The sequence below is a fragment of the Collinsella vaginalis genome (assembly GCF_900176655.1).
Classification (GTDB): domain Bacteria; phylum Actinomycetota; class Coriobacteriia; order Coriobacteriales; family Coriobacteriaceae; genus Collinsella; species Collinsella vaginalis.
Genome location: NZ_LT838844.1, coordinates 244,698 through 296,542 on the forward strand (window position 1 = coordinate 244,698; position 51,845 = coordinate 296,542).

At 65.3% G+C, this 51,845-nt stretch carries 44 protein-coding genes, 2 tRNA genes and 1 pseudogene; 34 read left to right on the forward strand and 13 right to left on the reverse strand.

The genetic code is table 11. The features are described from left to right. Positions 1-910 precede the first annotated feature (910 nt). From CAP13_RS07215 to CAP13_RS07250, 8 genes are all read right to left on the reverse strand, one after another. Positions 911-2,032 carry an FAD:protein FMN transferase gene (locus CAP13_RS07215; RefSeq protein ID WP_085830938.1) on the reverse strand — a complete coding sequence of 374 codons (1,122 nt, stop codon included), beginning with the start codon at positions 2,030-2,032 and terminating at the stop codon, positions 911-913. Further along, entirely contained in the window at positions 2,025-2,450 is a 426-nt protein-coding gene (locus tag CAP13_RS07220) for a Gx transporter family protein (protein ID WP_245798951.1), read from the reverse strand. Before CAP13_RS07220 ends, CAP13_RS07215 begins: the two co-directional genes overlap by 8 nt. Before the next feature lie 673 nt (positions 2,451-3,123). Next, on the reverse strand, positions 3,124-4,293 hold the full coding sequence (gene nagA, locus CAP13_RS07225) for an N-acetylglucosamine-6-phosphate deacetylase (protein WP_245798952.1): 1,170 nt from the start codon (positions 4,291-4,293) through the stop codon (positions 3,124-3,126). 38 nt (positions 4,294-4,331) lie between these two features. Then, positions 4,332-5,552 carry an N-acetylglucosamine-6-phosphate deacetylase gene (gene nagA, locus CAP13_RS07230; protein WP_245798953.1) on the reverse strand — a complete coding sequence of 407 codons (1,221 nt, stop codon included), beginning with the start codon at positions 5,550-5,552 and terminating at the stop codon, positions 4,332-4,334. A 9-nt stretch (positions 5,553-5,561) separates the two neighbouring features. Next, positions 5,562-6,377: a sugar phosphate isomerase family gene (locus CAP13_RS07235; RefSeq protein WP_085830939.1), complete on the reverse strand. Its 816-nt coding sequence runs from the start codon at positions 6,375-6,377 to the stop codon at positions 5,562-5,564. A 161-nt stretch (positions 6,378-6,538) separates the two neighbouring features. Beyond that, positions 6,539-7,615, reverse strand: a complete 1,077-nt coding sequence (locus tag CAP13_RS07240) for an ABC transporter substrate-binding protein (RefSeq protein WP_085830940.1) — start codon at positions 7,613-7,615, stop codon at positions 6,539-6,541. Positions 7,616-7,676: 61 nt separating this feature from the next. Next, entirely contained in the window at positions 7,677-8,468 is a 792-nt protein-coding gene (locus tag CAP13_RS07245) for an ABC transporter ATP-binding protein (protein WP_085830941.1), read from the reverse strand. Then, positions 8,444-9,226: an ABC transporter permease gene (locus CAP13_RS07250; protein ID WP_085830942.1), complete on the reverse strand. Its 783-nt coding sequence runs from the start codon at positions 9,224-9,226 to the stop codon at positions 8,444-8,446. The genes CAP13_RS07245 and CAP13_RS07250 overlap by 25 nt, the downstream gene beginning before the upstream one ends. Before the next feature lie 446 nt (positions 9,227-9,672). Here CAP13_RS07250 and CAP13_RS07255 point away from each other — a divergent pair, with 446 nt between their 5' ends. From CAP13_RS07255 to CAP13_RS07305, 10 genes and pseudogenes are all read left to right on the forward strand, one after another. After that, entirely contained in the window at positions 9,673-10,080 is a 408-nt protein-coding gene (locus tag CAP13_RS07255) for a LacI family DNA-binding transcriptional regulator (protein ID WP_179184996.1), read from the forward strand. 37 nt (positions 10,081-10,117) lie between these two features. Then, complete coding sequence (locus CAP13_RS07260; RefSeq protein WP_085830944.1) at positions 10,118-10,318, forward strand: hypothetical protein; 201 nt, start codon at positions 10,118-10,120, stop codon at positions 10,316-10,318. A gap of 846 nt (positions 10,319-11,164) precedes the next feature. Beyond that, positions 11,165-12,322 carry a class II fructose-bisphosphate aldolase gene (locus CAP13_RS07270; protein WP_085830946.1) on the forward strand — a complete coding sequence of 386 codons (1,158 nt, stop codon included), beginning with the start codon at positions 11,165-11,167 and terminating at the stop codon, positions 12,320-12,322. Next, positions 12,322-12,627: pseudogene (locus CAP13_RS10525) on the forward strand (6-phosphofructokinase); the annotation flags it as partial. The gene CAP13_RS07270 and the pseudogene CAP13_RS10525, both read left to right, overlap by 1 nt. Positions 12,628-12,659: 32 nt before the next feature. After that, the gene (locus CAP13_RS07280) at positions 12,660-13,142 is read left to right on the forward strand and encodes a triose-phosphate isomerase (RefSeq protein WP_281249002.1); all 483 of its coding nucleotides are present in this window, start codon (positions 12,660-12,662) and stop codon (positions 13,140-13,142) included. A 39-nt stretch (positions 13,143-13,181) separates the two neighbouring features. Next, the gene (locus CAP13_RS07285) at positions 13,182-14,678 is read left to right on the forward strand and encodes a lactate racemase domain-containing protein (protein ID WP_085830948.1); all 1,497 of its coding nucleotides are present in this window, start codon (positions 13,182-13,184) and stop codon (positions 14,676-14,678) included. An 8-nt stretch (positions 14,679-14,686) separates the two neighbouring features. Next, positions 14,687-15,961 (forward strand): glucose-6-phosphate isomerase, encoded by a 1,275-nt coding sequence (locus CAP13_RS07290; RefSeq protein ID WP_085830949.1) that lies wholly within the window; start codon positions 14,687-14,689, stop codon positions 15,959-15,961. 35 nt (positions 15,962-15,996) lie between these two features. Further along, entirely contained in the window at positions 15,997-16,299 is a 303-nt protein-coding gene (locus CAP13_RS07295) for a PTS sugar transporter subunit IIB (RefSeq protein ID WP_085830950.1), read from the forward strand. 686 nt (positions 16,300-16,985) lie between these two features. Then, entirely contained in the window at positions 16,986-17,774 is a 789-nt protein-coding gene (locus CAP13_RS07300) for a sulfite exporter TauE/SafE family protein (RefSeq protein ID WP_085830951.1), read from the forward strand. A gap of 690 nt (positions 17,775-18,464) precedes the next feature. Beyond that, a complete protein-coding gene (locus CAP13_RS07305) occupies positions 18,465-18,701 on the forward strand; it encodes an RDAC family protein (protein WP_085830952.1) in 237 nt (78 codons plus the stop codon). A 26-nt stretch (positions 18,702-18,727) separates the two neighbouring features. Here CAP13_RS07305 and CAP13_RS07310 read toward each other — a convergent pair whose 3' ends face one another. Next, complete coding sequence (locus CAP13_RS07310) at positions 18,728-19,099, reverse strand: arsenate reductase family protein (RefSeq protein ID WP_085830953.1); 372 nt, start codon at positions 19,097-19,099, stop codon at positions 18,728-18,730. A 259-nt stretch (positions 19,100-19,358) separates the two neighbouring features. Between CAP13_RS07310 and CAP13_RS07315 the strand changes: the two genes are divergently transcribed. After that, a complete protein-coding gene (locus CAP13_RS07315) occupies positions 19,359-20,243 on the forward strand; it encodes a PHP domain-containing protein (protein ID WP_085830954.1) in 885 nt (294 codons plus the stop codon). 67 nt (positions 20,244-20,310) lie between these two features. Here the strand turns inward: CAP13_RS07315 and CAP13_RS07320 are convergent, their stop codons facing one another. Further along, complete coding sequence (locus tag CAP13_RS07320) at positions 20,311-20,664, reverse strand: nitrous oxide-stimulated promoter family protein (RefSeq protein WP_085830955.1); 354 nt, start codon at positions 20,662-20,664, stop codon at positions 20,311-20,313. Positions 20,665-20,977: 313 nt separating this feature from the next. Between CAP13_RS07320 and CAP13_RS07325 the strand changes: the two genes are divergently transcribed. The 3 genes from CAP13_RS07325 (at position 20,978) to mazG (ending at position 23,755) form a co-directional block, all read left to right on the forward strand. Next, entirely contained in the window at positions 20,978-21,349 is a 372-nt protein-coding gene (locus tag CAP13_RS07325; protein WP_085830956.1) for a hypothetical protein, read from the forward strand. Positions 21,350-22,298: 949 nt separating this feature from the next. Then, positions 22,299-22,856, forward strand: a complete 558-nt coding sequence (gene yfcE, locus CAP13_RS07330) for a phosphodiesterase (protein WP_085830957.1) — start codon at positions 22,299-22,301, stop codon at positions 22,854-22,856. 5 nt (positions 22,857-22,861) lie between these two features. Next, positions 22,862-23,755, forward strand: coding sequence for a nucleoside triphosphate pyrophosphohydrolase (gene mazG, locus CAP13_RS07335; RefSeq protein ID WP_085830958.1), 894 nt, complete (start codon positions 22,862-22,864; stop codon positions 23,753-23,755). 86 nt (positions 23,756-23,841) lie between these two features. On the opposite strand, the gene larE is transcribed toward mazG, so the two are convergent. After that, on the reverse strand, positions 23,842-24,741 hold the full coding sequence (larE, locus tag CAP13_RS07340) for an ATP-dependent sacrificial sulfur transferase LarE (RefSeq protein ID WP_085830959.1): 900 nt from the start codon (positions 24,739-24,741) through the stop codon (positions 23,842-23,844). Positions 24,742-24,870: 129 nt separating this feature from the next. Between larE and larB the strand changes: the two genes are divergently transcribed. The 16 genes from larB (at position 24,871) to CAP13_RS07420 (ending at position 43,521) form a co-directional block, all read left to right on the forward strand. Beyond that, a complete protein-coding gene (larB, locus tag CAP13_RS07345; protein ID WP_085830960.1) occupies positions 24,871-25,638 on the forward strand; it encodes a nickel pincer cofactor biosynthesis protein LarB in 768 nt (255 codons plus the stop codon). A 62-nt stretch (positions 25,639-25,700) separates the two neighbouring features. Then, positions 25,701-27,242 (forward strand): nickel pincer cofactor biosynthesis protein LarC, encoded by a 1,542-nt coding sequence (larC, locus tag CAP13_RS07350; RefSeq protein ID WP_245798970.1) that lies wholly within the window; start codon positions 25,701-25,703, stop codon positions 27,240-27,242. Positions 27,243-28,110: 868 nt separating this feature from the next. Continuing rightward, positions 28,111-29,400: a phosphopyruvate hydratase gene (gene eno / locus CAP13_RS07355; RefSeq protein WP_085830962.1), complete on the forward strand. Its 1,290-nt coding sequence runs from the start codon at positions 28,111-28,113 to the stop codon at positions 29,398-29,400. A gap of 1,309 nt (positions 29,401-30,709) precedes the next feature. Further along, a complete protein-coding gene (locus tag CAP13_RS09985; protein WP_085830963.1) occupies positions 30,710-31,414 on the forward strand; it encodes an FtsB family cell division protein in 705 nt (234 codons plus the stop codon). A gap of 1 nt (position 31,415) precedes the next feature. Further along, positions 31,416-32,453 (forward strand): Ppx/GppA phosphatase family protein, encoded by a 1,038-nt coding sequence (locus CAP13_RS07365; protein WP_085830964.1) that lies wholly within the window; start codon positions 31,416-31,418, stop codon positions 32,451-32,453. Between the two features lie 194 nt (positions 32,454-32,647). Next, a tRNA-Leu gene (locus CAP13_RS07370) sits at positions 32,648-32,732 on the forward strand. Between the two features lie 221 nt (positions 32,733-32,953). After that, complete coding sequence (locus tag CAP13_RS07375; RefSeq protein WP_085830965.1) at positions 32,954-33,238, forward strand: PTS sugar transporter subunit IIB; 285 nt, start codon at positions 32,954-32,956, stop codon at positions 33,236-33,238. Positions 33,239-33,418: 180 nt separating this feature from the next. Beyond that, positions 33,419-33,505 (forward strand) — tRNA-Leu (locus tag CAP13_RS07380). A gap of 197 nt (positions 33,506-33,702) precedes the next feature. After that, complete coding sequence (glyA, locus tag CAP13_RS07385; protein ID WP_085830966.1) at positions 33,703-34,953, forward strand: serine hydroxymethyltransferase; 1,251 nt, start codon at positions 33,703-33,705, stop codon at positions 34,951-34,953. 694 nt (positions 34,954-35,647) lie between these two features. After that, positions 35,648-36,589 (forward strand): SPFH domain-containing protein, encoded by a 942-nt coding sequence (locus tag CAP13_RS07390; RefSeq protein WP_425429849.1) that lies wholly within the window; start codon positions 35,648-35,650, stop codon positions 36,587-36,589. Between the two features lie 23 nt (positions 36,590-36,612). Then, the gene (locus tag CAP13_RS07395) at positions 36,613-37,782 is read left to right on the forward strand and encodes a hypothetical protein (RefSeq protein WP_085830968.1); all 1,170 of its coding nucleotides are present in this window, start codon (positions 36,613-36,615) and stop codon (positions 37,780-37,782) included. A gap of 256 nt (positions 37,783-38,038) precedes the next feature. After that, positions 38,039-39,955: a BglG family transcription antiterminator gene (locus tag CAP13_RS07400; RefSeq protein ID WP_085830969.1), complete on the forward strand. Its 1,917-nt coding sequence runs from the start codon at positions 38,039-38,041 to the stop codon at positions 39,953-39,955. Next, positions 39,952-40,251, forward strand: coding sequence for a PTS sugar transporter subunit IIB (locus CAP13_RS07405; RefSeq protein ID WP_085830970.1), 300 nt, complete (start codon positions 39,952-39,954; stop codon positions 40,249-40,251). Before CAP13_RS07400 ends, CAP13_RS07405 begins: the two co-directional genes overlap by 4 nt. Continuing rightward, entirely contained in the window at positions 40,244-40,606 is a 363-nt protein-coding gene (locus tag CAP13_RS07410; protein WP_085830971.1) for a PTS sugar transporter subunit IIA, read from the forward strand. Before CAP13_RS07405 ends, CAP13_RS07410 begins: the two co-directional genes overlap by 8 nt. A gap of 83 nt (positions 40,607-40,689) precedes the next feature. Next, positions 40,690-42,024: a PTS sugar transporter subunit IIC gene (locus tag CAP13_RS07415; RefSeq protein WP_085830972.1), complete on the forward strand. Its 1,335-nt coding sequence runs from the start codon at positions 40,690-40,692 to the stop codon at positions 42,022-42,024. Positions 42,025-42,102: 78 nt separating this feature from the next. Continuing rightward, positions 42,103-43,521: a glycoside hydrolase family 1 protein gene (locus CAP13_RS07420; RefSeq protein WP_085830973.1), complete on the forward strand. Its 1,419-nt coding sequence runs from the start codon at positions 42,103-42,105 to the stop codon at positions 43,519-43,521. A 974-nt stretch (positions 43,522-44,495) separates the two neighbouring features. On the opposite strand, the gene ilvD is transcribed toward CAP13_RS07420, so the two are convergent. Continuing rightward, positions 44,496-46,262: a dihydroxy-acid dehydratase gene (gene ilvD, locus CAP13_RS07425; protein ID WP_085830974.1), complete on the reverse strand. Its 1,767-nt coding sequence runs from the start codon at positions 46,260-46,262 to the stop codon at positions 44,496-44,498. A gap of 153 nt (positions 46,263-46,415) precedes the next feature. Here ilvD and CAP13_RS07430 point away from each other — a divergent pair, with 153 nt between their 5' ends. The 4 genes from CAP13_RS07430 (at position 46,416) to CAP13_RS07445 (ending at position 51,405) form a co-directional block, all read left to right on the forward strand. Further along, positions 46,416-47,123 carry a FadR/GntR family transcriptional regulator gene (locus CAP13_RS07430; protein WP_085830975.1) on the forward strand — a complete coding sequence of 236 codons (708 nt, stop codon included), beginning with the start codon at positions 46,416-46,418 and terminating at the stop codon, positions 47,121-47,123. A gap of 357 nt (positions 47,124-47,480) precedes the next feature. Further along, on the forward strand, positions 47,481-49,061 hold the full coding sequence (locus tag CAP13_RS07435; RefSeq protein ID WP_218775328.1) for a PTS transporter subunit EIIC: 1,581 nt from the start codon (positions 47,481-47,483) through the stop codon (positions 49,059-49,061). Between the two features lie 103 nt (positions 49,062-49,164). After that, the gene (locus CAP13_RS07440; protein WP_085830977.1) at positions 49,165-50,505 is read left to right on the forward strand and encodes a 6-phospho-alpha-glucosidase; all 1,341 of its coding nucleotides are present in this window, start codon (positions 49,165-49,167) and stop codon (positions 50,503-50,505) included. A 156-nt stretch (positions 50,506-50,661) separates the two neighbouring features. Further along, positions 50,662-51,405: a MurR/RpiR family transcriptional regulator gene (locus CAP13_RS07445; RefSeq protein WP_085830978.1), complete on the forward strand. Its 744-nt coding sequence runs from the start codon at positions 50,662-50,664 to the stop codon at positions 51,403-51,405. 23 nt (positions 51,406-51,428) lie between these two features. Here the strand turns inward: CAP13_RS07445 and CAP13_RS07450 are convergent. Continuing rightward, positions 51,429-51,845, reverse strand: a 417-nt coding sequence (locus CAP13_RS07450; protein WP_281249003.1) for an NAD(P)-dependent oxidoreductase, incomplete at its 5' end; no start/stop codon positions are given.

Below are 51,845 nucleotides of genomic sequence, written 5' to 3' on the forward strand. Positions count from 1 at the left end.
GCCCGCCGCCTCGCGCACGGCCGGTCGCCGCTCGCTCTGAGGACCGCTTGCGGACCTGCGGGCGCTTGCAGGGCCTGTGGGCCGTTTGCGCGTCCGCCACTTGCGCGCGGTCCGTCGCCGCGCATCTGATCCGTCCGATAGCCATCCCTGTTTCCGCTCTGCTGATCGATCTCGCCCGTCATCCATCCCATGCCCTGCCGCCACAATCCGAGCTCGATCGCCCCCCGGGGTGGGGTTGATATCGAGAATCGGACTCGACCGCTATCTTTCCCGTTTCCTGTCATTTTCTGAAATATTGACACCCTGTTTTTGACGGAAAACGGGAAAGATCGGGAAGAAAGCCTCGACTATCGACCAGTCTGCACCGAGGGCGTAGCGGACCATGTCGCATGCTGGGTCTTTGCCAACAGCCTGCGCCTCTACGCATATCGCTCCGTCTTTTTGGCGCAGATGCCGATTCACAAACAAGTCCCAAAGAGAACGCCTACGCATGCTGTTCCGTGCCATTGCGCAGATAGGCCCGAAAGCCTACTCTCGACCGCCCTTCCTGGCAGAACGCCCTTGAAGTGGCCTCGAGATGATGTTTTATTCCTGTTCCAGGCAGGCGTCCATGTCTCGGCATCTCGGGGCAAGCGTTCAGACCAAGACAACTCAAGGCAGGCGGTCATGCCTCAGTATCCGATGTGCAGACCGTTGGTTCACATGGATCAGAAAACCAAGGCTCGACCGCTTTTACAAACAGGTCACCTGCGGAAGCGCTTCGAGATGATGCTCTGCCCTCATCCTGTGCACGCGGTCGCATCCAACGCCCGTCACGTCCCACTGCTTAGGCGCCGCGATCGGGTCGATGAATCCGCGGCCCGACATCAACATGCGGCGCACGGCAGCGGCGAGCATCCCAGCCCCCGGTCTACGCAGTGAAGTCGGTGAGCTCCTGCCAGCGGGCGCTCTCAGCCGCGGTCCCCGAATCGAGGACGAAGTAGGCGCCCATGTTCGCCAGCCCGTCCACCAGCTCGATCCCGCAGTTGCTCCCCGCTGCGAACAGCGCCGTCGAGAGCGCATCGGCCGTGGTCGATGACGCACCGAACACCGTGTCGGCCACCACGTCGGTCGCGGCGGGCATGCCGGTTCGCGGATCGAGGATGTGCCAGTAGGTGGTGTCGCCCTCGGTGAAGGTGCGCTCGTAAAGCCCGCTGGTCACAACAGTGCCGCCTGCTGTATGGGTGGTTCCGACGGTCTTGTCACCCCCGGGGTCATTCGGGTCGCGGATGCCCGTGGCCCAGGGCTCGCCGCCCGGCTTCTCACCGAAATAGGCGATGTTCCCACCGAGTGAGATCACGGCGGCGGTGGCGTTCGTCTCGTCGCGCAGCAGCTCGATCAGGCGATCGGCCACGAAGCCCTTCGCGATGCCGCCGAGGTCGAGCTTGGCGGCCGGGTCGTCCAAGGTGACGGTGCCCGCCTGCTCGTCAACGTGCACGCCCTGCCAGCCCACGTGGGGGAGGGCCTGGGCGATGGCCTCGTCACTCGGCCGGACGCCTTTCTTGAAGTCCCAGAGGGTGGAGACTGCGCCGATGGTGATATCGAAGAGCCCGTCGAGCTGAGGGGAGAGCTCGAGCGCGCGGGCGATCACGGACGCCGTCGCAGGGTTGACCTCTGTGGGCGCGCCCTGGGCCGCGTTGATGCGGCCGATGTCGCTCGTCTCGTCGTAGAGGTCGAAAAGGGCGTCATAGCGTGCGCAGGCCTCGGTGAGCTTGGTCAGGGCCGCGTCATCTCCGTAGACCGTGAAGTTGCAAAACGTGTCGAAGGCGAAGGTCGAACCGGTATACGGGCGCGCGCCGCCTCCAATGAGCCGAAGCAGGGCATCGCCCCCGCCGCTTGCAGCTGCGACGATGGTACCTGCGGCGAGGCCCCCGACGATGAGGGCTCGGCGGCGGGTGAGTAGCGAGCGCTTCGAGGGCGGGGCGATAGGCGTCTTTGCGGTCGCGGGGTTTTCAGGCGCTTCTTTTCGGCCCCGCGCGCTGGCGTCAGCCATGGACGACCTCCTCGGGCAGGGCGGCGAGGACCGCACGTGTGATGACGCCGATGACCGCGCCGGTCACGAGGCCGGCCACAGCGAGGACCGGGGTGCTCGCGATTGCCACCTGGGGCGTCAGAATGAGGGCGACGACCGCCAGCTGGCCCAGGTTGTGGGACAGGCCGCCGAGCACCGAGACGGCAATCGTCGAGAACGCCCCGCTCCGCAGGGCCGCGGCCATGACGGCCCAAGAGAGCAGGCCGCCGCCGGCGCTGAAGGCCAGCACCTGGGGGTTTCCGAACAGGAGGGCCGAGGCCAGAACCTTGACGGCCATGACCGCGAAGCCGCTGCGCGTCCCGAATCGCTCGAGGGTGAACAGCACGACGATGTTGCCGAGGCCGAGCTTGACGCCGGGGATCGCCACAGGTGCGGGCACGAGGACCTCGATGTAGNAGATGGGGATAAGAGACAGACCAGGGCGAGTGCCACAAGCGCGCCGTAGCGCGCAGCGCGGCGGGCGGGGCTGGCCATCGCTCCGTGCACCGGCGGTTTCGTGTTCCTGCTAGATTCCATGACGACCAGTATAGCGGCGAGGATGCCGATCCAATGTCTGGGTCATGTGCAGCATGGATGCGCCACAGGATCGAGGACAGCGTGCGGGAGGTCCGTCGGCATTGGCCTTTACCGCACCGTGCACGCAACGGCCTCCGTCACGCGCCGACGGGTCGAAATGGCGACCATATCCCGCTGAAAAGGGGGAATCCTGCACGGTCGGCATCAAGGGGGATGCGTGACCGTGCAGGATTCGCTCATAACGGGGCCTGAATGGGGCAATTCCGACCTGTCAGCGTTGGGGGCATGGCATCGGGGTGCCGCGCCGGGAGCGCCGCGCTGGGGGCATGGCACCGGGAGCGCCGTGCTGGAGGCGTCACGCCGCAGGGTGGACGTCACGCCGGGGGATCGCACCGGAGGCGTCGCGCGGGCCGATCGGCGCCCCCCGGTACACCCCGCGCGGGTTGATCGGCCCCCGGCACACCCCGCCCGGGAGCGTAAACGCCGGAGAGCCCGGGCCGACGCGCGCACCCGGGCCCTCCGGCCAGCACGATATCCTACCGCGTGTACACCACGCGCCCGCCGACCACCGTGCAGGCAACCTGCTGCTCGCTGTCAACAAGCACGAGGTCGCCGTCGCAGCCCGCGGCGATGCGGCCCTTGCCGGCGAACCCGATGAGCTCGGCGGGGTTGCGCGACAGCAGCTGCGCCGCCCGCCCGGCGTCCACACCGGTGAAGGCCATGATGTTGCGCAGGGCCTGCGCCATGGTGAGGGTCGATCCCGCGCGCACTCCGGTGTCGGCGAGCTTGGCGTCGCCGTCCTCGACCACCACGTCGTTCACGCCGAGCTTGTACGCCCCGTCGGGTAGGCCGGCCGCCATGATGGAGTCGGTCACGGCCACCACGCGGTCCCAGCCGGCGCTCTTGAGGTAGAGCCGCACCGAGCCGGAGTGCAGATGGCGGCCGTCGGAGATGGTCTCGACGAAGAGATCCTGCTCGAGGGCGACGCCGAAGATGGCAGGGTCGTGCTGGTGGAACAGGCGCATGGCATTGCCGAGATGCGTGGCCGCGCGGGCCCCGGCCTCCACGCAGGCGGACGCCTCGTCGTAGCCGGCGCCGCTGTGCCCGATCGCGCAGGTGATCCCGAGCGCGTTCAGACGGGGGATCATCTCCTCCACACCGGGCACCTCGGGCGCGAGCGTCACGTAGCGCACGTTGCCGCCCGACTCCTCCTGGTACCTCCGGAACAGGTCAAAGTCGGCCTCGTGCATGAGCAGGTGCTCGGGCATCGCGCCCTTGTAGGCGCAGGCCAGGCATGGGCCCTCGAGGTGGATGCCGAGGAGCGCCGCCCCGCCGGGGATGCCCTCCTCGATCACCTGGCGCGCCTGCCGCAGGCACCAGCGCGTCTGCTCCGGCGTGTCGGTGAGCACTGAGCAGAGCCAGCCCGTCACGCCCTGGCTCGCGAAGAAGCGGCCGATGGTGCGCAGCCCCTCGACGTCCGCGGCGTTCACATCGATGCCTGCGGCTCCGTGCGTGTGCACGTCGATGAAGCCAGGAAGCGCGGTCAGGCCCGTCGCATCGACCTCGGGGAGCCCGAGCACGTTCGCCTCCGAGCGCGGAAGGCCGACGATCTTGCCGTCCCGTATCACCACGTCGCAGCGGAGCATCCCGTCCGCCGTCGCGACCTCAGCCCCGCGCACGTACAGGGCATCGCCCATCTCAGCCATGGCTCCTCCTTAGTAGGCGCGCTTCGTGGCCACGTCGTTCACGTAGATACGGGCATCAGGGTGGCGTTGCAGGAGCGTGGCCGGGAAGGCCGAGGTGACCTCACCNCGCGCCCGCCGACCACCGTGCAGGCAACCTGCTGCTCGCTGTCAACAAGCACGAGGTCGCCGTCGCAGCCCGCGGCGATGCGGCCCTTGCCGGCGAACCCGATGAGCTCGGCGGGGTTGCGCGACAGCAGCTGCGCCGCCCGCCCGGCGTCCACACCGGTGAAGGCCATGATGTTGCGCAGGGCCTGCGCCATGGTGAGGGTCGATCCCGCGCGCACTCCGGTGTCGGCGAGCTTGGCGTCGCCGTCCTCGACCACCACGTCGTTCACGCCGAGCTTGTACGCCCCGTCGGGTAGGCCGGCCGCCATGATGGAGTCGGTCACGGCCACCACGCGGTCCCAGCCGGCGCTCTTGAGGTAGAGCCGCACCGAGCCGGAGTGCAGATGGCGGCCGTCGGAGATGGTCTCGACGAAGAGATCCTGCTCGAGGGCGACGCCGAAGATGGCAGGGTCGTGCTGGTGGAACAGGCGCATGGCATTGCCGAGATGCGTGGCCGCGCGGGCCCCGGCCTCCACGCAGGCGGACGCCTCGTCGTAGCCGGCGCCGCTGTGCCCGATCGCGCAGGTGATCCCGAGCGCGTTCAGACGGGGGATCATCTCCTCCACACCGGGCACCTCGGGCGCGAGCGTCACGTAGCGCACGTTGCCGCCCGACTCCTCCTGGTACCTCCGGAACAGGTCAAAGTCGGCCTCGTGCATGAGCAGGTGCTCGGGCATCGCGCCCTTGTAGGCGCAGGCCAGGCATGGGCCCTCGAGGTGGATGCCGAGGAGCGCCGCCCCGCCGGGGATGCCCTCCTCGATCACCTGGCGCGCCTGCCGCAGGCACCAGCGCGTCTGCTCCGGCGTGTCGGTGAGCACTGAGCAGAGCCAGCCCGTCACGCCCTGGCTCGCGAAGAAGCGGCCGATGGTGCGCAGCCCCTCGACGTCCGCGGCGTTCACATCGATGCCTGCGGCTCCGTGCGTGTGCACGTCGATGAAGCCAGGAAGCGCGGTCAGGCCCGTCGCATCGACCTCGGGGAGCCCGAGCACGTTCGCCTCCGAGCGCGGAAGGCCGACGATCTTGCCGTCCCGTATCACCACGTCGCAGCGGAGCATCCCGTCCGCCGTCGCGACCTCAGCCCCGCGCACGTACAGGGCATCGCCCATCTCAGCCATGGCTCCTCCTTAGTAGGCGCGCTTCGTGGCCACGTCGTTCACGTAGATACGGGCATCAGGGTGGCGTTGCAGGAGCGTGGCCGGGAAGGCCGAGGTGACCTCACCGTAGGCGGCGCGGCGCACCACGCCGCGGTGCCAGTCGCGGAAGACCCCGATGCGCACCTTGCGGGCACCGAGGATCTCGCGCATGCCGATGGTCACGCAGCGCCGTGGCATGTCCTCGAGAGCGCCGCCGAGGTCGGCCCCGCCGTTGGTGGCGAGGGTCTCGGGGTGGATGCTGAGCACGCGGGTTGGGAGCGCGGCGAACTCCTCGACCGTGAGCGCCTCGTCGGGCTCGTTGAACGCGAGGTGGCCGGTGATGCCGATCCCGCCCACGGCGAGGTCCACGCCGCCAAGGCGCTCGATGAGCTCGCCGATGCGCTCGGGGTGCAGGGGGTCGGGGAAGACGCGCTGCTCCTCGGGCATCAGGAGCTCGGCGTCGATCTTGCCGTAGACCTCGCGGTCCATGAAGCCGCGGAAGGAGAGGCGGTCGCCCGCGTCGATCCACGCGTCATCGTCCGTGAGGTACTCGTCCATGTTGATGAACCAGCAGCGCGCGAGCGAGAGCCGGCGCTCGTTCACGAGGCGCACGAAGATGGGGTACTGGCCCACCGGCCCCACGGGGCAGATGAGCACGCTGCCGCGGTCGGCCTCGTTGTTCTCGGTGATCGTCTGGATCATCTCGAGGGCCAGCTCGTAGAAGATCTCGCCCGAGCTGCCGTGGACGGAGAGGGGGACGAGCGCGTCCCGGCCCAGGTCAGCGGCTTCAATGTGGTAGTAATCCATGGGATTCCTTTCGTCTGCGCCGCGCGACGAGGGCGCGGGTCCGGTGCTCGCAAGTCAATCGATGGGAAATGACCTCTCGGCAAGGGGCGGCCGAGAGGTCATTTCAAATCGCAAGTCGGTCAGATACGTGAGGGAGATGACCTGTCAGCGAAGGCAGGAGCCTACTTGTTCTCCTTGTAGAGCTCAGCGCCCTTCTCCATGGCGTCGAAGAGCACGTAGTCGTCCACCGGCACGGCGGCGTCGATCTTGCCGTTGTCGATGAAGACCTTCTGCTGGGCCTCGTAGTAGCCCTTGATGGTGTCCATGTCGCCGATGGTCTTCGCGGAGCCCTCCCAGTCGCCCTCACCGGTGGACTGCAGCAGGGTCTCCTCGGGGAGGTCGAGCTTCTTGGCGAGGAGCTTCGCGATGTCATCGATGTGCTCGGCGCGATACGCCTGGGCCATATCGATGGCGGCGGCGAAGCGCTCGAGGATCTCGGCGTTCTTCTCAGCGTACTCGGGCAGGCACACGAAGCTGCTGGGGAAGGCGACCTCGTCCTCGTAGTCGGTGTTGTTGGCGAGCACGAGGTAGTTGTCGCCGAGCTTCTCCTCGATGGTCACCGTGTTGGGGGACCAGGTGGCGGCGGCGTCGATCTGGCCGGAGATGAGGGCCGTCGTCATGCCGGACACGTCCATCTCGACCTTCTCGATATCGGAGTCGCTGAGACCGGCGTCGCGGAGGAGCAGGTTCAGGATGATCTCGGAGGAGGTGCCGGAGGCCACGCCCACCTTCTTGCCCTTGAGGGCGGCGGCGTTGGGGACCTTGGATTTGTCGGTCACGACGGAGTCGGCCATGGAGAGCTGGTCGAAGGCGAAGACCTTGGCCTGGCCCTTGATGCAGAGAGCGTGGGCGCCGTGGCCGATCTGGGCGATGTCGATCTCACCGGACTGCATGGCGGTGATCTCGGCGGGGCCGCCCTGGAACTGCTGGGTCTCGATGGTGATGCCCATCTTCTCGAAGTAGCCCTGCTCGATGCCGGCGAACAGCGAGCTCGCGGAGCCGAGGTTGGGCATGAAGGCGACCTTGAGCGTCACGGGGTCGTAGCTCGAGCCCGACGAGCTGGAGCTGGCGGTGGAGCCCGCCTGGGTGGTGCTGGTGCCGCCCGAGCAGCCGGCGATGCCGGCGGCCGCGAGGCCGAGCCCGGCGAAGCCGGCGAGTAGGCCGCGACGGCTGATGGGGAGGTCATTGATAGCGGACATGGTCACTCCTTTACCTACAGCGCGCCCGCTTTTTAGACGCGCATTGCTGGACGAGGGGGCGCTACTTGCGCACCGAGAGGTACTCCTGGTAGACCTGGCTCCAGATCTCGTTCTTGAGCTCGAGGAACCGGGGGCTCATCTTGGTGGCCTGGTCGCGCGGGTAGGGGATGTCGATGTCGATGATGTCCTTCACGCGGCCGGGGCGGGCGCACATGATGACCACGCGCTGGCCGAGGATGATGGCCTCTTCCACGTCGTGCGTGATGAAGAAGCAGGTCTTCTGCTCCTTCTCCCACGTGGTGAGGAGCTCCTGCTGGAGCTGGGTGCGGGTCTGGGCGTCGAGGGCGCCGAAGGGCTCGTCCATGAGGAGCACCTTGGGGTTGGTGGCGTACGCGCGGGCGATGGCGACGCGCTGCTTCATGCCGCCCGAGAGCTCCTTGGGGTAGTGCTTCGCGAAGTCCTCGAGCTCCACCATCTTCAGGTACTTGTGGGCGATCTCGGCGGCCTCCTCCTTGGACTTTCCCTGGAGCTTGAGGCCGAACTCGACGTTCTTCTCAACCGTGAGCCACGGGAAGAGGGCGTACTGCTGGAAGACGATGCCGCGGTCGGGGCCGGGACCCGCCACGGGCTGGCCGTCCACGAGGACGCGCCCCTCCGTCGGCTTCTCAAGGCCGCCGATGATGTTCAGGAGCGTCGACTTGCCGCATCCGGACGGTCCGACGACGGTGATGAACTCGTTCTCGTGAATATCGAGGTCGACGCCGTTCAGGGCGGTCATCTCACCTTTGCGGGTCTGGAACTTCTTCACCACATGGTCAACGTGGACCTTTACTGCTGCACGGTTTCCTGCCATCCGGTGAACCTCCTTTCAAGGTAACGGACGATCTTCTCGAAGCAGATGCCGATGACGCCGAGCATGATGATGCCAAGCAGCACGACATCCATCTCGTAGTAACCACTCGCCTGCTGGATCATCATGCCGATGCCGCGGTCGCCGCCGACGATCTCGGAGGCCATGAGGGTTGTGAGCGAGGTGGAGAGGCCCAGGCGGGCCGCCACGAGGATGAACGGGGTGGAGGCGGGGATGGTGACCTTGAAGAAGATGTCACGCTGACGGGCGCCGAGGACGCGGGCCGCCTTGATGAGGGTCATGTCCACGCCTTTGACGCCCTGGAAGATGGTGACGACCATCACGAGGAAGGCGGCGATGAAGATGACCGCGATCTTGCTCTGCTGGCCGATGCCGAGCCAGGCGATGAGCAGGAAGACGTAGGCCAGCGGCGGGATGTTGCGGATGAACTGGATCCAGGGCTCGACCACATGGCGGAAGGGGTCGTACCAGGCCATGAGGAAGGCGACGGGGATCGAGGCCACGAAGGCGAGGCCAAAGCCGATGAGGACGCGGGACAGCGAGGCCCACACGTGCTGCAGGAGGATGCCGCTTTCGGCCTTGGAGATCAGGGCCTCCCATACGGCCTGAGGGGGCGCGAAGACGGCGGGGAGCTGGGCGGAGGCCGCGAGCCAGAGCGCGATGGCGCATGCGGCGGAGATCAGCACCCACACGCCGCTCGGCACGCGAGACCAGATGGGTACCTTTTCATCTTGCTGCATCGATGGTCCTTTCTTTCTGTGTGTCGGAGCGCGTTGGTCGTACAATCACTTAATCGTATAAGTCATATTCGCGGCAAAAGAGACGGCCGAACTCAATCGCATGCGAATGCTTACGTGGCAGGCATAATACCGTGTAAAAGAGAGGGTATGATCTGATTCCGCGAACGGAATACGCTGATTACCTGCTTCATCGATAATGAAATGCGAGGTAGAATGAGATAGTGCTACGTATGATTTAAAAAGTGCTACTCGCTAAACGGTAGAAATTGGAACGTGGACGGTTACAAAAAGGCATCGGCTGCCGTTCACCGATGTCCAAAATTTCATCTCGATACTTAAACGTATAAGTAATATGATGGCCGCACTGGCGCACTATGGAGAGAACGTGCCCCGGCGCAGGTGCGAAACGGGGTCAGCCAGGTCAAGACGAAGGGAGAGAACGGTCCATGGGCAAGCGGGCGACCTTGAAGGACATAGCCGCGGCGGCTCATGTGACCACGGCCACGGTCTCCTATGTGATCAACCGCACGCCCGGCCAGAAGATCGCCCCCGCCACGCGCGACCGCATCCTCGCCATCGCGCGCGATCTCAACTACGTGCCCTCGAGCGCCGCCCGCGCTCTTAGGAGCAAGCGCTCGCGGACCATCGGTGTGGTCGCGAAGAAGAACCTCGCCGTGCCCCGCTTCAACCAGACCATCCGCGGCATCCAGAGCGTGCTCGAGGATCTCGACATGTCGCTTCTGCTCTGCACGAACCGGCGTCGCCGCGACGGTCTCTGCGATTACCTGGGTGCTTTCTACGAAGGCCGCGTCGACGGCGTNCGACCGCGACGAGGCCGAGCTGGCCGGCCGTGAGGCCGTCCGCGCCGCCCTCGCGGGGGAGACGGGCAAAATGGTGGGTTTCGAGCGCGAGCCGGGAGACGGCTACCGCGTGCGTACGGTGCTCACGCCGCTCGAGCAGGTCATGCTCGACGAGCGCTGCGTGCCTGACGCGTTCATCAACGAGCGCGGGAACGGCGTCACCGAGGCCTTCCTCAGCTGGTGCCGCCCGCTCATCGGCCCGGCCCTGCCCCGACTCGTCAGCTTCGTATAGCCATGTCCCAGATCGGAGAACGCATGAAGCACATCTACCTCAACCTCAAGCGATTCGATGTCGAGCCGGAGCGAGGCGGCGTGAACCGCCTCGCCGATCCGGCGCAGTGGGGGCAGACGGTGGTGGCGTCCATCCAAGATGGCATCGCCGCCTTCGCCGATCGCGCCGAGTTCGCCGCCTTCCTGCCGGAGTCACAGCTCCCTGGGGCCCTGGCCGCCCGTTCGGCCGACTCCGCGCTCAAGCTGGGCCCCCAGGGGGTCCACCGTGAGGACGTGCGNGGCGCCCGCCGCGTGCTCGAGCGCGTGCTCGCGTCCCGCCCGCGCCGCGTGCTCTACGTGCAGCCGCAGACGGGAACCGGCCAGGAGAACCTGCGCGCCGCCGTGGTACGCGAGGCGATCGCAGCAGCCCCCGAGGTCGAGCTCCTCGTTGCCGACATGCCGGTCACCCTGCAGAATCTTGACGTTTGGGACCTGCGGTACTCCGTGGGGACCACCGAGGAGGGCGACGCGCTCACGGAGCGGTTCCTGGATGCGATGAAGGAGGCCTGCGCCCCGCTCGAGGACGGTGACGCCGTGGTGGCGAGCTGGTCGGGTTGGACCGATCCGATCCACCGCCTTGTGAATAAACGTCTGGTCACCGCTGAGCTCGCGAACAACGGCGAGAGCCATTTCCACCCTGGCGCCTATATGCGCCTTCCCAACTACGAGGTCGGGACCACGTGCGCCCGCGAGCTGCTGTCGCTCATGGACGGCAACCCGCCGAGCGCGCACCTCATCCGCCTCACCGATGTATCCATGGGGTAGGGCCCCGCCCCGCCCACCACGTCACCCAAATAAAGGAGCAGCCATGCCACTCGTCCCGCTCAAACCGGTCCTCGACGCCGCCCGCGCGCATGGGTACGCCCAGGGCGCGTTCAACGTGAACGCCGTCTGCCAGGCGAAGGCCGCCATCGAGGTGCACGAGATGTTCCGTAGCCCGGTCATCCTGCAGGGCGCCGACCTCGCGAACGCCTTCATGGGCGGCCGCGCCGACTTCGCGAACGGCACGGTCGAGGACAAGATCCGCGGAGCCAAGAACATCGGCGCGGCGGTTCGCCGCTTCGCCGAGGAGTCGCCGGTGCCGGTGGTCCTCCACCTCGACCACGGCCACGACCTGGAGAGCGTGAAGGCCGCTATCGACGGCGGCTACACCTCGGTCATGATCGATGGATCGTCCCTGCCGTTCGAGGAGAACAAGGAGCTCACGCGCGAGGTGGTGCTCTACGCGCACGCCCGCGGCGTCTCCGTCGAGGGCGAGCTCGGCGTGCTCGCCGGGGTCGAGGACGACGTCTCCTCGCTCACGAGCACCTACACCGACCCGCTTGCCGCGATCGAGTTCATCCGCGACACCAAGGTCGACGCCCTCGCGATTAGCTACGGCACCATGCACGGTCCCTCGAAGGGCAAGGGTGTGAAGCTCCGCCGCGAGATTCCCACGGCCATCCGCGAGTGCCTGCTCCACGCCGGCATCGAGTGCGCCCTCGTGAGCCACGGCTCCTCCACGGTCCCGCAGTACCTCGTCGAGGAGATCAACGGTCTCGGCGGCGACGTCCAGGGAGCCTACGGCATCCCCATGCCCGAGCTGCTCGCGGCCATCCCCTGCGGCATCAACAAGATCAACGTCGACACCGACATCCGCCTCGCGGTCACCCGTAACCTCCGCGAGCTCTTCAAGCTCCGCCCCGAGCTCGCCGACTCCAAGTCCGCAGGCCCCATCCATGATCTCCTGGCGGCTAACCCCGCCCAGGTCGATCCCCGCGCCTTCCTGCCGCCCATCTACCCGACGGTGATGTACGGCGAGGTCCCCGATGAGGACGTCGCCGCCGTGGTCGCGGCCATCGAGGCCGGGGTCAAGGAGGCCGTCGGCACCCTCGTGGTCGAGTTCGGCAGCGTGGGCCGGTCGCCGCTCGTCGAGCGGGTCGGCCTCGATGAGATGGCCGCACGCTATGCGAAGGCCGGCCTCTGATGTCCGGTGGCAACCTCCTGATCATCCACGGCGGCGGGCCGACGGCGGTCATCAACGCCTCGCTCTGCGGTGCTGTCCGCGAGGCGAAGGCGTCTCCGCAGGTGGGATGCGTGCTTGGTGCCCGCTTCGGCGTGGCCGGCCTCGCCGCGGGCGATTTCATCGACCTCGGCGCGGTTCCCGAGGCCGATCTCGACTGCCTGCCCCACTCGCCGTCCTCGGCGATCGGCACCGGTCGCGACGCGGTCTCGGAAGAAGGGTACGGTGAGCTCGCCCGCGCCCTCGCCCGCCACGACATCCGCTGGGTTCTCATGAACGGCGGCAACGGCACGATGGACACGTGCGCCCGGCTCTATGCCGCCTGCCAGCGCGAGGGCCTCGACGTGGGGGTNCCGCCGACGCGCTCCTCAGTGAGGAGGTCCGCGCCGCCACGGAGGCCGGCCTCTCGGTGCTCCTGTGCATCGGCGAGCACGCAGAGGAGCAGGACGCCTGGCAGGAGGTGCTCGGCCACCAGCTCGACGCCGGCCTCGCCGCCGCCGACCCGGCACGCACGGTCATCGCCTACGAGCCGGTGTGGAGCATCGGGCCGGGCAAGACCCCGGCGGACGCCCCCTACATCCAGAAGATCGCCCGCTTCGTGAAGGAGCGCACCGGCGGCCTCGACGTGGTGTACGGCGGCGGGCTCAAGGCCGACAACGCCCGCATGCTCGCCGGAATCCCCGAGATCGACGGCGGCCTCATCGCCCTCACCCGGTTCGCGGGGGAGATCGGGTTCTACCCCGAGGAGTACCTCGAGATCGTCGATTTGTACCTGAACGCGTAATCAAAGCGGCCGCGCGCGGCTGGGAAAGGCAGTGAGCAGATGAGACTTGAATTCGAATACGGGAGCGGCAAGCTCGGAGCCGACCTCCCCGAGAGCACCGACGTGTTCATCACGGGCAAGACGGTGGCCGACCCCCCGTGCATCGAGCAGACCTGGGACGCGCTGTACGCGGCCACCCTCGAGAGCATCCGCAACCCCATCGGCATGGACCCGCTCGCCTCCTACGCGCATCCGGGCGCCACGGCGGTCCTCATCATCCCCGACATCGTGAAGGGCGGCACGCACCCCACGGCCCATCGCCGGGTGGCCATCCGCGCCTGCCTGGACGAGCTCTTCGCCCAGGGTGTGCGTCACAGCGACGTGCTGCTGCTCTTCTCAAACGGCCTACACCCGCGCACGAGCACCGATGAGGCCCGCCAGATCCTCGGCGAGGACCTCTTCAACGAGTTCTACGAGACGGGTCAGATCGACGCCCACGACTCCGAGAACTACGACGACCTCGTCGACCTCGGTTTCACCGAGCAGGGTGACCACGTCATCATGAGCAAGCGCGTCTACGAGGCCGACATCGCAATCCTCATCGGGCACACGCAGGGCAACCCCTACGGCGGCTACTCGGGTGGCTACAAGCACTGCGCCACCGGCATCACGCACTGGCGCTCCATCAGCGCCCACCACGTGCCCCGCGTCATGAGCCGCCCCGACTTCGTGCCGGTCTCGACCTCGAGCCTCATGCGCTCCAAGTTCGACAGCCAGGGCATGTACATGGAAGAGAAGATGGGCAAGCGCTTCTTCTGCGTCGATGCCGTCCTCGACACCTGGAGCCGTCAGATCGAGATCAACTCCGGTTGGGCGCACGAGATGCAGCCGATCGCCTGGAAGACGGCCGACAAGCGTACCTACGTGCACTGGGCCGAGAAGAAGTACGACATCGTGGTCATGGGCATGCCCACGAACTTCCACTACGGCGACGGCATGGGCACGAACCCCATCATGATGATGCAGGCCGTCTCCGCCATGGTCATCCGCCACAAGCGCATCCTGTCCGACCACGCCGTCTTCGTGATCGCGAGCGCCTGCGACGGCTGGTTCCACGATGAGCGCTGGCCGTACCTGCGCGAGCAGTGGGAGTTCTGGCAGACCGACCAGATGAACACCCTGAACGACATGATCAAATACGGCGAGTACTTCGCCACCAACGAGGAGTACATCCGGAAGTACCGCTTCGCCGGGGCCTTCCACCCCTTCCACGGCTTCTCGATGATGAGCTGCGGCAACCTGGCTGAGAAGTACCTCTCCGCCGCCTACATCGTGGGCGCCCGCCAGCCGGGCATCGCCCGCACCATGGGACTCAAGACGCGCCGCACCTTCGAGGAGGCCATCGCCGACGCCACGCGCAAGTACACCGACGGCAACCCCAACATCCTGGCGCTGCCGGGCGCCTATGTGAGCGCCGTCCCGCACCTCTGCATGGCCGACCCGAGCCAGAACAGCCACTTCCGCGATGACGCCCCGGCGCATCCCTGCGGCTGCTAGGAGGTTCCATGCTTCGATTTGATGCGACATACGCAGAGCGCTTCATCCCCGCGGACGAGCTCGAGGCCTACCTCGACGAGCGCGCGGAGGTGCTCATGCGGTGCCAGGCGGGGGAGGAGCGCTACGCCGACTCCCTGGGCTGGCTCTCCGTCGACGCGTGGGCGGGGGAGGAGACGGTCGAGCGCACCTGCGCGCTCGCCGAGCGCATCCGAGCGCAGGCGGACACCTTCGTGCTCATCGGCGTGGGCGGCTCGAACAACACCACCCGGGCGACCGTCGCCGCGCTCGCGCCCGAGGGCGGCGCCCGGATCGTGTACGCGGGCAACACGCTCTCGGCCTGGGAGCTCAGGCGCATGCTCGAGGATCTCGACGGCCATGACGTGGTCATCGACTGCGTGGCCAAGAACTTCGAGACCCTGGAGCCCGGGTCCTCCTTCCGCCTGCTCCGACAGTACCTGGTCGAGCGCTACGGTCGCGAGGAGGCCGCCCGCCGCATCGTGTGCACGGGCACCATCGGGAGCCCGCTCGAGGACCTCTGCCGGGCCGAGGGCTACACGTTCGTGCCCTTCGCGACGGATGTGGGCGGCCGCTTCACGGCCCTGACCGAGGTGCATCTGCTGCCGCTCGCAGTGGCGGGGGTCGATATCCGCGCCCTCGTGGCGGGTGCTCGCGAGACCGAGCACTCCTGTCGCACCGCAGGGCCTACCCAGAACGACGCCTTCCGCTACGCGGCCGTCCGCAAGCTCCTGTGGGACCGCGGGTACCAGGTTGAGCTGCTCGGGTTCTTCGAGCCGCGGTTCCGCTGGTTCTCGAAGTGGTTCGAGCAGCTGTTCGCCGAGAGCGAGGGCAAGGACGGGCGCGGCATCTTCCCGGTCGCCGCTGAGTACTGCGAGGAGCTGCACAGCCTCGGGCAGTACGTGCAGGACGGGACCCGCCAGCTCTTCGAGACCTTCCTCGACGTGCGCGAGCCCGGCCCGGGCGATTCGCTGGTGCTCGGCGGCACGGACGTTGAGGACGGCTTCGGCTACCTGGACGGCAAGGACTTCTGGGACATCAACAAGGCGAGCTTCGAGGCGACGCGTGCGGCGCATGCCGAGGTGCTCCCCTGCCTCACGGTTGAGATCGACCAGTTGGACGATCACCATCTGGGCACCCTTCTATATTGGTTCGCCTTCGCCTGCATGGCCTCGGGCGAGCTCCTGGGCGTCAACCCCTTCGACCAGCCCGGTGTCGAGGCGTATAAAATGCTGATGTTCCGCGCCCTCGGCAAGGGCGTCGGCTGATACGGGGCGCGTGCCCCCACGAGAAAGGAAAGAGTATGCACAACGTGGTCATGCTGTGCGCAGCGGGAACCTCCACCCATCTGTTCGCGGAGAAGATCCAGAAGGAGATCGACGCCGAGGGCTACGGCGCGCATGTGAGCGCGTGGTCGGTCTCGCAGGCGAAGGAGAACCACACGAGCGCCGAGCTGCTGCTGCTCACGCCTCAGGTGGGCTTCGAGCAGGAGCTGGTCCAGGCCCTGTACCCCGACACCAAGGTTGAGGTCATCGACTTCGACGCCTTCGCCCGCATGGACGCCGATGCCGTGATCGAGCAGATCAAGCAGTCGTTCAGCGCGTAGGGGTTCAGATCGCGGTCCGGCTGGCGCATGCGCACGGCCGGACCCCCGCAGGCACGGGGAGCACGCTACGGGCGGTGTAACCACTGTCGGTAATTACGGCGGACCCCCGCAGGTGCGGGGAGCACGCGGCCTCGGCCCAGGCCGGCGCGTGCGGCCGGATCGCCAGACCGAGCCTCACGCGCTTCGACCTCATGTGTCGTCGCGTGCGCGCACGGCCGGATCGCCCAAGGGCTCGACGCTCAAGGGCCCCAGGGGTCGACGTCCGTACGCACAGCCGGATCGTCCCGCGCGGTTGCTCTCAGACTGGATGCTGCGTTGTGGCCATCCAGCGACGGTTCCCGCATAAGGTGCGCAGAGCGTAGATTGGGCGACGGGCAGGTGTCCATCCATTGGGATGCCCATCCTGTCTCGTGCGCACACGTGAGTGCGCCGGATCTGGTGAGAACTACGAGTGGACCACCGTGCACAACTCGTGCGCATAGGCGCGCGGGACGGATGGCCGGTTGTCCTGCGTTCGCCCGTCGACCCTGCTCAGCGTCACGTCCCTTGCGCACGGTTTTCCAAGATGGGTCCATATTCCTTTCTACTGTGCCGTTTTACCGTTTTGACCTTGTAATTTGCCACCGAAATGAAATCGCAGCCCCGCACAAGGGCCTGACGACGCACCGAAGCGCATTGGAGATCCCATGACCTTTCTGTTTTTCATCATCAGCTTCGGCGCATCCGCCGTTGGCGCCATCTGCGGCATCGGCGGCGGGATCATCATCAAGCCGGTTCTCGATGCTGCCGGGGTGCTGCCTATCGCGATCATCAACTTCCTCTCGGGCTGCACGGTCCTCGCGATGTCGCTCTACTCGGTGGGACGCTCCCGTTTGGCCGGTTCTCTGCCGGTCACGCGCGAGACCGGGGTGCCGTTGGCGATCGGCGCGGCTGCCGGCGGCGTGGCGGGAAAGCTTTTGTTTAGCGCCGTCCAGTCCTCGCTGCCGCATCCCGAGGAGGCCGGGGTCGTGCAGGCGGCCGTGTTGCTCATCATCACGGCGGCGACCCTCGTCTACACGCTGCGGAAGGACCGGATCGAGACGAAACACCTGACCGGTGCCGCGCTCTGCCTGGTGGTGGGCCTGCTGCTCGGGGTCATGTCGTCGTTCTTGGGCATCGGCGGCGGACCGATCAATCTCGTGGTGCTCATGTACCTGTTCGGCATGAGGACCAAGGAGGCGGCTGCGAATTCGCTCTTCATCATCCTGCTGTCCCAGCTGACCAACACGATCCTGATGGTCATGACCGTCGATCTCACGGTTGTCGACGCGGTGTTGGTGGTCGGCATGATCACGGCGGGCCTTGCCGGCGGGGCGGTAGGTCATCGCATCAACGCGCACATCGAGGAGCGCCACGTCGACATGCTGTTCCGCGGCCTGCTCGTGGTCATCATGGCGATCTGCTGCTACAACGTCGTGCACCTGATGGGGGCGTGAGGGCGCGGCGCAGGACGGCTAGCGTCTTCCTCGCTGCTGAGGCGCCCGTGAGGAGTGCGGGGTTCCCGACGGGGCCAGGGGATTGCACGGGCGCTGTTCAAGTTTCATCGTTGAGACGAGATCATTTCGGTCTTTTGCTGAAGCTTTGCACGTCCGGTTGCGGTGCGGTGCGAGGGAAGCATGGCTTTCGAAGGTCCTCGGGAGCACATGCCCAAGCCCACCCCCGCCTTCCGTTGAAAAATTAAATTTTTCGCATATTATATAAAATATATTCTTAATTTTGATTCATAAATTTTGAGGCCGTCGTGAGCGTAGTAGAAAATGTCAGATCTGCGCCACGTCGTCGTCTTCTTGGTCTATTGGGCCTGATGGAGTGACTTTTTATTGATCAAAAACAAAAAAACGACTCTTATTATTGCGCACAAATGGAACACGCCGAGGCCTGGCGCGGCTGAACCCCCAAAATCGACCGTGTATAGACTCAGATCTGACATTTTCTACTAGCACCTCGTTTCGCCGTCATCGTCCCATCCAGTTTGAGGCCAAATAAGCAGTGCAAGGCACAGGCTGTTCATGATCATTCGTCGCGCCAAAGCGTGCGCGGGTACCATTGTTACGATTCCCAGGAAGCAACCGTGTCCGCATGCCAGATGCGGCGCGTTTCGGTTCTCAAACGAGGTAGGTGGTTGTATGGCGCGCCCCATCGTGACGCCGTTTCAGGTCGCAGAGGTGAACGAGGAGCTCAAGGCAGCCGGCATCAATTCGCGCGTGCATCTGACGGATGCCTGCGGTGCGCAGTCGTTGTGGATCGAGATGGATCCCTGCGTCGAGTTGGAGCAGACGCGCACGGCCGTCGAGGCCGCGTTTCTCACACGCGGCATGAAGGTGGAGTTCGACGCGACGGGAGCGACGTTCCGCCTTGCGTGAGGACACGTCGTCGCGGTCCCATTCCGTTACAGCAGCGCGGCCTCCCATTCGGCCTCTTTGAAGCCGACGAGCACGCACTTGCCCCCATCGATGATCACCAGCGGCCGCTTCACGAGCATGCCGTCGGTCGCAAGGAGGGCAAGGGCGTCCTCGTCGGACATCCCCGCATTGAGCTGCGCGCTCACCTTGAGCTCGCGATATTTGATGCCGCTCGTATTGAAGAAACGGCGCAGCGGCAGTCCGGACGCCTTCCACCAGACCCTGAGCTCATTGACCGTGGGATTCTCCTCGACGATGTGGCGGTCGGTGTGGCTGACGCCGTGGTCGTCGAGCCACTGCTTCGCCTTCTTGCAGGTCGAGCACTTGGGGTATTCGATGCACAGGACGGATATGGGCATGTGATCTCCTCAGGTCAGGTTCCGGTTAGGGATCGCGGGCGCGATCGACTCGCCTTAGTATGACCGATACGATGGGGGCACTGCACGCGCTGGTTCCGCGTGCTGGCGCGTTCGCGCCGGCGCGCTGTGCGGGATGGCTCTGCAGCGGTCCGGCATCGTCCCCGAGGTGCCCGGTCGCACGGGCCAACGTGGTGCTTGCCATTCCGGCGCCAGGTTTTCGGTCGCGGCGACCCCCATCAGCCCATTGAAAGCGAGCCCCATGGACACTCCGATCATCGACTGCCACACCCATACGCGCTTCTCAGACGGGAGGTCGACATTTGAGGAGAACGTCCGCGCCGCCGCTGCCGCCGGCTGCCGCGTGCTCGTCCCCACCGATCATCTCACCTTGCCGCAAAGCATGGACGCCACCGGTGCGATCCAGGTGGTGGCTGACGATCTCCCTGCTCACCGCGCCGCTTTTGAAGAGGCCCGCGCCCTTGCCGCCAAGCTCGCGCCCGCGCTCGAGTTCGTCTACGGCTTCGAATGCGACTGGTACCCGGGGTGCGAGCCCCTCGTGGAGCGGTGGTCTGCCGGGGCCGTCTTCCGCTTGGGGAGCGTCCACTGGATCGGGGACCCCGGTGCGGTGGAGGACCCTGACGCCGCACCTGCTCTCGATCCCGAGCACGGCGTGGGCTGGATCGACGACTCGCACGACCGACGTCTTTGGGAGGCCCTTGGCCCCGATGAGATATGGCGCCGCTACATAGCCGCCTGGTGCGAGGCCTGCGCGAGCCCGCTGCCGTTCTCCAGCATGGCCCATCCCGACCTGCCCATGCGCTTCGCCGGCGACGGCGTGCTGCCAAGCATCGACCTCGCGCCCCTGTGGGATGAGATGGCGGCGTGCGCGCATGATACGGGCCGCCATGTCGAGGTGTCCACCGCGGGGCTCCGCAAGGGTGTGGGAAGCCACTATCCGGCGGCGAGCCTACTTGAGCGCTTCGAGCGCGCTGAGGTGCCGATCACGGTCGCCTCCGACGCTCATCGTGCGGAGGATATCTGCTGGGGCATCCGCGGGGCGTATGAGTTCGCCTACGCCTGCGGGTATCGAGCGGTCGATGCTCCCCGTTCCGATGGATCCTGGCAGACGTTTTCGCTTGCATGAGGTGCATGGGGCGCGGCCGCATGCATCGGGTTGCGCGTGGCGGACGCGCTTTCCTGAGTGAGGAGTGCTACCGTCCCAGGATGTGCCGGATCGCGGCCACCGGATGGCGATAGACCATGCGTGGCCCCGCATAGCGCATGACCGCGCGAATCGCCTGTGCCTCTTTGGGTGGGTAACAGTGGCGCGCGCAGGCCTGGCATGAGGTTTTATCTGCCATATGGGGGCAATGGGTCGTGTGTCGCTGGGCGGCGCGGTCGAGGTTGGCGCATGCGGGGCAGATGGCCGTTCCGCAGTGGGCCGTCTCGGTGCGTTCGTCCGCGGGATGATGCGCCGCGCACCAAATCGCGATCATCTGGGAGATCACGAGCTGCTCGCGCATGCGTCGACGCGCTATGCGCGGTGTGTCGGGGCGTACGGGCATGGGGGCGGTCCTTTCTCAACAGGGCACAGGGTAGCAGAGCGCGAGGGGTCGCAGGGGCGAGGAGCAGGTACAATGGCGACGATTCTCGAGTGCACCGGGTCGGTCGCCATCGGCCCATGGGGGTCAAAGGCCCTTGCCAACGCGACACCTGGGCACGCTTGGGCGATCGCACGCGGCTGGCGGCCAGATACGGGTGTGCTCCGTGGCGCGCCGCGGGTTTGTTCGCCGTCGGCGGGCCTCACCTCCGTTGCATCCGCTGGGGCGCCGCAACGGTATTGTGCTGAACCGCATCCGATAACGAAAGGATCCATCCATGACCTCAGCCCAGAAAGCACTGCGATTCCTCTGCGCCCTCGCGCTTCTCGGCGCTGCGGATCTCGTCGTCACGCTGATCGTTCTTGCGGCAACCAATGAACTTCCTGAGCTGGTTCAAATTGCCGCGATGGTTGTCGTGGCGCTGCTGGGATCGATCATGGGCGGCTTTGGGCTCAAGGTGGCAGCCGTGCCTACGTGGGCAATCAGGCTGTTGCCGGTTATCATCGTCGCACTGCTGGCGAATCTTGCGAGCATGTTGATCGCGATACAGACGGGCGTCGCCGTGGTGGCTGTGTGCATGAACGCCCTCGTCTCCGTCGGAATCGCCGCTGCGGCGCATGTGGTGAACCGCGAGGTTCGCGGCAGGTAGGGGATGGTGTGAAGTCTGGCCTGTTCGCCTTTCCGGAGAGGGTGAGGTTCGCGGCGGGTAGGGACGAGTCCTGGCAGGGCGGCACCAAGTGGAACGCCTGCCGAGATGGGTCCGAAAACGTCATCTCGACGAGGGTATCCGGCCGATTTGCCTAGGGAGGGCGTGGAGAACGTATTTTGCAGTCGCTTTGTGCACGCGGCCTACCCTTGTGCTTCGGCTGCTGAACGCCGCACTGCTTGAGACCCGGGCCATCCGAGGCCTGCCTGCGTCGTCCGTGATTTCTAGAGACGCGCCGAAAACGTCATCTCGACGCGGGAAAGTAGCCGATTTGCCTGGGCCCGGCTAGTAAAACGTACTTTGCAGCGGATTCTTGTAAGGGGCTGTGTATCTCTGGGGAGCCCCGACCGCCGTGGCCCTGAGGGCCAGGCCCCGATCCTGGGCCTTCGGCTACCGCGGGCCTTGCGCCACACTCGGCGTCGCTTAGGGGCCCTTCCTCCGAAACGGGTTCGAAAACGTCATCTCGACGCGGAAAAGTAGCCGATTTGCCTGAATCAGGCGAGCAGAACGTACTTTGCAGCGGATTCTTGTGAGCGGAGCGGAGCGGGGCAGGGCGGGGAATTCTTGCGGTGGGCTCGAGCTGGAGATCAACGCGGCGGGCCTAAACAGCGGGGGATCAATGCGGCTGCCCACGCGGCTGCCCATGTGGCGGCCCATGCGACAGCCCGCACAGTGGACTCCCGCGACGGACTCCCGCGGCGGCCCGTGCAGTGGACTTCCGCGACGGGTCTGTACGACGGCTGCGTATAGCGGTCCCGTGTAGCGACTCAGTGCTCGCCGCGGGGATCTCCAGCGCCCGCCCCTCCCACCGCACCTCAGCAGCAACCCGTTGCGCTAGCATGGCAGGTGACCTCGCCGCGACCGCGGCGGTGCGCAGCGAAAGGAGCGCGCGATGAAGATCCTCATCGCCTCTGATATCCACGGATCGGCCTACTGGACAGAGCGCCTCGTCTCCGCCATCGATGCCGAGGTGCCCGACCGGGTCGTCCTCCTCGGCGACCTCCTCTACCACGGTCCTCGCAACGACCTGCCCCGCGAGTACGATCCCAAGCGCGTGGCGCCGCTGCTCAACGGCGTTGCCGAGCGCATACCGCTCAATGCGGTCCGCGGCAACTGCGATTCCGAGGTCGACCAGATGGTGCTCGACTTCCCCCTCATGGCCGATTACGCCGAGCTCGTGGACGCGGGCGTCCGCGCACTCTTCCTCACGCACGGGCATGTGTTCGGCGCGGGCTTCCACAACAGCGTCGACCACCTACCCAGGCTCGTGTCGGGTACCGCGGTGGTCTTCGGCCACACGCATGTGAAGGTGAACGAGGCATGCGCGGGGCATCCGGGCATCTGGGCATTCAACCCGGGAAGTGTGTCCATCCCGAAGGATGGGACGAACAGCTGCGGCATCTACGAGGACGGCCAGTTCCGGCACGTGATCCTCACGGAAGGGGCGTGAGGGCGATGGCCGCGAACGAAGCGGGATTCGATAACGTCACGGGACCTGGGGCGTCGCCTCGGGAGGACGCGTCCAAGAGCGGTGCGCCCCAGGCCGCATCCGCACCGTCCCAAGCCGGCGCCGCGTTCCAGGCGCTCGTCGATACCATCTGGCGGCTGCGTCAGCCCGATGGCTGCCCCTGGGACCGCGTTCAGACGCATCAGAGCATCGCGAAGAACATGATCGAGGAGGCCTACGAGGCCGTCGACTGCATCGAGGAGAACGACGCCGCTCACCTGCGCGAGGAGCTCGGCGACGTGCTCATGCAGGTCGTGCTCCATGCGCAAATCGCTGCTGACGCGGCGGAGTTCACCTGCGCTGACGTGGCCCATGACATCAACGAGAAATTGATCAGGCGGCATCCCCATGTGTTCGGCAAGATCAAGGCGGCCGATGCCGCAGGCGCCTTGGACGTGTGGGATCAGGTCAAGCTCGCTGAGCGGGAGGCGCGCGGGGATGCGGAAGCGTCGCTGCCAGGCCTGCTCGACGACGTGCCCCGGGGTCTGCCGGCCCTCATGCAGGCTCAGAAGGTCTCGCGCAAGGCCGCCGCAGCCGGCTTCGAGTGGGAGACCGTCGAGGACGTGTGGGGCCAGGTTGCCGAGGAGCGCGCCGAGTTCGACCGGGAGGCTCCGGGGAGCGCGGAGCGGGAGATGGAGTTCGGCGACCTGCTCTTCGCCCTGGTGAACGTCGCACGCCTTGAGGGGATCGACGCGGAGAGCGCCCTGCGCGCGAGCACGGGCAAGTTCCGCGCCCGGTGGGCGGCCATGGAGGCTGCGGCGAAGGCAGAGGGCCGCGCGATCGAGGACCACACGACCGCAGAGTTGGACGACCTTTGGGATGAGGCGAAGCGCGCGGAGTAGCGCGGGGCTGCTTCAGGGGGACGAGAGCGCAACAGGGCAGGGTGGCAGGCACAGGTGCCGCCCCGTTGCGTTGGCGTGAGCGCTCCCTAGCACCCGCCCTTCGCGGCCGCGATCGCTTCAGCGCTGAGGGCGCTGTTCATGCTGCCCTGCGCGTACCCGCGGGCGCGCACGAGCACGTCCTTGCAGCCAAACGAGCGGAATGCGGCGTCAACCTGATCAAGGAGCTTCACGTCGAAGAGGCGCGCCCGTTCGTCAACACCCACCTCGATGGCCGCGCGCATATTCGAGAGGCGCACACGCACCACGGAGAACCCGAGCTCCTCGAGGTAGGCCTCGCACTTGGCCACGAGCTCAATCTTCTCGCGGGTGATCTCCTCGCCGTAGGGGATGCGCGATGCCAGGCAGGCGCTCGAGGATTGGTCTGCCGCCGGGAAGCCCCAGGCGCGCAGCCATGCCCGCTCCTCGGCCTTGGTCCAGCCGGCCTCGCGCAGCGGTGAGCGCACGCCCAGCTCGGAGATGGCCTTGAGGCCGGGGCGGTAGTCGCCCTCGTCCTCGATGTTGCTGCCGTCGATCACAGTCTCGATCCCGCGCTCGCGGGCGACCTCGATGATGCCGCCGAACTCGGTGAACTTGCAGAAATAGCAGCGCCGCGGGTTGTTCTCCGTGACCTGGGGGTCGTCGAAGGCGTCCTCATCGATCTCAATGGCCTCGAGGCTCAGGCGATCGCGGAGGTTGGCGAAGCCGCGGCGCTCGATGGCGGGCACGAGCGTCGAGCGCACGTGCACGAGCAGGGTGCGCTCGGGCATGCAGCGCTCGCAGACCGCGGCGAGGAACGAGCTGTCGACGCCGCCGGAGCAGGCGATGGCGATCGAGCCGTAGGATTGCAGCAGCGATTCGAGATCAGCGAGTTTCTGCTGGAATACGGCATCGTTCACGTCAAGGGAGACCGGCGCGCGGTCGGAGGCGTCCGGATTGGTCTCAGACATGGCTACCTCTCTCGTGGGATGGTTGGATTTGCACTGGCTCTATCGTACATGGACGAGTCTCATTTTCGCACGCGAAGCGACACGGTGTTCCTCAGTATGCGAAAATGGGGCGCGGACAAAGGAGGGTTTATGGAGCGTGATGAAGCGCTGCGCCTGGCTGAGCAGGTCGCCGCAGGTGAGGTGTCGCCTGAGGAGCTCGCACGCCGCCTGCAGACGGCGTCGGTGAGCAATCTCGGCTACGCACGCGTCGACAACGACCGCGGCATGCGCACCGGAACGTCTGAGGTCATCTACGGGGAAGGTAAGACGGCCGAGCAGATCGCCGGCATCCTCGGGGCCATGCGCGAGGCCGGGCAGGAGCGTGTCCTCATCACCCGGCTCGATCCCGGGAAGGCCGAGGCGGTGCGGGCCCTGCTGCCTCCTGATCGCGCCGCCGTCCTCGATGTGCGCCCGTCGGCCCGGCTCGGGATCCTCGGCGGCATGAAGCCGGTCGACGGCGTGGGCACGGTGCTCGTAGCCTGCGCGGGAACAAGCGATCTGCCCGTGGCCGAGGAGGCGGACCTCACGGCTGAGTTCCTCGGCAACGAGGTCGAACTCCTCTACGACGTGGGCGTGGCGGGCATCCACCGGCTGCTCTCGCAGGTGGATGTCGTCAGTCGCGCGCGCGTGATCATCGCAGTGGCGGGCATGGAGGGCGCGCTCGCCAGCGTCGTGGCCGGTCTCGCCTCGTGCCCGGTCATCGCCGTCCCCACGAGTGTGGGCTACGGCGCTAGCTTTGGCGGGGTGACGGCCCTGCTCGCGATGCTCAACAGCTGCGCAAGTGGAATCTCCGTGGTGAACATCGACAACGGATTCGGGGCCGCGTTCCAGGCCTCGATCATCAACCATCTCAGATAGGAAGGGCCGGCTGTATGGTAACGAGCCTGTATCTTGACTGCTCAAACGGGGCGAGCGGCGACATGATCGTCGCGTCCCTGCTCGACCTGGGAGCGAGCGAGACGGCTTTGCGCGCAGCGCTGGCGAGCCTGCCGGTGGCCGGCGAGTTCGAGATCGCGGTGAGCCGGACCGAGGTGTCCGGGGTTGCCGCCTGCGACTTCGACGTGCGGCTCCTGCAGGGGGACAATCACGATCACGATATGGTCTACCTGCACGGGCACGACGGGGACGCGGGGCACGGGCATCGCGGGCCGGGTTGCTGTGGGCATGATCGCGTGCACGGCGATGATGAGGGCCATGATCACGGGCATGACGACGAGGGCCACAGCCATGACCATGCGCACCACGAGCGCCACGACCATACGCATGGCCATGACGGAGCCTCCTCTGACCACCACCATGACCACGAACACGATGACGCCGAGGGTCATGGCGACGAGGGTCATGGCGACGACCGTGTGCACCGCGGGCATCACGACCATGCTTATGGCCACGATGAGGCCGCCATCGGCCACGATCATGATTGCTGCCTCGCGCGCAGCCACGACGGATCCGCCCACGATCACCATCACGCGCACGGGGGCGAAGGCTCCCATCATCACGCCCATCGCCACCTAGCCGAGGTCCGCGCCATCATCGACGCCGCCGACCTCACGCCGGGTGCCCGGTCAATCGCCCACCGGGCCTTCGAGATTCTCGCTGCCGCGGAGGGCGCCGCGCACGGCCTCCCACCTGAGGAGGTCGGCTTTCACGAGGTCGGGGCCGTGGACTCCATCGTTGACATCATCGCGGCCGCCGTCCTCGTCGACGACCTGTATCCTGACCGTGTCTATGCCACGCCGTTGCCCGACGGTCGCGGCACGGTTCGGTGCCAGCACGGGATCATTCCCGTGCCCGTGCCGGCGGTGCGCAACATCTGCATGCAGCAGGGCATCCCCTTCGCGCACCTTGACGTGGAAGGTGAGCTCGTCACGCCCACCGGCGCCGCCCTCGTTGCGGCTCTGGACCCGTCGTTCACCCTGCCGGGCAGCTACCTCATCCGCGCCGCCGGTGCCGGTGCCGGCAAGCGCCGCTATGCCGTGCCGTCGCTCGTGCGCGCCTCGCTGATCGAGGCCTTTGACGGAGCGGGGGAGCCCGCCGATGAGCGTCGGGTCATGAAGCTCGAGTGCGATATCGACGACGCCTCCGCCGAGGATCTCGCCTACGCCGCCGACCGCCTGCTCGAGGCCGGGGCCCGCGAGGTGCACTGGCTGCCGATCTACACGAAGAAGGGGCGGCCCGGCTATCAGCTGCAGGTGATCTGCCTGCCACGCGACGCCGGGGAGCTGGAGCAGATTATCTTCGCCGAGACACCGACGCTCGGCGTGCGCCACCAGGTCATCGAGCGGAGCGTGCTCGGGCGGCGCATGGATACGGTCGACACGCCGTTTGGGCCCGTGCGGGTGAAGGTGTCGACGCTCCCGGACGGGAGCGAGCGAGTGAAACCCGAGGTGGACGACTTGATCGCGATCGCCCGCCGAGAAGGGATGCCGCTCTCACGGGTTCGCGCGACGGTGGGGCTGTAAAAATAACATGCGCTGCTCTAAGAGGCCGTTCGCGTGGCCCGCGTGGAGGCGGGCTGCAAGGCAGGCGCACCGCGCCCTCGTGGACGGCGCCCCATCCAGGGCTTCGCCGACGGGTGCGACCATAGACTCTGCGGAGAAGGATCGGCTGCCGTCGTGACCGGCTCCGCCGGCGGGTTCGGCCACAGATGCTTCGCGACCCCGTGGATTGCGCCGTATGATGGCGTCTCATTGTCGATACGTTTCCATCCACCGGGCTCAGCGCTGGGTTTCGCACGTGGTTTTCACGGTGACACGCGCCTGGGAATCCTAAAACTTCCAGAAGTGCGGCATTGAATCCGAATTCGCCGAGTAGACTGCTGATTCCTCGCGCCAAACCCGAGGAAAGCGAGGGTCGGTGGACGTCGCTACACGCGGGCCCCGCGTTTACTGCCACACTTCTGGAAGTTTTAATATCGGCTGATAAAACTAGAACGATAATTCTGAATTATAAGACTATGAATTTCAAATTTTTGAATTGACTTGGATCGGGTGGACTGAGTGGTGCGTGGCGGCCTTTGGATGACGCATGGTGCCCTGTTGGCGCTGCTGCTTGCGCTGCTTGCCAAACGTCTTGCAGGATATGGCTGGAAAACGTCATCTGAACGCGAGCTTTCAGCCGATTNGCGCTCCGTCCGCGTCCGAGGCGCGGCCCGCCCGTCCGCAGACGCGACCCCACGCCCCGCCCACGGCCAGCATGGTGTTTTTCGGCGCATTGGCGCGGGAAGCAAAAAGACTGTCGCCCCATGCCTTGGTTGGGACATAATGGAAGCAGTTCGGCTCGATGTACCGGAAGTGTCGGGCCGCGTACTCCAAGGAAGAGGAGACTTGTATGAGTGAGATTCTGGACGTCTACGGTCGCGAAGTGCTCGACTCCCGCGGCAACCCCACCGTTGAGGTTGAGGTTGTGCTCGACGACGGCTCCTTCGGCCGCGCCATGGTGCCCTCCGGTGCCTCCACCGGTGCGTTCGAGGCGTGCGAGCTTCGCGATGGCGACAAGGACCGCTACCTCGGCAAGGGTGTTTCCAAGGCTGTTGACCATGTGAACAAGGAGTGCGCCGACGCCGTCATCGGCATGGATGCGTTCGACCAGCGCGCGGTTGATGCCGCCCTGCTCGAGGCTGACGGCACGCCCAACAAGACCAACCTCGGCGCCAACGCCATCCTCGGCGTCTCCCTCGCCGTGGCCCGCGCCGCCGCTCAGTCCGCCGGCATGGAGCTCTACCAGTACCTCGGTGGCGTGAACGCCCATCTGCTGCCCACCCCGATGATGAACATCTTGAACGGTGGCGTGCACGCCGACAACAACGTGGACTTCCAGGAGTTCATGATCATGCCCGTCGGCGCCCCCAGCTTCACCGAGGGTCTGCGTTGGTGCGCTGAGGTCTACCACACCCTCAAGGGCGTCCTGCACGAGGCTGGCCTCGGTGGCGGTGTCGGCGACGAGGGTGGCTTCGCTCCCAACCTGAAGACCAACGCCGAGCCGTTCGAGTACATCACCAAGGCCGTCGAGAAGGCCGGCTTCAAGCCGGGCGTCGACTTCATGTACGCCATGGACCCCGCCTCCACCGAGTTCTACAACGCCGAGACCGGCAACTACGAGCTCAAGGGCGAGGGCCGCACGCTGACCTCCGCTGAGATGGTCGACTACTGGTGCGACCTCGTGGAGAAGTACCCGATTATCTCCATCGAGGACGGCATGGCCGAGGAGGATTGGGACGGCTGGGTCGAGCTCACGAAGCGCATCGGCAGCAAGGTGCAGCTCGTCGGCGACGACCTCTTCGTCACCAACACCGAGCGCCTGAAGAAGGGCATCGAGCTCGGCGCCGCCAACGCCATCCTGGTCAAGGTGAACCAGATCGGCACGCTGACCGAGTCCCTCGAGGCCATCGAGACCGCCAAGGAGGCTGGCTACGCCTGCATCGTGTCCCACCGCTCCGGTGAGACCGAGGACAGCACGATCGCCGACCTCGTGGTCGCCACGAACGCCGGCCAGATCAAGTCCGGCGCTCCCTGCCGCTCCGACCGCATCGCTAAGTACAACCAGCTCATCCGTATCGAGGACGAACTCTTCGCCAGCGCCAAGTACGCGGGCAAGGATGCGTTCTACAACATCCGCTAGTACGTAGCACACGGAGTCCTTGGCTCCCATCGGGACCCCGGTCCTTCCCCTTCGCGCGTGGCTTCGCAAACGCGCTGCGGGGAAGGACCGGGGTCCCTGCGTTTACGGCTCCGTATCGGTGCTGGGGAAGGGGAGTGCGGCTGCCTCTTTGGGGCTCGTATGGTGTCGGAGAGCCTGCCCTCGGTAGGAAAGTGCGGCGAGCGCGTGCTGGAGCCCGCGCAGCGTGGGATGGCTTTGGTTCCGATGCGGTTGTGAGATGCCCTGTCAGGGCGCCGGACGTTCGTTCGGCGCTGTGCGTGGCGCGTGACAGAAACGGTGCAGGGAACGTACTTTCAGGAGTCAGCGGGATCGGATTTGCCCGCAAGAGGGGTTGAAAGTACGTTTTGGACGTCGGCTCCGTATGCCCAGCACGCACCGTTTCTACCCCGCGCACTCAAGTTTGAAAGTATGCTTTCGCGATCCGTTAAGACGGGATTTGCCTGGTTAGGGGCTCGAAAGTACGTTTTGGACACCGATTCGGCGCCTGCGCCGCGCTCGGCCCCGCTTCGTATGTCTGAGCCTGGAAGTAAGTCTCGGAGGGCAGATGGAGCGGGATTTGCCACATGAGAGGTTGAAAGTACGTTTTGGACACAGATCCCGCGTGCGTAACATGCTCAGTCCCGATGCATGTTCCTGCGGCGCATGCGCATCCGAGTGCCCACCCATATAGCTCGTGCACGTCCCCATGGGCCCTCGCGCGGAGTTTTTGACGGCTGCATCCAAGTCCTTCCGCAGGCGCTAAGACGCGTGGTAAGCTGGTCTCGCAGACGCAATCAAAGATGAATCGCACAAGGCGCATATGGTGAATTCACGCGACAACAGGGGCTTTTCCGTGCAGGACGGTCGTTTGGGCCGTTCGGCGTCAGGCCGTTCCAGCTTCGATACGGCAGCGACGGGCGACCTGTCCGAGGCAGCCCGTCGACTGAACGCCAATCGCAGCTCATCCCGGTCGCGGAGCGCTGCAGGTCGCGGCAAGCGCGGAGCCTCCGCTGGCGATGCCAAGGTGCCCTCCCGTTCGAGTCGCACCGCCGCGACCAGATCCACCGGCGCCGCACATGGCGCGACCTCACAGACGGAGCGCTTGGATGCGGCGCAGGCCCGGTCCGCATCAGCGCGACGCACGGGCGGTGGCCGGGGTCGTCAAACCGCATCGCAGGCGGGGCGAGCCGGCGCACGTGAAACCGCGCCATCTCTCAGCGAGCGCGCTGCCACACGAGATTCCGCCGGATCGGCATCCGATCGCGGCCGCTCGTCGCGCGTCTCCTCGCTCATGCGCTATGCCAGCGACAACCGCGCGGTCCAGGCGATCAACACCCTGCTCACCGGCCCGTTCAGGTATGCGTTCTACGCCGTTATCATCGCTGCGGTGGCGCTCGGGCTCTACTTCCCGATCCGGGATCTCTACATTGCGCACCGCACGAACACCATCCTGACCGAGCAGCTCGCGATACGTGAGCAATACAACGAGAGCCTGCAGAAGAAAGTGGACTCGTACCTCTCGAACGAGGGCATCGAGGATGCGGCGCGCAAGGAGCTCGGCATGGTGAAGGAGGGCGAGCGCCGCATCATTGTCACCGGCACCGACAAGGACGGTAACCCCATCACCTCAACGGATGAATCGGGCAGCTCCTCCACCGAATCAGGCGCTGACGGCACGTCGTCAGACGACGCGTCTTCCGGCACCGATGCCAGCGGGGCCACCACAAATGGTGCATCGAACAGCTCCGACTCCTCATCATCGGCCGACTCAACGGGCTCGTCTTCGGCCGACTCCAGCTCGTCGGACTCCGATTCAGCCGGGTCCACGCAGGATTCCGCCCCCACGACCTCGGCGGAGGTCGAGCGCGCGATGGAGAACGTCTACGCGTCATCGCCGTGGTATTACAAGATCCTGGACGCCGTCTTCTTCTTCCATGGTGTCGCCGGGCAGACCGTAACCTCGACCGGAACCAGCGACAGCTCGACGGGGAATTAGCATGGAGGCCCGCGTAGCCGCCATCGACATCGGCACGGTCTCCTCGCGCTGCGCCTTGGCAACGGTGCGTGACGGACGGATCCTCAGCCTCGAGAAGCGCACGGTCATCACGGACCTCGGCGAGGGCGTCGACGCAACCGGTCGCCTCTCGGATGCCGGCATCGCGCGCGTGGTCGACGCATGCCGTGAGTTCACTGCGGAGATCGCGGCCTTCAAGCCGGCGGGAACCTGCACGACGTGCACGAGCGCCGCGCGAGACGCGGAGAACGGGGATGCCCTGCTCACGGGCCTGCGCGGACTCGGATTGCGCCCGCAAGTGATTCCCGGCGAGGTCGAGGCACGGCTCACCTTCTTTGGTGTCGCCCGCGAGTTCCCGCACCGTCGCATCGCTGTTGCAGATTCCGGGGGCGGTTCGACCGAGATCGCCTGCGGAAGCTTTGAGCCGCAGCGCGTCGATGCCTCGCGAGCCGCTGCGCCTGGCTCAGGCGCAGCGGGCGCCGCCGCGAAGGCTCTCGATCTCGATGCGGTCGAGTCCCTGGACATCGGCAGCCGCCGCGTGACGGACCGCTTCTTCAGCCCGTATCCTCCGGTACCTTCCCAGCTTGGCGAGGCATCCGCATTCGCCCACGAGCTGTTCCGCGCATACTGGGCGCGTTTCACCGGCGAGAGGCGCCGACCGGATGAGCTCGTAGCGGTGGGCGGCACCGTCACCACCCTGGTGGCGATGCTCGAGGGCCTTGTCGAATACGACTCATCCCGCGTGCACCTGCATCGCCTCAGCCTCGCTGAGGTGGGGGAGGTGGTCGAGCGCCTCCAGGGGCTCACGGTCTCCGAGATCGCGGCCATGCCCGGCATCCAGCCGAAGCGCGCGCCGGTGATCCTCGGTGGTGCGGTGACGATCCGCGAGCTCATGTGCGCGGGAGGGTACGGGGAGCTGACGGTGAGCGAGAGCAGCCTGCTCGCCGGCATGGCCGTGGCGGTCTATGAGACGATCTCAGGTGGCCAGACGAGCATCGGTTGGATTCCCGAGCTCTCGTAGGGAGTCGACAGGTCTTCGTGAGCAGCGCGCGTGCCCAACCTGCGTACGCCCATTCGACGCCGGATCCACATGCGATGGCATCCGGAGATCTCCGATCCCAGTCGGTCTCCGGGCACCGTCGTAGGCGCGTCCCGTTCGTCGCGCAATCGAGTACGGCGCTGCTTGGCACGGCCCCGTGGTAGACTTGCCCCTGCGGGGGCGTGGCGGAATTGGCATACGCAGGAGACTTAAAATCTTCGGCCTTCGGGATTGTGGGTTCGAGTCCCACCGCCCCTACCAGCGATTTCAATCACATCATGCGGATGTTGTCTTGCAGCTTGCGGGCGTTGACGAGCCATTTTGGGCTTCCTGCGCCCCTGCTGCGCCAGGCGTCGGCAATCTGCGACCCGCGCCCCGGCAGGGGGTGCGTGTCATTGGCGGAGGCCCTCATTCCGCATTCCGCGCACGGTGCGACCGTGTACACTGAGTCGTGTCAAAATGATCCCGAGAGGAGACATATCATGAAGAAGATCGTCCTGGCATGCGGCTCCGGCGTGGCGACGTCGTCGGCCGTCGCTAAGAAGGTCAGCGAGCTGCTTGACGCCAACGGGTACGAGGGCGCCTACACGATCGTCCAGTGTGCGATCGCGGAGGCGGCGTCGCAGTGTGCAGACGCCGACCTGCTGGTGGCCACGACCGTGGCGCCGGCGGGCATCACCTGCGATTACGTGAGCGGCATCCCCTTCCTGACCGGCATGGGCAAGGCCGACGCCGAGCACCAGATCCTGGAGGTCATGGCCAAGTAGCGCACGCCTGCTGCATGCGAAACGGCAGCCCGGGGAGCTCAGCCTCTCCGGGCTGCTTGCATGTGGGGACGGGCATGACATGGACCTGCCAGGCGGGGACGGATGGCCTGGACGCCCGTTCATTCGCATCCAAAAAATTCTAGTCAAAGCGTGCGGGGTAGTGTATAGTGTCCTGTGCTTGCGGGCGTGGCGGAATTGGCAGACGCGTATGGTTCAGGTCCATATGAGCTCCGGCTCGTGAAGGTTCAAGTCCTTTCGCCCGCACCATTGATCTTTGAGCTCCCAACCGGGAGCTTTTTTCTTGGCTCAGACGTGTTCGAGAACCGGTTCACCGCGGCCCCGTCACCAGCCCCTTCCGATCCAGATTAACCGCCGTCGACGCGATTGCCTCTGGCAAACAGTCCCTCCAGCGTGCATAGTGGTGCGTATGGGCCCCGCGCCCGACCCAACCTGAAGGAGGACCCATGACCCTTGAAAACCTGCGCCGGGAGGACCCGGCCGTCGCATCCGCCATCGACCAGGAGCTCGAGCGCCAGCGCGACACGATCGAGCTCATCGCCTCGGAGAACATCGTGAGCCCGGCGGTGCTCGAGGCCGTGGGGACCGTGCTCACCAACAAATACGCCGAGGGGTACCCGCGCCACCGCTACTACGGCGGCTGCGAGAAGGTCGACATCGTCGAGGACCGCGCCCGCGACCGCGCCTGCGAGCTCTTCGGCTGCAAGCATGCCAACGTGCAGCCGCACTGCGGGGCCAACGCGAACCTCGCGGCCTATGCGGCGCTCATCAAGCCGGGCGACACGGTGCTCGGCATGAGCCTCGACCAGGGCGGGCACCTCACTCACGGCAGCCCGGTCAACTTCTCGGGCCAGCTCTACCGCTTCATCCCCTACGGCCTCGACCTCGAGACCGAGACCATCGATTACGACGAGCTCGAGCGGCTGGCCGAGCGTGAGAGGCCCGCGCTGATCGTCGGCGGCGCCTCGGCGTACCCGCGCACGATCGACTTCGAGCGCATGGCCGCGATCGCCCATGGCGTGGGTGCTCGCTTCATGATGGACATGGCCCATATCGCCGGGCTCGTGGCCACCGGCGCGCATCCCTCGCCAATGCCGTTCGCCGATGTGGTGACCTCGACGAGCCACAAGACCCTGCGCGGGCCCCGCGGCGGCTTCATTCTCACCAACGACGATGATCTTGCGCGCGCGATCAACAAGGCCGTGTTCCCGGGGACCCAGGGAGGCCCGCTCATGCACGTGATCGCCGGCAAGGCTGTCGCGTTCGGCGAGGCCCTGCGGCCTGAGTTCTCCACCTATATCGATGCAGTGGTCAAGAACGCCGCGGCGCTGGGGGAGGGGCTCGTCGCCGGCGGGCTCCGTCTCATCTCCGGCGGGACCGACAACCACCTGTGCCTCGTTGACCTCACGCCGGCGGATGTCACCGGCAAGGATGCCGAGCGCCTGCTCGACGAGGCCGGTCTCACGGTCAACAAGAACTCGATCCCGGGCGAGCCGCGCTCGCCGTTCGTGACGAGCGGCATCCGCGTGGGTTCGGCGGCTGGGACGACCCGCGGCTTCACCGCGGCCGAGTTCCATGAGATCGGCGAGCTGATCGCCCGCGTGGTGTTCGCCGCCGATGACGAGGAGGCGCGCCGCTCGGTCCGTGTCCGCGTGGACGAGCTGCTCGCCGCGCACCCGCTGTATCCCGAGCTGTAGGGACGGCGCGCGCCGGTGAAGGCCGAACTGCGGGAACGGAGCATGCACATATCGAAGTGGGCGAAGCGGGCCTTCCGCAGCGGGCCCGCTTGATGACGGACACGGACGGGCTCCGAAACGTACTTCGGAGCCCGTCCGTTTTAATGCAGCGAAAAGAGGTCCGAAAACGTACTTTGGAGCCCGCCTTCAGGCAGATTGGCTCTAAGACGCCGTGCAAAGTAGGTTTTCTAGCCCCGAACGTCGTCTGCCCTCTTGGCCTGCCTCGTCCGTCGGCCACCTGTCCTGTTCGGGGTCAACGAAATGGATCAGGACATCCGCGGAGAGAACAGTGAGGAAAACGTACTTTGGAGCCCGCCTTCAGGCAGATTGGCTCTGAGGCGCCGTGCAAAGTAGGTTTCTCGCCCTCAAATGCCCGAAGCTCACCGAGCTAGAGCTTCCGCGCTCCAATCGACCGAGCACCGCCGCCATCCACACGCCTCGCACCCACCACCTCGCCGCCCGTCGCTCGCCACGCGGCGCCGTCGCGCCCATCATCCCGCCGCCCAACGGCGCATACATACCGTCCATCGCTCTCGCGTAATGTTTCGGCAAGGCCCCTCCACCGCCTCGGTATCCGCAGCTTAGATAGATTATGCTGATGATACGTACCATTATGTGGATAGGAGTCATCGTGCCGTTCTACCTACTCTCAGAGATCATCGGAATCCTCACGCCGCTGGTGATCGTCGTGATCGTGCTCGTCATCCTGTCGCCGAACGCGTTCTTCGTGGTCAAGCAGCAGCATGCGGTCATCATCGAGCGGCTCGGCAAGTTCCATCGCATCGTGCCGGCGGGTCTTCACGCCAAGATCCCCCTCATCGATCGCCGCGCCGCCACGGTGAGCCTCCGCACGATGAAGAACGGCTTCGACATCGACGTGAAGACAGAAGACAACGTGACCATCGGTCTCGAGGTGTCCGCCCAGTACCATGTCAGCTATGAGATGGGCAACGGTCCCGCCGATTCCGGCGTCTACAAGAGCTACTACATGCTGCAGCAGCCCGTCGCCCAGATGCGCGACTTCATCACCGACGCCCTGCGCTCCTCCATCCCGGTCTACACCCTCGATGAGGTCTTCGCCAAGAAGGACGACATCGCCAAGGACGTGAACGCCACCGTTTCCGAGCAGATGGCCGACTACGGCTTCACGCTCGTCTCGACCCTCATCACCAAGATCGCCCTGCCCGCCGAGGTAGAGGATTCCATGAACCAGATCAACGCGGCCCAGCGCACCAAGGCCGCCGCTCAGGACCTCGCCGAGGCTGACCGCATCCGCCGTGTGACCGAGGCGCGCGCCGAGGCCGAGGCGATGGAGAAGGCCGGCGAGGGCATCGCCAACCAGCGCAAGGCCATCGCGATCGGTATCAAGGACTCTCTCGAGACCATCCAGGAGACCGGTGTGGGCAACGACGAGGCCAACCAGCTCTTCATGTTCACGCAGTGGACCGAGATGATGAACGAGTTCGCCAAGAGCGGCCGCGCGTCAACCGTCGTGCTGCCCACGGACTTCCGCGAGTCGACGAGCATGTTCGAGCAGATCATCACCGCCAACCAGGTTGAGGACGGCACGGGGTCTGACGCGGGCTCCCGCAAGTAACCCGCCGCAACGAGGGAGGCATCATGGCGCGCCGGCATTCCACCATCGATCCGTTCAACGCAGACGAGCCGGTCATGCCGGGAGCTGATGGCGCGGAGGAGCTGGGGGAGGTCGGCGGCCACACGGGCTACGACGCCCCGCGCAAGGCGCGCGATTTCTACGAGGCACCGCGGGATAACGCCGCCTTTCATGCTGAGCGGGAGACTAGGGCTCAGCGTCCCGGGGCCCCAGCCTCCACGGAGGGGCAGCAGGCGGAGGATCCGGAGGATCAACGTTCCCCGATCACCTCCGGAGAGGCCGAGGAGCGCTCTCGCTCCCGGCAGGGCGAGCGGCCCCCGGTGGAGGGCATGGGGGCCTATCAGCCTGAGGAGCTGCGGAAACCACGGTGGTTCGAGCGGCCGGCACGGCAGCGCAGCGTTGATCTGGATGGCGTTTCGAAAGGCCTTCGCCGCGCCAGGAGCAGCATCGGCTTTCTCTTCACGGCATTCCAGATGCTTCTGCTCCCCCTCCTCCTGTTTGGGATGTGGTTTGGGGGCTTCGAAATCATTGCGGACCTGATGGGCTCCGGTTCGTCGAGTATCACCTCGGCGGGCCCGAAGATCCTCTGGTCTGACGACGACGATGACGAGGCCGATGCACGCGCCAGCGAGGCACATGATCAACAGCAGGTTGAGGCTGCCGTCGCCTCGTTTTTCGAAGAGCTCCCAGGTGATCAGGCCTTCCTCGACGACCGGCTCGTCCAGTTTGACGACCGTGCGCGCATCTTCCTCGGGTACACCACAGAGGAGCTGGGGCTCAGCGCCGACGACTTCCTGGCTTGGCAGCTCGACGGTTTCACGCACGAGGTTTCGTACGTCGATTGGCGCGATGGGGCTCAGGCGGAAGGAGCATCTGCCGGTGTGTACGTGAGCACGTCCGCGCATAGCGAGCTGAACATGTTCACGAGCTTCCAAAGCAAGGCCGAAGCCTATCTCAAGGATCAGTTCGGCTCGTCATACAACGTGCTTCTCAAGAAAATCCCGCAGCTCACCGATGAGCAGAAGGCTACGATCCAGACGATGTTCATCGAAACGCTTGCTGAGGACCTTGAGCCGTGGGGCTGGTACGGCCGGCTCCAATTCGAGCGCCAGGACGGGGTCTGGGTGCTCGACCAGGAGGATGCTCGCGATCACCTCGACAGCATCTTCCTGTAGCGCCCCTCACAGCCATAGGAGCAGGGCCCGCCCCTCGTGAAGAGGGGCGGGCCCTGTTGTGTTGATGAAAGGCTCTTCGCCATCGGAAGCCGTTCACATCACCATGATCCCTTGCATGCGCCCTAGCCTTACTTCGTTTATCCCCCGCGATTTTCATCCGATAACTTTCTTGCAATCCATTTCCAAATCGCTGGAAGAGACCGACATGGAATGGTGAATCATCAGATGATAGGTTACAAGATGAAAGGAGCGCGAGATGGAAGCACGCACCCGCGAACTCATACGGATCCTCCGGCACGGCGACGATGTCCCGTCTGAGGCACTTGCGCACCACTTCGGCGTGACCGAGCGCTCTATCCGCACCTACGTGCGTCGCGCCAATGCGACGCTCACGGGAATCGTGCACATCGCCAACCACAGCAACCGCGGGTACTCGCTCGTGGTTGACGACGAGGACGCCCTGCGTACCTGGGAAGTTGGCTTTGAAACCGGTTACACGCGCGCGCTGCCGCAATCCAACGACGAGCGCGTGAGTTACCTGCTTGACGACCTGCTCTCGCGGACCGACTGGATCACCTCGGGCAAGCTGGCAGAGATCCTGTTCGTCTCACCTCGCACCATCTCGGCGAACCTCAAGGAGGTCGAGGGGGTCCTCACCCGGTTCGGTCTGACGCTCGAGCGTAGGCCGCATTACGGGATCCGCGTCGTCGGATCTGAGCTCAAGCGGCGCATCTGCCTTGCGAACACGACCATGAACCTCATCACCGGTGGAGGCGAGGCCACTGACCTCATGCTGGACCGCGTGTCGCACTGCGTGGACGAGGCCCTTCGTGCCGAGAGCTTCGGCATCAACTCCGTGGCGTATCAGAACCTCCTTGTCCATATCGGGGTCGCCGTCCTTCGACTCCGCGCGGGGAACAGCATTCCGTTCGATCGGGAGCGGCTCGACAAGGTGCGCTCCGACCGGGAATATGCGGTCGCCGGCCACATCGCCCGCCTCATCAACGAGGCTTTTGACATCGAGTTGCCCGATGAGGAGATCGCATACATCGCCATCCACCTCATGGGGAAGCAGATCATAGACGCCCCGATGGAGGGGGAGGCCGATACCGCCATCTCCGATGAGGTGTGGAATGTGGTCTCCCGCATGCTCGAGGTTGTGAACAGCACCTTCCACTTCGATTTTCGCGGTGACCTCGAGCTGCGCATGAACCTGGCCCGTCACATCGTGCCGCTCTCGGTCCGACTGCGCTACCACATGAGCCTGACCAATCCGCTCCTATCAGATATAAAGCGCCGCTTCCCCCTGGCGTATTCCATGGCGCTGGAGTCGGCAACGGTCTTGGTTGACGCCTATGGGGCCTCCATGAGCGAGGACGAGGTGGGTTATATCGCGATGGCCCTGGCGCTCGCCCTTGAGCGCCGTCGCGCCGAGCCCTCCAAGAAGAGCATCGTGGTGGTGTGCGCCTCCGGTATGGGTAGCGCACGGCTGCTCGAGTATCAGTACCGCAAGGAGTTCGGCGCATACCTCGACAAGGTGATCGCATACGACCTGGCGCAGCTCGACCGCATGGATTTCACCGGTATCGATTACGTGTTCACCACCGTCCCCATCAAGCGCGTCCTGCCGGTGCCGGTGCGCGAGGTTGGTTTCTTCCTGTCCCGAGATGAGCGTGAGGACGTGCACGCGCTGCTGCAGGGTGGCAAGTTCACCAGCTCCGCGCTGTCAGGATTCACATCCGAACTCTTCTTTCCGCACTTACGCTCAGATTCGAAAGAGGACCTGCTTGCCGAGATGTGCAAGCGCATCTCGGCATTTGAGGACCTTGATGAGAATTTCCTCGAGCTCGTCTACGAGCGCGAGCACCTGGCTCCCACGGCATTTGGGGATCTGGTCGCCATGCCGCATCCCATCACGCCGGCAAGTGTGCGGACCTTCGTGTGCGTCGGTTTGCTCGACGAGCCGATCGACTGGGGATCCCATCCGGTGCAGGCCGTGTTCCTGGTCTCGATCGCGCGGGATGTGGACCCACCCAAAGACTTCTATGAGCGCCTCGCGCGCCTGTTCAGCGATGAGCGGGCGATAGGGGAACTTCTGGCGGATCAACGATTCGACCGGCTCTTGAAGGTGTTTGAACATATCGGTTCGGAAGTAGAAGGAGAAGGCAAATGAGGAAGATCGTGTTGCTGTGCTCGGCAGGAATGTCAACGAGCCTGCTGGTGAACAAGATGCGTGATGCGGCGAAGGAGCAGGGCTACGAATGCTCCATCGAGGCCGACCCCGTCCGCACGGCGGCGGAGGCCGGTGCCGACGCGGATATCGTGCTGCTTGGTCCACAGGTCCGCTTCCAGGTCAACAAGCTCTCCAAGCAGCTCTCCTGCCCGGTGGAGGCCATCGATCCCATGGTGTATGGGCGTATGGACGGGGCCGCACTGCTCAAGCATGTGCGGGAGGTCCTCGATGACTAGCTTCGATGAGTTAGCGCGTGTGAGCTTCGAGATCATCGCCTCGGTCGGTATGGCGCGCAGCTCCTATATCGAGGCGATACAAGAGGCGAAGGCCGGTAACTTCGACCGGGCCCGGGCGCTGGTCGACGAGGGGGGTGAGAGCTTCCTGGGAGGCCATGACGCGCACACGGCGCTCGTTCAGGCCGAGGCGGGTGGCGAGCGCACGGAGATGGGCCTCCTGCTCACCCATGCCGAGGATCAGCTTATGAGCGCCGAGGCCTTCGGTATCCTGTCAACCGAGTTCATCGCCTTGTATGAGCGCATCGACCGGCTTGAGAAGCGCTTGGATATCCAAGACTCAAGCGAATCTGAATAGCCTCTTGCGATGAGGCGAACCAAGTTGTCATAACGAGCCTGCACCCTTGTTCGCTCGTACCTGTTCTCGGAAGGAGAAAACGCATGGAAGCACTTATGGATAAGCTCACCGGCGCCTTGGGAGGTGTGGCGGACAAGGTCAACGGCTGGCGCTACATCATCGTGATCAAAAACGCTTTCTACGCGCTGATCCCGGTTATCATCTGCGGCGCGTTCGGCACACTGTTCGGCACCATGGTGTTTGACACCCAGACCGGTCTGGCGCAGTTCGGGCCGCTGGCCTTCCTGGCCGAGCTGAAGCCCATCGCCACGGCCGTCAGCTACGTGACCCTGAGCTTCCTAACCATCTACGTGGTCTTTCTCATGGGTCTCGAGTTGGGCAAGCTGAACGAGAAGGAGGGGTTCTTCCCGGGCATCGTCGCCGTCATGTCCTATCTGGCGGTGAACCCCAGCACGTACCTCGCCACCGATGATTCCGGTGCGTCCATGCTCGTCCAGAATGTGCTCGCCAAGCAGTACACGGACACGAAGGGCCTGTTCCTCGGCATGATCATCGCCATCGCGGCCGTCGAGCTCTACTGCTGGCTCTGCAAGAGCCGCGCGCTCAACTTCCAGATGCCCGACACCGTTCCGCCGAACGTGTCCCGCAGCTTCTCGTCCCTGTTCCCCGGCGCCATCACCGTCGCCGTGTTCGCGACGATCGGCTTTGCGTTCCACGCCCTGACCGGCATGTATCTGTACGACGTCATCTACGCAGTCGTTCAGCAGCCGCTCATGAACGTCGTGCAGGGCCTGCCCGGCATCCTCCTGCTGATGTTCGTGGCCCAGGTCTTCTGGGTTATCGGTATCCACGGCAACCAGATGATCAAGCCCATCCGCGAGCCGCTTCTGATCGCCGCCATCACCGCAAACGCCGATGCGTTCGCCTCGGGGCATGCGCTCCCCAACATCATCACGATGCCGTTCTGGGACATGTACATGAGTTTCGGCGGCTCGGGATGCACCCTGGGGCTGCTCATCGCCATCTTCCTGATCAGCAAGCGCGAGGATCAGAAGGCCATCGCCAAGCTCTCGGCTCCATGCGGCATCTTCAACATCAACGAGCCGGTGGTCTTCGGCATGCCCATCATGCTGAATCCCATCCTCGCCATCCCGTTCATCATCACGCCGCTCATCACGGGCACCATCGGCTACTTTGCCACAGCAGTCGGCTTCGCGGCCCGCGCCGTCGTGTACATCCCGTGGCCCACGCCGCCCATCCTGAGCGCCTGGCTTGCGACGGCGGGAGATCTTGGCGCGGTGGCCACACAGCTTGTGTGCATAGTCGTCTCGATCCTGATCTATCTGCCGTTCGTAAAGATCTCAAACCGTCAGCAGGTTGTCTCGTATGGCGAGGATGCGGAGGCGTCCGAGGCGTAATCGAGCGCAGGTGGTGGGCTGTGTGCTGCGCGGCCCATCACCTCATTGGGGCACATGCGAGAAAAGGGAGCTCACGATATGAAGATCGACATCCCGGCAAACTTCCTGATCGGCGCCGCCTCGTCTGCATGGCAGACGGAGGGCTGGAAGGGGAAGAAGGACGGCCAGGACTCGTATCTGGACAGTTGGTACAAGAACGAGCCGAATGTGTGGCATGAGGGGTACGGGCCCGCGGTCGCCACCAATTTCATGGAGAACTACCAGCAGGATGTCGATCTCATGAGGGAGATCCATCTCGGTGCGTACCGCACGTCCATCAACTGGGCGCGTTTCTTCACCGACCATGTGAACCTCGTGGTTGACGAGGAGTACGCGCAGCATATCGATGATGTGGTGAACGCCCTGGTCGAGGCCGGCGTTGAGCCGATGCTCTGCCTGGAGCACTATGAGCTGCCCCAGGCCCTGACTGATGCGTACGATGGCTGGTCCTCACGCGAGGTGGTGGACCTGTATGCGGCGTACGCAAAGATCGCGTTTGAGCGTTATGGAGACCGTGTTCACCAATGGTTCACGTTCAACGAGCCCATCGTGCCGCAGACGCGCTGCTACCTCGATGCCGTTCGCTGGCCGCATGAGCAGAACACGAAGAAGTGGATGATCTGGAACTACCACAAGGCCCTCGCCAGTGCCTTCGCGGTCAAGGCGTTCCACGAGGGAGGCTACGAGGGGCGTATCGGCTGCGTTCTGAACCCCGAGATGGCCTACGCCAGGTCCTCGTCGCCCGAGGACCAGCGTGCGCGCCACATGTACGATCTGTTCTTCAACCGGGTGTTCTTCGATCCCATGGTGAAAGGCGCTTATCCTCAGGAATTGATTGGCATCTGCCGGGAGCACGGCGTATGGGTCGACCCGGCCGACGGGGATCTGGAGATCATCAAGCAGGGCACCGTCGACTTCCTCGGCGTGAACCAGTACTACCCGAAGCGCGTCCGCGCGCCCCGGTATGCCTGGAACCCGCAGACCCCCTTCCATCCCGAGATGTTTTACGAAGGCTTCGATCTGCCGGGCCGGGCGATGAACAAATCCCGTGGTTGGGAAATCTACCCGAAGGTCATGTACGACATGGCCATGTACCTCAAGGAGCATTACGGGAACATCCCCTGGATCGTCTCTGAGAACGGCATGGGCATCGAGGGCGAAGAGCGTTTCATGAATGAGCAGGGCGTGGTCCAAGATGATTACCGGATCGAGTTCATCGCCCAGCACCTCCGCTGGCTTCTGAAGGCCGTGGAGGACGGTTCGAGCTGCGAGGGCTATATGCTCTGGGCATTTACGGATAATGTGAGCCCCATGAACGCCTTCAAGAACCGATACGGTCTCGTGCGCATCGAGCTGGACGAGCAGCGCACACGTCGCCTCAAGAAGTCGGCGCGTTGGTACCAGAGCCTGATCGACGATCGCGTGCTCGAGCTCCCCGATGAGGAGGGCGCAAAGTAGCGGCTCCAGGTGGTGCACAGGTTCGACGTGGGCGTGGCCCGACACCGGCATTCGGAGCGCAGCCCGAATGCCGGTACTCTTTTGCAGGTTGTCCCTGAATGCATGGATGCAGGCATCAATGACGGCGACTCACTCGGCCGGCAGGTGAGGCCGCTCCTGCATGCATGGATGCAGGGGGCTGCCCAGCGCGGTAGGTCCCCTTGGAAACACGTGTGCGGGGATAGCTCTGTAGGATGTCCCCGGATGCACGGGCGCCGCGGCCGTTCCGCAGGATGTCCTCTGAATGCACAGGCATCCAGGGGACATCTTGCAGGTCGCGTCCGTGCGAGCAACGAAACACCAGGTAATGAGGGTGCTGCATGGCTGGTACGGCAGCGTTTCAGCTGAAAACCGTGCATTCAGAGGGCATTCGGCATTTCGACTGCAAAAACCGTGCATGCAGAGGCTTTCCTGCGTCTCAGGTATGAGCCCCCGCTTCTCAGGAGCTGCGGGATCATGTGCCGAACCTCGGCACCGACGGCCCGCGTTCTCGCGCCTCGACACCTATCGCTCCGCGCCGTTGGTTCAAGCGGGCTTGAAAACATACTCGAGACCGTCTGCTTATGCAGATCGCCTCTGAAACCGCCTTGAGATGACGTTTTCCGCGCACGGCTGGACGCGTGGGGGATCCCCTAGAGCTGCAAGGTGTCGCTCACACCGCCGATACGCACGGCTGGACGCGTGGGGGATCCCCTAGAGCTGCAAGGTGTCGCTCACACCGCCGATACGCACGGCTGGACGCGCGGGGGATCCCCGGTCGGGCATGCGGTTGGATCCTCGGCCTTGCGTCTGGCCGTCGGACCCGGGGTTGAGGCACCCCTAATGCAGGTTGATGATAGAAACCTACTTTCGACGGTGCTTCCTGGCAAAATGCCCTCGCAGCCGCGTCGAGATGACGTTTTGCCCCATCACTTGCACGATCTTCCTCGCCGGCGCTACGCCATGTACCCGCCGTCGATCGCCGAGACAGCGTGCTCGGTGTAGAACTTGAGCACGCTGTGATCGTACTTCGGGGCGCGGGGCTGCCACCGCTCGCGCCGCTCGGCGAGCACCGCGTCAACCTCGGCGGGCGTGCGACGTTCCCCGGCGATGCCCACGATGTCGAGGGTGCGCGCGGGGATGTCGATCTGGATCAGATCCCCCTCCTCAACGAGGGCGATCGGGCCGCCCGTCGCCGCCTCGGGGCTCACGTGCCCGATAGCCGGCCCCTTCGAGGCGCCGGAGAAGCGCCCGTCGGTGATGAGGGCGATCGAGGCCCCCAGCTCGGGATCGGAGGCGATCGCCTCGGTGGTGTAGAACATCTCGGGCATGCCCGAGCCCTTGGGGCCCTCGTAGCGGATGAACACGGCGTCGCCCGGCTCGATCTCATGATGGAGCACCGCGGCGAGCGCATCCTCCTCGCAGTCGAAGGGGCGGGCGCGGAGCACCGCCTGGAACATCTCGCGGGGCACCACGGTGTGCTTGACAACGGCCCCATCGGGCGCGAGGTTGCCGCGCAGGATGGCGATGGATCCGTCGGTTCCAAACGGGTGGTCGATCGAGCGGATCACATCGGTGCGCTTGAGGCGCCACGCGTCCAGATGACGCTGGCAGGCCTCGTAGTACCCGCTCGCGCGCAGGTCGTCGAGGTTCTCGCCGAGGGTCTTACCGGTCACCGTCATCGCGTCCAGGTGAAGGTCGTCACGGATCTCCTCCATGACAGCGGGGACACCGCCCGCGTAGTAGAAGAACTGGGCCGGCCACTGACCCGCGGGGCGGATGTTCAGCAGGTAGCGGGCACCACGATGCATGCGGTCGAAGTCATCTGCCGTGACCTCGATGCCAAATTCCCTGGCGATGGCGGGGATGTGCAGAAGCGAGTTGGTGGAACCCGAGATGGCGGCATGCACCATGATGAGGTTCTCGAAGCTCTCCCGCGTGACGATGTCACGGGGCTTGAGGCCGCGACGCGCCAGGCGAACCGCCTGACGGCCTGCCTCGAGCGCAGCCTCGCGCAGTTCGGTGCTCGTAGCGGGCAAGAGCGCCGTGCCGGGCAGTGCGAGGCCGAGCGCCTCCGCGGTGATCTGCATCGTGGATGCCGTGCCCATGAACGAGCAGGCGCCGCAGCTCGGGCAGGCGTTGCGCTTGTAGTAGTCGAGCTGCTCACGGCTGATCTCGCCGCGCTCGTACTGGGCGGAGTACATACCGAGCTGCTCCAAGGTGAGCAGGTCGGGGCCGGCGTCCATGACGCCGCCCGTCACCACGACGCTGGGGATGTTGAGGCGGCCGACGGCCATGAGGTGCGCCGGCATGCCCTTGTCGCAGCTGGCCACGAACACCCCGGCATCGAAGGGGGTGGCGTTCGCATGGATCTCGATCATGTTGGCGATGGCGTCGCGGCTGGGCAGGGAGTAGTTGATCCCGTCGTGGCCCTGCGCCTCGCCGTCGCAGATATCGGTGGTGAAGTACCGCGCCCCGTGGCCGCCCTCCTCGGCGACGCCGGTGCGCACCGCTTCCACGAGCTCGAAGAGGCCGGCCGATCCCGGGTGCGAGTCGCCGAAGGTGGATTCGATGATGACCTGGGGCTTCGACAGATCCTCCGGCTTCCAGCCCGCGCCGATGCGCAGCGGGTCGAGCTCGGGGGAGAGCTCACGGTATTTCTGACTGCGCAGCGGCGCTCCAAAGCCGCAAGCTGCGGAAGGCGTTTCAGGTGAGGTTGGCATAGCGGTGCCCTCTCTCTAGCGGGGTAGATAGCCCGAGTATAAAATCATCAGATGAATTTGCAAGCACTCGTATGAGGATGACGGGCGCACGGTATCATGGGGGCGACCTGCCGGCGCGCCTGGGGCGGCGGCTTTGCACGATAGGAGGGGCCCATGGCTGCGGACCGCGCCAAAAGCCTGGTCGATGATCTCGCCGATCAGGTGATCGACTTGATCGCACAAAACCGGCTCTCCCAGGGTGATCGCCTGCCAAACGAGGCCGAGCTGTCGAAGCTGCTCGGAGCCGGGCGCAGCTCGGTGCGCGAGGCCATGAAGCTCCTCTCGACGCGCAACATCGTCACCATACGCCAGGGGTCGGGCACCTACGTCTCGGGCACTCCGGGCGTGGTCGAGGATCCGCTCGGCTTCTCGTTCATCGAGGACAAGGAGAGGCTCGCCGCCGACCTGATCGAGGTCCGCCTCCTGATCGAACCCGCCATCGCCTCCATGGCGGCGACCAACGCGAGCGAGCAGCAGGTGGCGCGCATCGGGGAGCTCGCCGACGAGATCGAGCGGCTCATCCTCGCCGGCGAGCCGTACGCGGAACGGGATGTTGAGTTCCATCGCTTGATCGCCGAGAGCACGGGGAACATCGTGGTCCCGCGGCTCATCCCGGTCATCACCTCGTCGGTTCCGCTCTTCATCGACATGACCCGCGCCGCGCTGGCGGAGGAGTCCATCGAGACCCACCGGGCGGTGGCGGATGCGATCGCGCGGCACGATGGCACGGCGGCCCACGATGCCATGTACCTGCATCTCGTCTACAACCGTGCTCAGATCCGGAAGGAACGGGCCGGTCGCGCGGGAGGAGACGGCGAGTAGGTAGTGTGCTCTTGCGCTCGCGGCCCGCGCCAGGGCGGTGGGTGCCAGTGCGTGACGTCATGTAGCTACGCCCTTGCGCGCGCGGGCCCGCGTGTCCACAGGCAGAGTACCCGCGGCCCCACCGCGGCCCCGGCCGGGTCCGTCGCTCCGTGAGATCGCCGCGCGCGGCGTCACCTGTTTTGTTCGCGGGTAACCGGTAACCTCTTTGAGGCCTCTCTAAATCATCAGATGAATATCTGTCTACAATACGGCGATGTTCGTCACGTGGCACCGTCCGACCGCTGTTTGTTCCCGTTAGGGAGGGGATCATCTGTGAGAGAAAAGGCAATGACCGCGATGCAGTCTTTCTCAAAGGCTATGTTCATCCCGGTTCTCATCCTGCCGATCGCCGGCTTGCTGATCGCGATCGGCAACGTCTTCACCAACACCGCGCTGCAGGAGACGTTCCCGTTTCTGAACAACCCCATCACCATGGGATTCGGCTCCATCCTTTCGGGTTCGCTCGTGGCCATCCTGACCAACCTGGGCCTGATCTTCTGCGTGGGCATCGCCATCGGCCTGGCGAAGAAAAAGAAGGCTGATTCCGGCTTCACCGCGCTCCTCGGCTTCCTGGTGTTCATCAACGCGATGAACAAGTCCATGGACCTGCAGGGCATGCTGGTGGCGGCGGACGCCCTGCGCGGCTCCGGCCAGACGACCGTGCTCGGTGTCCAGATCCTCGATATGGGCGTGTTCCTCGGCATCATCCTCGGGCTCACCTTCGCCGCCATCCACAACCGGTTCATCGACACCGAGTTCAACGACGCCTTCTCCATCTACGGCGGCACCCGCTTCGTGTTCATCGTCGAGATCCCGACGGCGATCCTGCTGGCGCTGGCCCTCACCTTCGTGTGGCCCGTCATCCAGGGTGGCATCGACAGCCTCGGCTTCTTCATCCAGCAGGCGGGGAACTTCGGCATCTTCCTGTACGGCGCCCTTGAGCGCCTGCTCATCCCCACGGGCCTGCACCACCTGGTGTACACCCCGTTCCTCTACACCAAGCTCGGTGGCACGGCCGAGGTCGCCGGCCAGGTCTTCGAGGGCGCGCGCAACATCTACTATGCGGAGATCGCCGATCCCGCGACGACGATCCTGTCGAGCTCCGTGGTGTGGGACGCCCGCGGCATCTCTAAGATGTTCGGTCTGATCGGCGCCTGCCTCGCCATGTACCACTGCGCCAAGCCGGAGAACCGGTCCAAGGTTCGCGCCATCCTGATTCCGGCCGCGGTCTGCTCGTTCGTCGCCGGTGTCACCGAGCCTATCGAGTTCTCGTTCCTGTTCGTGGCCCCGTTGCTGTTCGGCGTTCACGCGGTGCTCAACGGCCTCGGCATGGTCGCCTTCAACGTGCTCGGCTGCCGCGCCATCGGCCCCAACGGCTTCATCGACTTCCTGATCTACAACCTGCCGCTCGGCATCGGGAAGACCCATTGGCCCATCTACATCCTGATCGGCCTCGCGGAGTTCGTGATCTACTACCTCGTCTTCCGCGTCCTCATCACCAAGCTGAACCTGAAGACGCTCGGCCGCGAGGACGACGAGGCGGATATGAAGCTGCACACGAAGGCCGATTACCAGCAGAAGGTGGCCCTCGAGGGCGCCGGCACTGCAACGGTCACGGCGGCCCCACAGCCCGCGCAGGCGAGTGGTGGCATCGACGCGGCGGCGATCGTATCGGCACTCGGCGGAGCGGAGAACATCGTCAAGGTTGACAACTGCTATACGCGTCTCCGCCTGATCCTGAAGGATCCCGATCTCGCCTCCGAGGAGGAGCTGAAGGAGGGGACCGGCGCGCTCGCGGTGATCAAGAAGGGCGAGAACGTGCAGGTGGTCTACGGCCCCACGGTTCGGCAGGTGCGCTCTGCCGTGGACGTGGAGCTCGGTTTCTCGGACGAGGAGTAAGCGGGGCGCCCGCATCCTCAAGCATCGTTTGGGGCGCGGGTACGGTCAAAGCCCGCACCCGCGCCCTTGTTCGCAGTTCATAGATCTCAAGGAGGAGTTTCACATGACCTCAGGAGACCGGAAGTTCAACGTCGTGATCGCAGGGGGCGGCAGCACCTACACGCCCGGCATCGTGAAGATGATGCTGCAGCATCAGGCCGATTTCCCCCTGGCGTCCATCACCCTGTACGACAACGATCCCGATCGGCAGTCGGTGCTCGGCGAGGCCCTCGCCATCGTCATGCGCGAGGAGGCGCCCGAGGTTGCCTTCGCGTACACCACGGACCCCGAGACGGCGTTCACCGGCAAGGACTTCTGCATGGCGCATATCCGCGTGGGCGGCTACCCCATGCGCCAGCAGGACGAGCGCATCCCCCTCAAGCACGGCTGCGTGGGCCAGGAGACCTGCGGCGCGGGCGGCATCGCCTACGGCATGCGCTCCATCACCGGCATGCTCGAGATCATCGACTACATGGAGCGCTACGCGCCCGATTGCTGGATGCTCAACTACTCGAACCCCGCGTCGATCGTCGCCGAGGCCTGCCGCGTGCTCCGGCCCACCTCCAAGGTCATCAACATCTGCGACATGCCGGTTGGCACCCGTCGGCGCATGTCCTACATCGTCGGCAAGGAGTATGACGACCTCGATGTCCGCTACTTCGGACTCAACCACTTCGGCTGGTGGACGAGCGTGAAGGATGTCCACACCGGGAAGGACTACCTGCCCCAGCTGCTTGAGTACGTGGGCGAGAACGGCTACCTCACCCAGGCGGCCATCGACGCGCAGCACATGGACGAGAGCTGGCAGGCGACGCACAAGAAGGCGCGCGACCTCGTCGCGGTGGATCCGCAGTTCCTGCCGAACACCTACCTCAAGTACTACCTCTATCCCGATTACGTGGTGGAGCACTCCGATCCCAACCACACCCGCGCTGACGAGGTGATCGAGGGGCGCGAGCGCGATGTCTTCGGCGCGGCGCGCGAGATCGTGCGCAAGGGGACGGCGACCGGCGGCGAGTTCACCGTCGACAACCACGCCTCGTTCATCGTCTCGCTGGCGCGTGCGATCGCCTACAACACGCACGAGGTCATGCTCTGCATCGTGGAGAACAAGGGCGCGATCTCGAACTTCGATGACGACGCGATGGTCGAGGTTCCCTGCATGGTGGGCTCGGATGGTCCCGAGGCGCTCTGCCAGGGGGAGATCCCCACGTTCGAGCGCGGTCTCATGCAGGAGCAGCTGGCGGTCGAGAAGCTCGTCGTGGAGGCCTACATCGAGAAGAGCTACCTCAAGATGTGGCAGGCGCTCACGCTGTCCAAGACGATCCCGTCCGCCACGGTGGCCAAGGCGATCCTCGACGACCTCATCGAGGCGAACAAGGGCTGGTGGCCGGAGCTCTCCTAAGGAACTCCGGGTCGGCCGTTGCCCCGTGCGGGGCATGTGGTCAGTCTGCTTGAGAACGGGCCGCGGCCACCCTGCGGTCCACATTGCGATATCGTATGCGGGAAGGCGGGTGCCATCACGGCCCCGCCTTTTCACTCATACGAGATAGGCGGTTGCATGCAGGCGGATCTCTCGAAATTGATTGCGGACGCGCACCTGACCCCGGCAGAGGCGACGGTGCTGCGTGCCATCGCCGGCCACGGGGCCGAGACGCGCTCCCTGGGCGTGCGCGCCATCGCGGCCGAGTGCTTCACCTCCACGTCCACCGTGATGCGGCTGGCGCGGAAGCTCGGCTACGACGGCTTCATCGATATGTGCTATCAGCTGCCGCTGCGCTTGGGTGGCGGCAAGGACGCCGGCCGCTCCCTGCCCTTCCATCTGGACCTCGATGTCTCGCCCCAGAACCGCGAGGCCATCGCGTCGGCTGCGCGGAGGATGCGCCGCGTGGGCGGCTCGGTCCACATCTACGGCTGCGGCTACTCGTCGCTGATGGCGCAGTACCTGTCGAAGAAGCTGCTGGGCCTCGGTGTGCGCGTGATCTACTCCTCGGCGGACGACTCCATCAGCATCTTCGAGAACAACCTGGACCGCACGGACTCGCTCATCGTGGTCACGCGTTCGGGGCGGACCTCGCGCGTGCTCAAGCGCGTGTGCATGGCAGCTGACGAGGGGATCTGCACCATCGCTTTCACCGGCAACCACGAGAGCCCCATACGCCAGGAGTGCGACATCACCATCGTGGCCGACGACGAGGACGCCCTCGACGACCGCAACACCGAGCCGTCGTTCTTCTTCGCGCGCCTCCTCGTCCTCATCGAGCTGCTGGTCCGCGAGTACCTGGAGCAGGAGGCGGTGCAGTAGGGACTGCGCCCCGAGCGCGGGGCCTACCGCGCGACGGCGTTTCGGATGGGCTCGCCGGCCCGCAGGTGCCCGATATTCTCAGCGGCGATGTCCGTGATGTTGTCGAGGACCGCCGGGAGGTGGAATCCGCCGGATACGTGCGGGGTGATGAGGATCCCGGGGGCGTCCCAAAGCGGGCTGTCTGGCGGCAGCGGCTCGGGGTCGGTGACGTCGAGGGCCGCTCCGGCGAGATGGCCTGATTCGAGGGCGGCGATGAGGGCGGGGGAGTCCACGAGGTCCCCGCGGCCGCCGTTCGCGAAGATAGCGTCCGGTGCGCAGGCGTCGAAGAACGACGCGTCCGCGAGCCCGCGCGTCGCGGGGGAGCTCGGCAGGAACGAGGCGACGATATCGGCGGTGCCGAGGAGCTCGGGCAGGTCGTCCATGGCGGCGACCGCCTCGAA

What these genes read in the sequence shown, in the direction of transcription:
- CAP13_RS07215 (WP_085830938.1), bottom strand. Translation starts at nt 2,032, where the DNA reads ATGGCTGACGCCAGCGCGCGGGGCCGAAAAGAAGCGCCTGAAAACCCC.
- nagA (WP_245798952.1), bottom strand. Translation starts at nt 4,293, where the DNA reads ATGGCTGAGATGGGCGATGCCCTGTACGTGCGCGGGGCTGAGGTCGCG.
- CAP13_RS07235 (WP_085830939.1), bottom strand. Translation starts at nt 6,377, where the DNA reads ATGGATTACTACCACATTGAAGCCGCTGACCTGGGCCGGGACGCGCTC.
- CAP13_RS07240 (WP_085830940.1), bottom strand. Translation starts at nt 7,615, where the DNA reads ATGTCCGCTATCAATGACCTCCCCATCAGCCGTCGCGGCCTACTCGCC.
- CAP13_RS07245 (WP_085830941.1), bottom strand. Translation starts at nt 8,468, where the DNA reads ATGGCAGGAAACCGTGCAGCAGTAAAGGTCCACGTTGACCATGTGGTG.
- CAP13_RS07250 (WP_085830942.1), bottom strand. Translation starts at nt 9,226, where the DNA reads ATGCAGCAAGATGAAAAGGTACCCATCTGGTCTCGCGTGCCGAGCGGC.
- CAP13_RS07260 (WP_085830944.1), top strand. Translation starts at nt 10,118, where the DNA reads ATGGTGGGTTTCGAGCGCGAGCCGGGAGACGGCTACCGCGTGCGTACG.
- CAP13_RS07270 (WP_085830946.1), top strand. Translation starts at nt 11,165, where the DNA reads ATGCCACTCGTCCCGCTCAAACCGGTCCTCGACGCCGCCCGCGCGCAT.
- CAP13_RS07285 (WP_085830948.1), top strand. Translation starts at nt 13,182, where the DNA reads ATGAGACTTGAATTCGAATACGGGAGCGGCAAGCTCGGAGCCGACCTC.
- CAP13_RS07290 (WP_085830949.1), top strand. Translation starts at nt 14,687, where the DNA reads ATGCTTCGATTTGATGCGACATACGCAGAGCGCTTCATCCCCGCGGAC.
- CAP13_RS07295 (WP_085830950.1), top strand. Translation starts at nt 15,997, where the DNA reads ATGCACAACGTGGTCATGCTGTGCGCAGCGGGAACCTCCACCCATCTG.
- CAP13_RS07300 (WP_085830951.1), top strand. Translation starts at nt 16,986, where the DNA reads ATGACCTTTCTGTTTTTCATCATCAGCTTCGGCGCATCCGCCGTTGGC.
- CAP13_RS07305 (WP_085830952.1), top strand. Translation starts at nt 18,465, where the DNA reads ATGGCGCGCCCCATCGTGACGCCGTTTCAGGTCGCAGAGGTGAACGAG.
- CAP13_RS07310 (WP_085830953.1), bottom strand. Translation starts at nt 19,099, where the DNA reads ATGCCCATATCCGTCCTGTGCATCGAATACCCCAAGTGCTCGACCTGC.
- CAP13_RS07315 (WP_085830954.1), top strand. Translation starts at nt 19,359, where the DNA reads ATGGACACTCCGATCATCGACTGCCACACCCATACGCGCTTCTCAGAC.
- CAP13_RS07320 (WP_085830955.1), bottom strand. Translation starts at nt 20,664, where the DNA reads ATGCCCGTACGCCCCGACACACCGCGCATAGCGCGTCGACGCATGCGC.
- CAP13_RS07325 (WP_085830956.1), top strand. Translation starts at nt 20,978, where the DNA reads ATGACCTCAGCCCAGAAAGCACTGCGATTCCTCTGCGCCCTCGCGCTT.
- yfcE (WP_085830957.1), top strand. Translation starts at nt 22,299, where the DNA reads ATGAAGATCCTCATCGCCTCTGATATCCACGGATCGGCCTACTGGACA.
- mazG (WP_085830958.1), top strand. Translation starts at nt 22,862, where the DNA reads ATGGCCGCGAACGAAGCGGGATTCGATAACGTCACGGGACCTGGGGCG.
- larE (WP_085830959.1), bottom strand. Translation starts at nt 24,741, where the DNA reads ATGTCTGAGACCAATCCGGACGCCTCCGACCGCGCGCCGGTCTCCCTT.
- larB (WP_085830960.1), top strand. Translation starts at nt 24,871, where the DNA reads ATGGAGCGTGATGAAGCGCTGCGCCTGGCTGAGCAGGTCGCCGCAGGT.
- larC (WP_245798970.1), top strand. Translation starts at nt 25,701, where the DNA reads ATGATCGTCGCGTCCCTGCTCGACCTGGGAGCGAGCGAGACGGCTTTG.
- eno (WP_085830962.1), top strand. Translation starts at nt 28,111, where the DNA reads ATGAGTGAGATTCTGGACGTCTACGGTCGCGAAGTGCTCGACTCCCGC.
- CAP13_RS09985 (WP_085830963.1), top strand. Translation starts at nt 30,710, where the DNA reads ATGCGCTATGCCAGCGACAACCGCGCGGTCCAGGCGATCAACACCCTG.
- CAP13_RS07365 (WP_085830964.1), top strand. Translation starts at nt 31,416, where the DNA reads ATGGAGGCCCGCGTAGCCGCCATCGACATCGGCACGGTCTCCTCGCGC.
- CAP13_RS07375 (WP_085830965.1), top strand. Translation starts at nt 32,954, where the DNA reads ATGAAGAAGATCGTCCTGGCATGCGGCTCCGGCGTGGCGACGTCGTCG.
- glyA (WP_085830966.1), top strand. Translation starts at nt 33,703, where the DNA reads ATGACCCTTGAAAACCTGCGCCGGGAGGACCCGGCCGTCGCATCCGCC.
- CAP13_RS07395 (WP_085830968.1), top strand. Translation starts at nt 36,613, where the DNA reads ATGGCGCGCCGGCATTCCACCATCGATCCGTTCAACGCAGACGAGCCG.
- CAP13_RS07400 (WP_085830969.1), top strand. Translation starts at nt 38,039, where the DNA reads ATGGAAGCACGCACCCGCGAACTCATACGGATCCTCCGGCACGGCGAC.
- CAP13_RS07405 (WP_085830970.1), top strand. Translation starts at nt 39,952, where the DNA reads ATGAGGAAGATCGTGTTGCTGTGCTCGGCAGGAATGTCAACGAGCCTG.
- CAP13_RS07410 (WP_085830971.1), top strand. Translation starts at nt 40,244, where the DNA reads ATGACTAGCTTCGATGAGTTAGCGCGTGTGAGCTTCGAGATCATCGCC.
- CAP13_RS07415 (WP_085830972.1), top strand. Translation starts at nt 40,690, where the DNA reads ATGGAAGCACTTATGGATAAGCTCACCGGCGCCTTGGGAGGTGTGGCG.
- CAP13_RS07420 (WP_085830973.1), top strand. Translation starts at nt 42,103, where the DNA reads ATGAAGATCGACATCCCGGCAAACTTCCTGATCGGCGCCGCCTCGTCT.
- ilvD (WP_085830974.1), bottom strand. Translation starts at nt 46,262, where the DNA reads ATGCCAACCTCACCTGAAACGCCTTCCGCAGCTTGCGGCTTTGGAGCG.
- CAP13_RS07430 (WP_085830975.1), top strand. Translation starts at nt 46,416, where the DNA reads ATGGCTGCGGACCGCGCCAAAAGCCTGGTCGATGATCTCGCCGATCAG.
- CAP13_RS07435 (WP_218775328.1), top strand. Translation starts at nt 47,481, where the DNA reads ATGTTCATCCCGGTTCTCATCCTGCCGATCGCCGGCTTGCTGATCGCG.
- CAP13_RS07440 (WP_085830977.1), top strand. Translation starts at nt 49,165, where the DNA reads ATGACCTCAGGAGACCGGAAGTTCAACGTCGTGATCGCAGGGGGCGGC.
- CAP13_RS07445 (WP_085830978.1), top strand. Translation starts at nt 50,662, where the DNA reads ATGCAGGCGGATCTCTCGAAATTGATTGCGGACGCGCACCTGACCCCG.